The sequence below is a fragment of the Pontibacter toksunensis genome (assembly GCF_042686245.1).
Lineage (GTDB): Bacteria > Bacteroidota > Bacteroidia > Cytophagales > Hymenobacteraceae > Pontibacter > Pontibacter toksunensis.
Window position 1 is genome coordinate 1 of the sequence record NZ_JBHUOX010000025.1, and the last position, 56556, is coordinate 56556.

At 50.6% G+C, this 56556-nt stretch carries 55 protein-coding genes and 2 pseudogenes; 32 read left to right on the plus strand and 25 right to left on the minus strand.

Going from position 1 to position 56556, the window contains the following annotated elements:
* The first annotated feature begins 35 nt into the window (after nt 1–35).
* Nucleotides 36–1310 (plus strand): Y-family DNA polymerase, encoded by a 1275-nt coding sequence (locus ACFS7Z_RS22555; protein WP_377489955.1) that lies wholly within the window; start codon nt 36–38, stop codon nt 1308–1310.
* A gap of 37 nt (nt 1311–1347) precedes the next feature.
* Here ACFS7Z_RS22555 and ACFS7Z_RS22560 read toward each other — a convergent pair whose 3' ends face one another.
* Genes ACFS7Z_RS22560 through ACFS7Z_RS22570 form a run of 3 tightly spaced genes read right to left on the minus strand, consistent with a single transcriptional unit; the run spans nt 1348 to nt 3060 of the window.
* Nucleotides 1348–2055 carry an ATPase gene (locus tag ACFS7Z_RS22560; RefSeq protein ID WP_377489958.1) on the minus strand — a complete coding sequence of 236 codons (708 nt, stop codon included), beginning with the start codon at nt 2053–2055 and terminating at the stop codon, nt 1348–1350.
* Nucleotides 1988–2791, minus strand: a complete 804-nt coding sequence (locus tag ACFS7Z_RS22565; RefSeq protein ID WP_377489961.1) for a hypothetical protein — start codon at nt 2789–2791, stop codon at nt 1988–1990. The genes ACFS7Z_RS22560 and ACFS7Z_RS22565 overlap by 68 nt, the downstream gene beginning before the upstream one ends.
* Nucleotides 2788–3060 carry a helix-turn-helix domain-containing protein gene (locus ACFS7Z_RS22570; RefSeq protein WP_377489964.1) on the minus strand — a complete coding sequence of 91 codons (273 nt, stop codon included), beginning with the start codon at nt 3058–3060 and terminating at the stop codon, nt 2788–2790. Before ACFS7Z_RS22570 ends, ACFS7Z_RS22565 begins: the two co-directional genes overlap by 4 nt.
* 725 nt (nt 3061–3785) lie before the next feature.
* Here ACFS7Z_RS22570 and ACFS7Z_RS22575 point away from each other — a divergent pair.
* The 5 genes from ACFS7Z_RS22575 (at nt 3786) to ACFS7Z_RS22595 (ending at nt 10515) form a co-directional block, all read left to right on the plus strand.
* A complete protein-coding gene (locus ACFS7Z_RS22575) occupies nt 3786–4184 on the plus strand; it encodes a plasmid mobilization protein (protein ID WP_377489967.1) in 399 nt (132 codons plus the stop codon).
* A gap of 23 nt (nt 4185–4207) precedes the next feature.
* Nucleotides 4208–5452 (plus strand): relaxase/mobilization nuclease domain-containing protein, encoded by a 1245-nt coding sequence (locus ACFS7Z_RS22580; protein ID WP_377489970.1) that lies wholly within the window; start codon nt 4208–4210, stop codon nt 5450–5452.
* A gap of 29 nt (nt 5453–5481) precedes the next feature.
* Nucleotides 5482–7425 carry a conjugal transfer protein MobC gene (gene mobC / locus ACFS7Z_RS22585; protein ID WP_377489973.1) on the plus strand — a complete coding sequence of 648 codons (1944 nt, stop codon included), beginning with the start codon at nt 5482–5484 and terminating at the stop codon, nt 7423–7425.
* A gap of 393 nt (nt 7426–7818) precedes the next feature.
* Nucleotides 7819–8685, plus strand: coding sequence for an RteC domain-containing protein (locus tag ACFS7Z_RS22590; protein WP_377489976.1), 867 nt, complete (start codon nt 7819–7821; stop codon nt 8683–8685).
* Nucleotides 8686–9183: 498 nt separating this feature from the next.
* Nucleotides 9184–10515 (plus strand): sigma 54-interacting transcriptional regulator, encoded by a 1332-nt coding sequence (locus ACFS7Z_RS22595; protein WP_377489979.1) that lies wholly within the window; start codon nt 9184–9186, stop codon nt 10513–10515.
* A 34-nt stretch (nt 10516–10549) separates the two neighbouring features.
* Here the strand turns inward: ACFS7Z_RS22595 and ACFS7Z_RS22600 are convergent, their stop codons facing one another.
* The 8 genes from ACFS7Z_RS22600 to ACFS7Z_RS22635 all read right to left on the minus strand — a co-directional run bounded on the left by ACFS7Z_RS22600 (nt 10550) and on the right by ACFS7Z_RS22635 (nt 19897).
* Complete coding sequence (locus tag ACFS7Z_RS22600; RefSeq protein ID WP_377489982.1) at nt 10550–11383, minus strand: amidohydrolase family protein; 834 nt, start codon at nt 11381–11383, stop codon at nt 10550–10552.
* Nucleotides 11384–11439: 56 nt separating this feature from the next.
* Nucleotides 11440–12864, minus strand: a complete 1425-nt coding sequence (locus tag ACFS7Z_RS22605; protein ID WP_377489985.1) for a dipeptidase — start codon at nt 12862–12864, stop codon at nt 11440–11442.
* Nucleotides 12865–12887: 23 nt separating this feature from the next.
* Complete coding sequence (locus tag ACFS7Z_RS22610) at nt 12888–13946, minus strand: hypothetical protein (protein ID WP_377489988.1); 1059 nt, start codon at nt 13944–13946, stop codon at nt 12888–12890.
* 4 nt (nt 13947–13950) lie between these two features.
* Nucleotides 13951–14883 carry an aminotransferase class I/II-fold pyridoxal phosphate-dependent enzyme gene (locus tag ACFS7Z_RS22615; protein ID WP_377489991.1) on the minus strand — a complete coding sequence of 311 codons (933 nt, stop codon included), beginning with the start codon at nt 14881–14883 and terminating at the stop codon, nt 13951–13953.
* 136 nt (nt 14884–15019) lie between these two features.
* On the minus strand, nt 15020–17023 hold the full coding sequence (locus ACFS7Z_RS22620) for a hypothetical protein (RefSeq protein WP_377489994.1): 2004 nt from the start codon (nt 17021–17023) through the stop codon (nt 15020–15022).
* A 14-nt stretch (nt 17024–17037) separates the two neighbouring features.
* The gene (locus tag ACFS7Z_RS22625; RefSeq protein WP_377489997.1) at nt 17038–18378 is read right to left on the minus strand and encodes a hypothetical protein; all 1341 of its coding nucleotides are present in this window, start codon (nt 18376–18378) and stop codon (nt 17038–17040) included.
* The gene (locus tag ACFS7Z_RS22630; protein WP_377490000.1) at nt 18378–19097 is read right to left on the minus strand and encodes a hypothetical protein; all 720 of its coding nucleotides are present in this window, start codon (nt 19095–19097) and stop codon (nt 18378–18380) included. Before ACFS7Z_RS22630 ends, ACFS7Z_RS22625 begins: the two co-directional genes overlap by 1 nt.
* A 41-nt stretch (nt 19098–19138) precedes the next feature.
* Nucleotides 19139–19897: a hypothetical protein gene (locus ACFS7Z_RS22635; protein ID WP_377490003.1), complete on the minus strand. Its 759-nt coding sequence runs from the start codon at nt 19895–19897 to the stop codon at nt 19139–19141.
* 466 nt (nt 19898–20363) lie between these two features.
* Between ACFS7Z_RS22635 and ACFS7Z_RS22640 the strand changes: the two genes are divergently transcribed.
* The 8 genes and pseudogenes from ACFS7Z_RS22640 to ACFS7Z_RS22670 all read left to right on the plus strand — a co-directional run bounded on the left by ACFS7Z_RS22640 (nt 20364) and on the right by ACFS7Z_RS22670 (nt 26248).
* On the plus strand, nt 20364–20885 hold the full coding sequence (locus ACFS7Z_RS22640) for a hypothetical protein (protein WP_377490006.1): 522 nt from the start codon (nt 20364–20366) through the stop codon (nt 20883–20885).
* Between the two features lie 47 nt (nt 20886–20932).
* On the plus strand, nt 20933–21277 hold the full coding sequence (locus ACFS7Z_RS22645) for a DUF4134 domain-containing protein (RefSeq protein ID WP_377490008.1): 345 nt from the start codon (nt 20933–20935) through the stop codon (nt 21275–21277).
* Between the two features lie 10 nt (nt 21278–21287).
* The gene (locus ACFS7Z_RS22650) at nt 21288–21635 is read left to right on the plus strand and encodes a DUF4133 domain-containing protein (RefSeq protein ID WP_377490011.1); all 348 of its coding nucleotides are present in this window, start codon (nt 21288–21290) and stop codon (nt 21633–21635) included.
* Entirely contained in the window at nt 21619–23100 is a 1482-nt protein-coding gene (locus ACFS7Z_RS27455; RefSeq protein WP_449301468.1) for a TraG family conjugative transposon ATPase, read from the plus strand. The genes ACFS7Z_RS22650 and ACFS7Z_RS27455 overlap by 17 nt, the downstream gene beginning before the upstream one ends.
* A gap of 1 nt (nt 23101) precedes the next feature.
* A pseudogene (locus ACFS7Z_RS27460) lies at nt 23102–24109 on the plus strand (TraG family conjugative transposon ATPase); the annotation flags it as partial.
* A gap of 92 nt (nt 24110–24201) precedes the next feature.
* A complete protein-coding gene (locus tag ACFS7Z_RS22660; protein ID WP_377490014.1) occupies nt 24202–24888 on the plus strand; it encodes a conjugal transfer protein TraI in 687 nt (228 codons plus the stop codon).
* A 23-nt stretch (nt 24889–24911) separates the two neighbouring features.
* On the plus strand, nt 24912–25565 hold the full coding sequence (locus ACFS7Z_RS22665; RefSeq protein WP_377490017.1) for a hypothetical protein: 654 nt from the start codon (nt 24912–24914) through the stop codon (nt 25563–25565).
* Nucleotides 25562–26248, plus strand: coding sequence for a TerB family tellurite resistance protein (locus ACFS7Z_RS22670; RefSeq protein ID WP_377490020.1), 687 nt, complete (start codon nt 25562–25564; stop codon nt 26246–26248). The genes ACFS7Z_RS22665 and ACFS7Z_RS22670 overlap by 4 nt, the downstream gene beginning before the upstream one ends.
* Nucleotides 26249–26310: 62 nt before the next feature.
* On the opposite strand, the gene ACFS7Z_RS22675 is transcribed toward ACFS7Z_RS22670, so the two are convergent.
* Nucleotides 26311–26514 carry a hypothetical protein gene (locus tag ACFS7Z_RS22675; protein ID WP_377490169.1) on the minus strand — a complete coding sequence of 68 codons (204 nt, stop codon included), beginning with the start codon at nt 26512–26514 and terminating at the stop codon, nt 26311–26313.
* Between ACFS7Z_RS22675 and traJ the strand changes: the two genes are divergently transcribed.
* The 9 genes from traJ (at nt 26422) to ACFS7Z_RS22720 (ending at nt 33689) form a co-directional block, all read left to right on the plus strand.
* Nucleotides 26422–27513: a conjugative transposon protein TraJ gene (gene traJ, locus ACFS7Z_RS22680; protein WP_377490160.1), complete on the plus strand. Its 1092-nt coding sequence runs from the start codon at nt 26422–26424 to the stop codon at nt 27511–27513. The genes ACFS7Z_RS22675 and traJ overlap by 93 nt on opposite strands.
* 38 nt (nt 27514–27551) lie before the next feature.
* Complete coding sequence (traK, locus tag ACFS7Z_RS22685) at nt 27552–28169, plus strand: conjugative transposon protein TraK (RefSeq protein WP_377490023.1); 618 nt, start codon at nt 27552–27554, stop codon at nt 28167–28169.
* Nucleotides 28169–28537, plus strand: coding sequence for a hypothetical protein (locus ACFS7Z_RS22690; RefSeq protein WP_377490026.1), 369 nt, complete (start codon nt 28169–28171; stop codon nt 28535–28537). Before traK ends, ACFS7Z_RS22690 begins: the two co-directional genes overlap by 1 nt.
* Nucleotides 28538–28544: 7 nt before the next feature.
* Complete coding sequence (traM, locus tag ACFS7Z_RS22695) at nt 28545–29912, plus strand: conjugative transposon protein TraM (RefSeq protein WP_377490029.1); 1368 nt, start codon at nt 28545–28547, stop codon at nt 29910–29912.
* Between the two features lie 29 nt (nt 29913–29941).
* The gene (traN, locus tag ACFS7Z_RS22700; RefSeq protein WP_377490032.1) at nt 29942–30790 is read left to right on the plus strand and encodes a conjugative transposon protein TraN; all 849 of its coding nucleotides are present in this window, start codon (nt 29942–29944) and stop codon (nt 30788–30790) included.
* Nucleotides 30791–30801: 11 nt separating this feature from the next.
* A complete protein-coding gene (locus ACFS7Z_RS22705) occupies nt 30802–31587 on the plus strand; it encodes a hypothetical protein (protein WP_377490035.1) in 786 nt (261 codons plus the stop codon).
* Nucleotides 31588–32020: 433 nt separating this feature from the next.
* Nucleotides 32021–32314, plus strand: coding sequence for a type II toxin-antitoxin system HigB family toxin (locus ACFS7Z_RS22710; protein ID WP_377490038.1), 294 nt, complete (start codon nt 32021–32023; stop codon nt 32312–32314).
* Between the two features lie 44 nt (nt 32315–32358).
* The gene (locus tag ACFS7Z_RS22715) at nt 32359–32739 is read left to right on the plus strand and encodes a helix-turn-helix domain-containing protein (RefSeq protein ID WP_377490041.1); all 381 of its coding nucleotides are present in this window, start codon (nt 32359–32361) and stop codon (nt 32737–32739) included.
* Nucleotides 32740–33218: 479 nt separating this feature from the next.
* Entirely contained in the window at nt 33219–33689 is a 471-nt protein-coding gene (locus ACFS7Z_RS22720) for a JAB domain-containing protein (protein WP_377490044.1), read from the plus strand.
* Nucleotides 33690–34065: 376 nt separating this feature from the next.
* On the opposite strand, the gene ACFS7Z_RS22725 is transcribed toward ACFS7Z_RS22720, so the two are convergent.
* The 4 genes and pseudogenes from ACFS7Z_RS22725 to ACFS7Z_RS22740 form a co-directional block, all read right to left on the minus strand.
* Entirely contained in the window at nt 34066–34557 is a 492-nt protein-coding gene (locus ACFS7Z_RS22725) for a hypothetical protein (protein ID WP_377490047.1), read from the minus strand.
* 164 nt (nt 34558–34721) lie between these two features.
* Nucleotides 34722–35630 (minus strand): peptidoglycan-binding domain-containing protein, encoded by a 909-nt coding sequence (locus ACFS7Z_RS22730; RefSeq protein ID WP_377490050.1) that lies wholly within the window; start codon nt 35628–35630, stop codon nt 34722–34724.
* A gap of 47 nt (nt 35631–35677) precedes the next feature.
* Nucleotides 35678–37069: a hypothetical protein gene (locus ACFS7Z_RS22735; RefSeq protein ID WP_377490053.1), complete on the minus strand. Its 1392-nt coding sequence runs from the start codon at nt 37067–37069 to the stop codon at nt 35678–35680.
* A gap of 320 nt (nt 37070–37389) precedes the next feature.
* Nucleotides 37390–38518, minus strand: a pseudogene (locus ACFS7Z_RS22740) (IS3 family transposase).
* Between the two features lie 791 nt (nt 38519–39309).
* Here ACFS7Z_RS22740 and ACFS7Z_RS22745 point away from each other — a divergent pair.
* From ACFS7Z_RS22745 to ACFS7Z_RS22755, 3 genes are all read left to right on the plus strand, one after another.
* Nucleotides 39310–39624: a hypothetical protein gene (locus ACFS7Z_RS22745; protein ID WP_377490056.1), complete on the plus strand. Its 315-nt coding sequence runs from the start codon at nt 39310–39312 to the stop codon at nt 39622–39624.
* Nucleotides 39621–40676 carry a hypothetical protein gene (locus tag ACFS7Z_RS22750; RefSeq protein ID WP_377490059.1) on the plus strand — a complete coding sequence of 352 codons (1056 nt, stop codon included), beginning with the start codon at nt 39621–39623 and terminating at the stop codon, nt 40674–40676. The genes ACFS7Z_RS22745 and ACFS7Z_RS22750 overlap by 4 nt, the downstream gene beginning before the upstream one ends.
* A gap of 215 nt (nt 40677–40891) precedes the next feature.
* A complete protein-coding gene (locus tag ACFS7Z_RS22755; protein WP_377490062.1) occupies nt 40892–41455 on the plus strand; it encodes a hypothetical protein in 564 nt (187 codons plus the stop codon).
* 216 nt (nt 41456–41671) lie between these two features.
* On the opposite strand, the gene ACFS7Z_RS22760 is transcribed toward ACFS7Z_RS22755, so the two are convergent.
* Nucleotides 41672–41746 (minus strand): IS3 family transposase, encoded by a 75-nt coding sequence (locus ACFS7Z_RS22760; RefSeq protein ID WP_377490163.1) that lies wholly within the window; start codon nt 41744–41746, stop codon nt 41672–41674.
* 663 nt (nt 41747–42409) lie between these two features.
* Here ACFS7Z_RS22760 and ACFS7Z_RS22765 point away from each other — a divergent pair.
* Both ACFS7Z_RS22765 and ACFS7Z_RS22770 read left to right on the plus strand, forming a co-directional pair.
* Nucleotides 42410–42730, plus strand: a complete 321-nt coding sequence (locus ACFS7Z_RS22765; RefSeq protein ID WP_377490065.1) for a hypothetical protein — start codon at nt 42410–42412, stop codon at nt 42728–42730.
* A gap of 3 nt (nt 42731–42733) precedes the next feature.
* On the plus strand, nt 42734–43435 hold the full coding sequence (locus tag ACFS7Z_RS22770; RefSeq protein ID WP_377490068.1) for a hypothetical protein: 702 nt from the start codon (nt 42734–42736) through the stop codon (nt 43433–43435).
* A gap of 487 nt (nt 43436–43922) precedes the next feature.
* On the opposite strand, the gene ACFS7Z_RS22775 is transcribed toward ACFS7Z_RS22770, so the two are convergent.
* Genes ACFS7Z_RS22775 through ACFS7Z_RS22785 form a run of 3 tightly spaced genes read right to left on the minus strand, consistent with a single transcriptional unit; the run spans nt 43923 to nt 45074 of the window.
* The gene (locus tag ACFS7Z_RS22775) at nt 43923–44225 is read right to left on the minus strand and encodes a hypothetical protein (RefSeq protein ID WP_377490071.1); all 303 of its coding nucleotides are present in this window, start codon (nt 44223–44225) and stop codon (nt 43923–43925) included.
* Nucleotides 44218–44643 carry a hypothetical protein gene (locus ACFS7Z_RS22780; protein ID WP_377490074.1) on the minus strand — a complete coding sequence of 142 codons (426 nt, stop codon included), beginning with the start codon at nt 44641–44643 and terminating at the stop codon, nt 44218–44220. The genes ACFS7Z_RS22775 and ACFS7Z_RS22780 overlap by 8 nt, the downstream gene beginning before the upstream one ends.
* A 47-nt stretch (nt 44644–44690) precedes the next feature.
* Nucleotides 44691–45074: a hypothetical protein gene (locus tag ACFS7Z_RS22785; protein ID WP_377490077.1), complete on the minus strand. Its 384-nt coding sequence runs from the start codon at nt 45072–45074 to the stop codon at nt 44691–44693.
* Between the two features lie 312 nt (nt 45075–45386).
* Between ACFS7Z_RS22785 and ACFS7Z_RS22790 the strand changes: the two genes are divergently transcribed.
* From ACFS7Z_RS22790 to ACFS7Z_RS22805, 4 genes are all read left to right on the plus strand, one after another.
* On the plus strand, nt 45387–48269 hold the full coding sequence (locus tag ACFS7Z_RS22790; RefSeq protein WP_377490080.1) for a S8 family serine peptidase: 2883 nt from the start codon (nt 45387–45389) through the stop codon (nt 48267–48269).
* A 66-nt stretch (nt 48270–48335) separates the two neighbouring features.
* Nucleotides 48336–50093, plus strand: coding sequence for a hypothetical protein (locus tag ACFS7Z_RS22795; RefSeq protein WP_377490083.1), 1758 nt, complete (start codon nt 48336–48338; stop codon nt 50091–50093).
* 533 nt (nt 50094–50626) lie between these two features.
* A complete protein-coding gene (locus tag ACFS7Z_RS22800; RefSeq protein ID WP_377490086.1) occupies nt 50627–50755 on the plus strand; it encodes a hypothetical protein in 129 nt (42 codons plus the stop codon).
* Between the two features lie 665 nt (nt 50756–51420).
* On the plus strand, nt 51421–52323 hold the full coding sequence (locus ACFS7Z_RS22805; protein ID WP_377490089.1) for a hypothetical protein: 903 nt from the start codon (nt 51421–51423) through the stop codon (nt 52321–52323).
* A gap of 353 nt (nt 52324–52676) precedes the next feature.
* On the opposite strand, the gene ACFS7Z_RS22810 is transcribed toward ACFS7Z_RS22805, so the two are convergent.
* From ACFS7Z_RS22810 to ACFS7Z_RS22830, 5 genes are all read right to left on the minus strand, one after another.
* On the minus strand, nt 52677–52811 hold the full coding sequence (locus ACFS7Z_RS22810; protein ID WP_377490092.1) for a hypothetical protein: 135 nt from the start codon (nt 52809–52811) through the stop codon (nt 52677–52679).
* 6 nt (nt 52812–52817) lie between these two features.
* Nucleotides 52818–53009: a hypothetical protein gene (locus tag ACFS7Z_RS22815; RefSeq protein ID WP_377490095.1), complete on the minus strand. Its 192-nt coding sequence runs from the start codon at nt 53007–53009 to the stop codon at nt 52818–52820.
* Nucleotides 53010–53018: 9 nt separating this feature from the next.
* On the minus strand, nt 53019–53357 hold the full coding sequence (locus tag ACFS7Z_RS22820; protein WP_377490098.1) for a hypothetical protein: 339 nt from the start codon (nt 53355–53357) through the stop codon (nt 53019–53021).
* Between the two features lie 775 nt (nt 53358–54132).
* Complete coding sequence (locus tag ACFS7Z_RS22825; RefSeq protein ID WP_377490101.1) at nt 54133–55035, minus strand: magnesium transporter CorA family protein; 903 nt, start codon at nt 55033–55035, stop codon at nt 54133–54135.
* Between the two features lie 83 nt (nt 55036–55118).
* Entirely contained in the window at nt 55119–56381 is a 1263-nt protein-coding gene (locus ACFS7Z_RS22830) for a DUF819 family protein (RefSeq protein ID WP_377490104.1), read from the minus strand.
* Nucleotides 56382–56556: the final 175 nt, after the last annotated feature.

A 56556-nucleotide genomic window follows, 5' to 3' on the forward strand; every position in this document is an offset into this window, starting at 1 on the left:
GTGGTGGTTTGGATACTCCATAAGCCAGTGAAGCAATGACTACGCTGTTTGCATTATGCGACTGCAACAACTTCTATGCCTCCTGTGAGCGGGTGTTCAAGCCGGCCCTGAACGGAAAGCCCGTGGTGGTGCTGAGCAACAATGACGGCTGCGTGATTGCCCGCAGCAATGAGGCAAAGGCACTGGGCATACAGATGGGAGAGCCGCTATTCAAGATTCGGAACCTAGTGGACAACAGGCACGTGCATGCCTTCTCCTCCAACTACGTGCTCTATGGAGACATGTCAGACAGAGTTATGCAATGCCTGTCGAGGTTCACACCCAATATAGAGATCTACTCCATCGACGAATGCTTCCTGGACCTGGGCGACTTCTACAGCAAAGACCTGAATGCCTATGCCCGGGAGATAAAGGAAACGGTGCACCAGTGGACAGGCATCCCGGTGAGTCTGGGAGTGGCCCCGACGAAGGCACTGGCAAAGGTTGCAAACAAACTCGCCAAGAAGTCCAAAAAGGCAAACGGCGTGCTGGTACTCACAACCCCCTACCATATCCAGAAAGCCCTGGAAGCAACCAATATTGAAGATGTATGGGGCATCGGTGGTCAGTACGCCAATTTCCTGAAGAAACGGAACATCCATACGGCCTATGACTTCACGCAGCTGTCAGAGAACTGGGTGAGGCAGCACATGACGGTGGTGGGTGTACGGCTGCTGAAAGAGCTGCGTGGGGAGTCGTGCCTGGAGCTGGAAGAGGTGGCGCCGCCAAAGAAGGGCATCTGCACTTCCAGAAGCTTCGGCAAGAAGCTCAACAACTTTGAAGAGGTACAGGAGGCAACGGCAACGTACGCAGCTAAATGCGCAAAAAAACTGCGCAAGCAGAAAAGCTGCGCCAGGCTGATTACCGTGTTTGTCAACACCAACTGGTTCTCAGAGCGCGACAGCCAGTACCACGGCAGCAAGACCATCTGCCTTCCAGTGGCCACCAACTCTGACATTGAGCTCATCCACTACGCCAACATCGCCCTCAAAGCCATTTACCGCGACGGCTACTGGTACAAGAAATCCGGAGTGATGGTGACGGACATCGTGCCCGAGAACCAGGTGCAGCTGGACCTGCTCGATACAGTGGACAGGGGAAAGCACGCGAAGCTGATGGAGGTCATAGACGGACTAACCGACAGGTTCGGGAGAGGCAAGGTAAGCGTGGCAACACAGGGAGTGGACAAGGCTTGGCTGCTCAGAAGCGACATGAAATCCCCCTGCTACACGACTCGCTTAAGTGAGATACAGACGGTGTATGTGAGGTAGCAGGAATCTCATAGTGTCTAATCACCACTTCATCTTTTTAATCCCTCTTATCCTTTGCCCCCTTATCGAAGCTCACCAGGTTGAACATCTCCCGCATCCTGGATCGCACCCTTTTCCCATAGGCTTTTTCTATCTCTGATGTAGATAGGTTTGTAGTCAGGTGCGTCTTCACGCCCCACAGGACAAACTGGTCGTAGCGGCTCAGCAGCACCTCCCCCATCACGTTGCAGGTGTTGCCATAGTGCTTCCCGCTGCTCTCCGTCCCCAGGTCATCGAAGAGGTAGGCGCTCGCCTTCAGGAGCGAGCCGGGAGGAGGCTGAGTATAGCGCTGGATGACTTCATACCCCTCCCGGTGGAACTCAAAGCTCACCTCCCGACAGGACTTGACCCGGTAGCGCTCTTGCGGGGGCAGGAAGAGGCGCAGCAGCGTCATCAGGCTGGTCTTGCCGCAACCGATGGGCCCCGAGAGCAGGAGGCCCTTCCGCAGGCTGAGCCCCTGCCGCTCCGCACTCAGCCTATCTCCCGCCGCGTAAGCCAGCAGCTTCTCCAGGAGGGGGTAGTCCTCTCCGTACAGCCGGAAGTGCTCCCCGTACAGCTCCTTTCCCTTCCGCTCCAGGAAAGCCAGCCGCTGTGCAAAATCAAGGCTCTGCTTTCCCTCCTCTGGTTGCGCGGTTTCCTCAGAGGGGTTCACTGTAGTCTCTTTCCCCGGCAAGTCCTGCTTCACGGTTTCTCTGGCTCTTTTCATTCCCCTCCCCGTTTTGGCTTAACTCATTGAGCATCCATTTTCGTGCCCCCGCCTGCCAATCCTGCATCGGGTTCCGGCCCAGCATCCAGCCGTTGGCGCTGTAGTGGTGGAAGAAGCGAAAGGCCTCCAGCTCCCGGTACCCCCGCTCCAGGAAAAAGCACTGTACCGCCTCCAGCTCCGGCGGTCCATGCAGCGTCTCTTTCTTTTCTTTTTCGGCGCAACCTTTTTCTTTTCTTTTCTCCTTTCGGACTCCCTCCTGTTCATTTTCTGAACCTTTCTCTCGCGCGCGCGCTCTCTCGTTTAAACTGTTTTTAAAGTTTATACTGTTTATACTGTTTATAGAAGGGCCTACCTCCTCTCCACCTTCCGCACAGCCAGAGTCCACTGTTGGTTCAGCGCCGGTACAAAGATTGGACTGCTCAGCAGTACATTTCCTGTCCTGCATGTCATCAAAGCCCAGCATGTAGACCAGGCTACCCCGGAAATGGTTGTAGGAGGGGTCGTAGTGAAGGTAGCCCCAGGCGTGCAGCTCCTTGATGCAGCGGTGGTAGGTGACGCGGGAGCTAATGCGGGAAATCTCCATCAGCTCAGCGCGGGAGACGGAGAGGGGGTTGCGGAACCTGCACAGGTTCCACTGCAGGAACAGGGCCATGTACAGGCTCACGTGCGTGGGGTTGAGGCGGTAGTCGCGGGAGACCCTGTGGAAGAAGCCGCTCAGGTGGGCGATGTAGTTCATGGCCGTGCCTCCTTTCCTTCCAGGAGCCGCTCAATGTCCTCAGAGCGGTAGTAAATCGTGCCGCCAATCCGGACAGAGGGCAATGTGCCGTTGATTCGCAGGGTCTGCAGCGTAGCCGGTGATATCTGGAGCAGCCGCCGCACCTCCGCGGACTTGAGCACCAGCTTTTGCGTTTGCTGCGGCCGCTTTGAGAGCAGCTGCCGCAGGTCCTCGAGCAGCTGGGAGCGAAACAGCTGCAGGTCTTCTTTGGTGATGAGTTCCATTGCCATAGCTTTTCTGTGTTTGGTTAGGCTGCAAAGTTTCCTACTCTTTGCCACAGAACTTCACAAGAAGGACCGAAGGAGGGAAAGATTTTTAGGAGTAAAATTCCCACAGAAAAAGCTACTTCACTCGCTCATAATCACGTGAAGGCGCATCCAAAGGCGCTTCAGGAGCAAAAGTATCCGTCAAAGACTCACTCACGCTTTCTTAAAAAGGGCTACAAAAAAAAATTTCCCCACTACGGAAGAACTTGTGAAAAAGTCAGCTGCCTTCCCGCAATCTTGGGTCACCAAACTAAGACAACAATGGCAAAGCAGCGACTTACAACACAGCGAGAAAACAGCCAAGCGACTGCAGCACATGAGGTATCAACATGCTTTGTGCATTTACCTTTGGCTACAGGTGGGGCAAAGCAAAGCCAGCCACTGTCAAGGCGCGCCGGCAGCTCAGCTATGTTAAGGATTCTATACCCCTCGCCCCGGCTGAAACCGCTACAAGGCCCTCAGGCCAAAGCACGAATCGGCTGCCTTCCCTTTACTGCACTTAAAGATTTTTAACAGGTACAGCGATGAAAAAAGAGAGGAGACAAAGGCGCTTTACACTTCCTGTGAAGGGAACAGCAAGATGTATTTTTGTAAACATTTGCGGCTCCCACGGGCTCGCCCGCAGCTGTTTCCAAAGCGCCGGCACCTCGGAACTCGGTGGTCTTTTTCTTTCAGTAACAGCATAAGCGATGGCACGGAAAGGAGTCAAAACACATGAGGAGCTACTGGTGAAGTCTGTCGCTGTGCGCGTGACGGCTGCGGAGCACCGGCACCTAAAAAGGCTACAGCTTCAAAGCGACTGCCACTCCGTCGGGGAGGTGATTCGCCGCACGCTTACGGGCAGGCCAATCAAGCTCTTTTATAAGGACGCTTCCCTGGACGGTGTAACAGAGGAGCTGGCCAGCGTGAGGGAGGAGCTGCGGGCCATCGGCGTGAACATCAACCAAATCACGCGCCACTTCAACGCCAGCACCGGAGGGCACAAACGGGTGTTCCTTGCCTACCAGGCACTCGAGCAGTACCGGAAGGTGGAGCAAAAGGTGAATCTGCTGCTCTCGCTCATCTCCCAGCTAGCCAGGAGATGGTAGCCAAAATCATCACCGGTAAAAACATGAAAGGTGTCATTCACTACAACGAGCACAAGGTACAGGAGGGAAAGGCGGAGCTGCTCCTGGCACATCGCTTCCTGCAGGAGCCCCACATGCTAAGGCTTCGGGAGAAGTTGGAACGATTCGAGCAGCTCCTGGAGAAAAGCCCGCAGGTGAGAACAAACTCGGTGCACATCTCCCTCAACTTCGCCTTGGGTGAGGAGCTTGAAGCAACAAAGCTGCAGCGCATCGCCACCGACTACATGGAGAGGATTGGCTTTGGCGGCCAGCCCTACCTGGTCTACCGCCACCTGGATGCGGCGCACCCCCACCTCCACATCGTCTCCACGAACATCCGGGCAGATGGCAAGCGGATAGACCTGCATAACATCGGCCGGGAAAAATCAGAGCAGGCCCGCAAGGCCATAGAGCTGGAGTATGGGCTGGTGCGGGCAGAGGCACAAAGAAAAGCAGCGGCGCTGCCCCTTCTACCCGTCACACTGGAGCCGGCCCTGTACGGGAAGTCAGAGACGAATCGCACCGTCTCCCATATCGTTACTGCCGTCACCCGCGGCTACAACTACACCTCCCTGGCGGAGCTCAACGCGGTGCTGCGGGTATTCAATGTGACGGCGGACCCAGGGAAAGAGAACTCGCAGATGCACCGCAAGGGCGGACTCGTTTACTGCATGCTTGATACACAGGGACAAAAGGCAGGTGTGCCGATAAAAGCCAGCGTTATACATGGAAAGCCGACGCTGGCAAACCTGGAGAAGCGGTTCGGGCAGAACAGGCAACATCGGAAACTGTACCGGGAAGCGCTGAAGAAAAGCATCGACAGCATTCTCACCCCGGCACCACCTCCCGACAAACAGAAGTTTAAGCAGCTCCTGCAAAAGGAAAATATCCAGGTGCTCTTCCACGAAAGTGCCCTGGGGATGACTTACGGGGTGACCTTCATTGACCACCGGCGCAGGGCGGTCTTTAACGGAAGCGAGTTGGGCAAGGCCTACGGCGCGAAAGCGCTGCTGGAGCGTCTCTCGCAGGAGAGAGCAACTAGCACAGGAGAAAAAATGTCCAAGGAGATGCCATCTCAGCAAAATACTCCCCAACGAGTGTCTTTGCCAGAGGCTGCAGCACCAGCTACTTTCAGTACCAACGCCATGGACATCATGCAGGACCTGCTGAAAGCCGAGCAACAGGGGGATTACCTTCCCCACGCACTGAAAACCAGGAAGAAAAAGATAAAGAGAAGACCCAGACTGTAAACCTAAGCTATTTCTAAACTTCAGAGAAAATGAACACAGGGGAAAACCAGCAGGGACTGCGCCAGGTCACCGACTTCACCAGATTACTGAGCCTCGCGGTCCTGCTCCTTCACTTTTACATCGCCTGCCACGCCGCCTTCCGGGAGTGGGGGCTGACAGCTGCCCTCACTGACCGGGTGGCGCTGAATTTTGCTGCCATGCCATTATTCCAGAGCAGCATCAAAGTCAGGGGAGCGGCGCTGCTCCTGCTGCTTGTCTCCCTCCTGGGAGCCAAAGGAAGGAAAGACGAGCATCTGCGCTACAATACCATCGCTGCATATCTGCTGCCGGGCCTGCTGTTCTACTTCTCAAGCCATCTCCTGCTGTCGGACTATATCACGCCTCACCTGGCAGCAGCTTATATGGGCATGACCGGAATAGGTTACCTGCTTCTCCTTTCAGGCGGCACGCTGCTCTCGCGCCTGCTGAAACTTAGCCTGGGGCAGGACATTTTCAACAAAGAAAACCAGTCTTTCCCGCAGGAGGAGCGGCGGCTGGAGAACGAGTACTCCATCAACCTCCCCGCCCGGTACACGCTCAAGGGCAAGATTCGCCGCAGCTGGATAAACATCATCAACCCCTTCCGGGCCCTCCTGGTCATCGGCACACCCGGGGCGGGCAAATCCTACTTTGTCATACGCCATGTCATCACGCAGCACATCCGCAAGGGCTTCACTATGTTCCTCTACGACTTCAAGTACGACGACCTCACCCGCATCGCCTACAATGCCCTGCTCCGGCACGCGGACAAGTACCCGGTAAAGCCAAAGTTTTACCTCATCCACTTCGATGACCTCTCCCGCACCCACCGCTGCAACCCGCTCGACCCGGACACCATGACCGACATCACCGATGCCACGGAGGCCTCCCGCACCATCATGCTGGGGCTGAACCGGGAGTGGATAAAAAGGCAGGGGGACTTCTTCGTGGAGTCGCCCATCAACTTCGTCACCGCCATCATCTGGTTTTTGAGAAAATACCAGGGAGGCAGGTACTGCACGCTGCCCCATGTGATTGAGCTCATGCAGGCAAGCTACCCGGAACTGTTCGCTCTGCTGCGCACCGAGCCGGAGATAGAAGTACTTATCAATCCCTTCGTCTCGGCCTTTGAGCACGAGGCGATGGAGCAGCTCGAGGGCCAGGTGGCAAGCGCCAAAATCAGCATGGCCCGCCTGGTCTCCCCGCAGCTCTACTACGTGCTCTCGGGCAATGACTTCTCGCTGGACCTCAACAACCCGTTGGAGCCGAAAGTCATCTGCCTGGCGGGTAACCCGCAGAAGCTGCAGGTGTACGGGGCGGTGCTCTCCCTCTACATCGCTAGGGCCATCAAGCTGGTCAACCAGAAAGGCAGGCTCAAGAGCAGCCTCATCTTTGACGAGTTCCCGACCGTCTACTTCAACGGCATCGATAGCCTCATCGCCACGGCCCGCTCCAACAAAGTGGCCACCACCCTGGCCGTGCAGGACTACAGCCAGCTCAAGAAGGACTATGGGCGGGACCAGGCAGAGGTAGTGATGAACATTGTGGGAAACGTCATCAGCGGGCAGGTGAGCGGGGAAACGGCCAAACAGCTCTCCGAGCGCTTCGGCAGGATTGTGCAGCAGCGGGAGAGCGTTTCTGTAAACAGCAGCGACACCTCCGTTAGCCGCTCCACCCAGCTAGACGCCGCCGTGCCGCCGGCCACCATCTCCTCGCTTTCTTCCGGGGAGTTCGTGGGCACGGTGGCTGATGACCCGCAGTGCCGGATAGCGCTGAAAACTTTTCACGCCTTCCTCCTCAATGACCATGTGGCCATCGCCAGGGAAGAAAAGGAATATGTGCCTGTACCTGTCATCAGGGAACCTGATGCAGACGCTGTACAGGAGAACTACAGGAAGATAAAAGAGGAGGTCCGGGCAATACTTACCATGGCAGCGCAGCACCGGAAACCCTAGCAAAGACAGGTACAGCGCTCCTTCCATGTCCAGCTCCACTTTAAACCCAGCCTGAGCGGAGGGTGCCTTTTTGAAGGCCTGGCCAGGCAAAATGGGGAGTATAAACAACATAATATCCACTATATACCATGTTACAAAACGGGTGCAAATAGACATTGTTTTGTCATATAAACACATTAATTTCTAACAGTAGAGAAAATCTTATTATAACTCAGACCATTAGAATAAAACATTGGCACCTGCGCCGCTTGTAACAGACAAATAATAGAACAAAACCCAGCGATTACCACTTCCCCGCTTTCCTTGAAAAGCGTTGCACCTCCGTAGACAGTAACTGTAGCAAGCCAAGAGACTTTAGAATATGTGACGTTGAAATATTATGAGGCGACAATAATGATACAGCAAGCCGACAAACTTTATGATCAGCTGGTGGCAAGCCTACAGGAGGCAGAGGCTACCCCTTCCATTACCCAGGCACAGCGCCATGAGCTAATCCTGAGGCTTCTGAATGAGGCTATCCGGGAGCTTAAAGAATTGGTCCTGGCCCATTCCTTCCCCAGGGAAGAGGACGAGATAAGATTCTTCAAGCAAGTCAAGCCCAGGTTCACCAGTCTGTTGATTTACCATTCCCGGCTGGCCCTGATAGAGCTCCGGCTGCCACTTGGCAGGCCGAAGGACATCCGGAAACACTATGAGAACGAGCTCCTGCTCATCCGCATTTTCTATGAGGAACATGCCCCCTTCTACCGGTACATGACCTCCGGGTCCACCTTCCTGGACGCCAGGCTCTTTGTACGCGGGAATTGTGATTTTCCGCTTTACTACAGTGTCTCTTCCCTTCCTGCACCGGCACCCGACACAGACACCCGCTTTACCACCCACTATGATTATATCGTGGCCTGCTTCCTGGCAAAACAGCGTTTACGGGAATACCTGGTAAAATCGCTGATGTTACAAAAAGGAGCAAAAACAGCAGAGAAACCTGAGCTGCATGAAAAGAGCAGCCTGCGCTGGACCGGCCCAAAGATTTACCTCGTTGAGCTGGTTTATGCCCTGCATGTGTCAGGCCAAATCAACAACGGCAACATTGGCCTAACGGAGATAGTCCAGCAGGTGGAGGAGTTCTTCCATTTGGAACTGGGCAACGTCTTCCAATCCTTCCAGGAGATGCGCCAGCGCAAGAAGGACAGCAGGACCAAACTGCTGGACCTGATGAAGGAGCGCCTGCTGCAGCGCATGGATGAGATGGACGAGGAATGATGGCCAGGCTTCGGCACATGGTTGAAAGAGATAATAAGGATTGGAAACGGTTAAAGACTCTAATAAGAAGGTGTGGGCATACGGAAAAGCTCCCGATGTGACTTTACCACATCCCCACACCTTTGGTAGCAATGTCTGTCTAATGAGACTTTTCGAAGTATGCATGTTAATAGTGCTATCTACTTTTAAGAGAAATACATGGGCCAAATTACCCAGCATGTGTGAGAAAAAAATCAAAAATTTAAGTAAATATTATATGATTATTCTACCAAGTTTTTTATCTTTACATGGATAGCCTCCCCTGGCTTCAATACCCTTACGCTCCCCTTCAGCATCCCTGTAGCTGATAGTTTCCTGCTCTCTTTAAGAAGAGCGGGCATTTAGCCGTTTGTAGAATTCTGGCTTCCATTTTATATTCTACCGCTATTCAAACTACTCTGAAACATGCTGGAAAATAGAGACCTTGCTGAGCTATGGTTCAGTAGCTTTTGTAAAAATTTGAAAGAACTGGCTGATGTGATATATGCCTTAGAGGAAGCGCAGCTAAACCTTCAGGCACTTCACCACCAGGAGAAACCCACGGGCCCGGGTATTATATTCTTAGATCATCTATCTTCCCTGGAAGCTGTTGAGGAATCTGTTTCCTCAACAGCTTCCCTTTGTGAACAGCAGGTAATTGCTGTTTCCCTCACTACCTTACCCAGGGGGGCGGCCTGGAAGTTGCTTAGCGCCGGAGCCTCCGATGTCTTTGTGTGGAAAGCAACAGATAAACCGGGGGAGGCTATTTTAGCCCGGCTCGAGTATTGGAGGAGCGCGAAACACCAGTTACAGTCCCTGCAAAAGGTCCTTATCGGTAAAAGCAAGGTCTGGCACGCTACGCTCCGGCAAATCGTGGAGATGGCTTCCACCAGTTGCCCCATCCTGCTGCTGGGGGAAAGTGGCACGGGAAAAGAACTCGTCACGAAAGAAATTCACGCCCTGGATAACCGGAAAGACAAGCAGGACCTTGTGGTAGTAGACTGCACCACCATTGTCCCGGGCCTATCGGGGAGTGAACTCTTCGGACACGAGAAAGGGGCCTTTACCAATGCCATCAGCACCCGGGATGGTGCTTTCGCGTTGGCCAATGGGGGCTCCCTTTTTTTAGATGAGTTAGGAGAATTGCCGGCCTCTTTGCAGGCAGAACTGCTGCGCGTGCTGCAGGAAGGAACCTACAAGCGCGTGGGAAGCAACACCTGGCGCAAAACAAGCTTTCGCCTGATCAGCGCCACCAACCGCAACCTCGCGGAGGAAGTCAAAAACGGGCATTTCCGGCAAGACCTTTTCTACCGTGTTTCCGGTTATAGCTGTCAGCTCCCTTCCCTGCGGGAAAGAAGAGAAGACATTCCGCTCCTGGTAGATCATTTCCTGCAGCACGTCCACCATAAGCCTCAACCCGTTGATCCGGAACTCTACCAGTACCTGGCTGCCCGGGACTACCCGGGAAATGTGCGGGAACTCCAGCAATTGGTGAGCAGAATAGCCCACAAACACGTGGGGGACGGGGCCTTTACACTGGGGGATATCCCTGAGGCAGACCGCCCGAGTTTTGAGGAGGCAGAAGCGCTGCCAGGAAAGGTGGAGCTGGAGCAGGCTGTAAAAAGACTTTTCTATGCGGGCGTGGGGTTAAAGGAGTTGAAGGACCTGGTGGCTGACATGGTCAAAGAGATCGCTATAGAGGATAAAAATGGAAATGTAAAACAGGCTGCCCGGAAACTTGGATGTAGCGAGCGAATATTGCAAATGCATAAAAAGGCAGATGCTACCAGCCCTTACCTGAAAGGAGCCTGAGAGAGCCCGGCTAAGTCAAGCGGTCTGCATAGCCTCATTCACCAAACGCTTCCTTGTTTGCCAGCCAGGGGTCGAGGTATTTTTGCGGGGAAACACCGTTTGTTGTACCCAATGCATTTTTTACAGCTAATGGTTTTCTTTGCACCTTTGAAATCAGCCGGAGGAAGTTACCCGCCACTACCATTTGCAGGTCTCTTGCGGTTAGATGCAGGGCCTTTATCTTCGCCAGCTCAACCCCAGGGTGCAGCCAGGGGCCGTCCGAACCGAACAAGATTTTATGTGCCCCTGCCCGCACAAGGGCTATCTTCAGTAAATCAAACCTGCGCACGCCAGAGGTATCTGTGTAAACATTCGGATGCCGGACCAGGTGGTCTATGAGACCCATCTGAGCTTTCCAGTCATCAGCAAAACTACCCAGGTGCGGAATAATGAAATTCACCCCCGGGTACTGCGTTGCCAGCAGTTCCACCGCCGATACCTCTCCCATCACATCGTAGAGGATTGGCAAATGAAAGGAACGGGCAGTTTCACAGATTTCCCGGGTGATTCGGGCATCGTAGCGGTGCACCTTGATGCCGCAAAAGTGGTACTGCTTTACTGCAGTCTTCACCATCTCGAATACCCGCCCCCTGTCCCGCACCGGGTGCAGAAAGGCAAAACCATAGAATCTGGAGGGGTAACGGTTCACTATCCTGGCGACCTCCTGGTTGGCAAACCTGTAGTCGGAATGAAAAGCAGCAAAAAGCACGGTTTTGTTCACTCCGGCTTCCTTCGCCCATTTCATATATTCCCCTAAGGGAGCATCCGTATCCCAAGGCCCGGTTAGCCCGTCTCCTTTTCCGGCATGGCAGTGGCAGTCAATTATCATAGCATATCAAAAACAGGATAAACAATAGTGCTGCATTCTTACTTATCTTTTAGTACTCAGGTCAGGTACTGTGCCTCTCCTTTCTTCTGTGAATTAGCCGGCAACCTGTATTTACTTAAAGCCAACATAAACCAGATGCAGGTGTGAATACCTTTCATAAAATTAGGTAGAAAAAAACGCTCATTAGGTGCATGAATGCGATCATCAGGTAATCCAAATCCCAATAACACAGAAGGTATATTCAGCTCTTTCTCAAAGAGACTCAACACAGGTATGGTTCCACCTATTCGGGTAAGAACGGGGGGCACACCAAAACCCTTGGAATACGCAAACTTCCCGGCTTTTAGCACCGGATGGTTTACATCCAACTCATACGCACTGGCATAAAGGTTAGCATGCACACGTGTCGTAACCGTATCAGGGGTAATCTTTTTTATATACTGCCTGAACAGTTTCTCAATGTCATGAGGGTCCTGGTCTGGAACAAGTCTAAAGTTTAGCTTTGCACTTGCCTTTGCCGGAATGACGGATTTCACACCTAGTCCCTGGTAACCACCCACTATCCCGTTTATACTGAGCGCTGGCCTGATGGTAGTGCGCTCATAAATGCTATACCCTTCTTCTCCCCAACCTCTTGCTGCCCGTGCATCCCGTAATATATCCTTTCCTTTTGGACCGTAGCGGGCCATATAGGTTCTTTCTTGTTGGGAATAGACTTTGACAGCGGAATAAAAACCAGGTATAGCAATTTTGCCTGATGCATCATGCAGCTTAGCCAGGATCTCACTCAGTGCTTGAAGCGGATTATGTACTGCTCCTCCGAAGTTACCTGAGTGCAGGTCTACCCCATGCCCAATGACTTCTAATTCTACACTCAGACTGCCTCGCAAAGCATACGTTAAAGAAGGTTTTTCTTTTGAAAGGATAGCCATATCAGACAGGACGGCCACATCCGCTTTCAGAAGGTTTTTGTGCTTGTGCAGAAAAGCCTCCAGGTTGGGACTCCCCATTTCCTCTTCGCCTTCAAAAACACATTTTACATTGATGGGTAGCTGTCGCTCTGTCTTCAGGAAAGACTCCAGCGCCTTCACATGCGAAAACAGCTGTCCTTTGTCATCTGAAGCACCTCTGCCATAGATATACTTACCTTCCACTGAAGGCACAAAAGGAGGCCTTACCCATTCTTTGAGAGGTTGTACCGGTTGCACATCATAATGACCATAAATGAGTAAAGTAGGTTTAGCAGGATGCCTGATCCAGTCAGCGTATACGACAGGGTGCTTTTCTGTCTGAAAGACTTTTACATGCTCTAAGCCTGTTTTCTTGAGATGCCCGGCCAGCCAGTTGGCACACGCTGCTGTCTGGCGCTTGTATTTTGCGTCCGTACCAATACTTTCAAAGCGTATAAAACTGGACAAGTCCTTGATGAATTGAGGAAGATTCCCCGAAGCATAAGAAAGAACTGGTTGAACAGAAGTCATACAATTACATTTAAATTGTCACCCTAAGGAACCGGGAAATAATGCCAGCCTCCCCTCCTGTCCATGATCATCTTTAAGCGCTTCACCGGCTTTCCGTAGGCCCAGCCCGTATTGAACTTAAAAGAAAGTATAACCTCCACTCCTCCATCTTTTCTATTGGAGTAAAGCCCCTTGTCTATTTTAGTCTGAAAAAGGCGCTTTAGCCGGGCGTAGTTATGCGGGCTGGCAAAAACCTTTGACAGCATACTAGCTGGTGGCTTCCTGTCATTCATCAGCCTTTCCAACCTTCTGTTAACTGCCTCCGGGTTGTGAGCATGCACACGTTGGTCGAACAGGTAGGTATGCTGCTGTTGCTTTGCCAGTTTAAGTCTTTTTAGCAGTGTATTGGTTTCATGCGCAATTTCGCTCTCCTTAGGAAGTTTGATGTTGCAATCCTTCAGCCTCTGCACATCCGTGCTGCCACAGGCTTTGTCTTTGTATAGTTCCTCCCACTCGATAAAGATCCTGCGCTCAAGGTTGTGCTTCTTGATGAAAGTGCACAGATCCTCCGTACAAGCATTACAAGGGCTTTTGTTAATGTATATTTTTATCTTCTGGATACGCTTCACAAACCCTGGAAACTGCTGGATATGCTTATTTAACCAAGTTAAGAACTGGACTTCTGCGTGTTGCTCATTGCTGCAGTTTCTGTTCAGGCTTAACCTTTCTACGTTCCAGGCATACAGTCTGATCTCCCTAGAACCTGGCTGGGGCAGGAACAGAACGCCCCCGTTGCCCCGTACTCCACCACTTGGCAAGGAGACAAACTTTTTCCCCAATATAGATTGTACGGCTACACGGGCGCCGCCTAGACCTCCTATTCCACTGGTAATGTGGGGCGTTTTACCCAGCACGGTCGTCTCTATGGTAAAAGCAGGCTGTCTGTCCTTTAAGGTGATCACTGCCAGTAACCGTGTTTTTGGAATCCCCCTCTTATTGGAAGCAACATAAGGAGAAACGTCTTTTCTGGTTGGAATCTTTTTCCCCGGCCGTGCCTTGTTAAACAAGCGCTTCGTCGGCGCTTTCAGGAATGCATTAAACATAAGGCTATACCATTAGAGTTACAAAATTACTTACCTTGGAAAGGCAAACTGCCATTCTTCTCAGCTGGTCAGTAGTATGGGAAGCGGACAGGCAAAAGGATACTCGCGGCTCTATGGATTCATGGGATTCCAGCAGCAAGGCCTTTATGCCCATTTCGGATAACTTCTGATAAAGCACCTGCGGTGGAATATCCAAGGAATGTCTTAACGTCTGCACCGGAAAGAAACTGCCCCTGGCTGAGAACCCGAGCCGAGACACAGACTTTCGAAATCGCCTTACATTCTGCAGCAGTTTTTGCCGCAGTACCTGGCCGTGTTTCCTGTTAACAGACAAAGCATGTAGTGCCGCATGCACGTGCGCCACCGATACCGGGCTGCTGTGTACCCTTGTTTCGCTTTGCCGCACAAATTGGTTTATCCAAGAGGCGCTCCCACTCATCACGGAGACCGGAACGCCAAAGCCCTTGGCCAGTGAACAGATAGTGATGATATCCTGTCCGCGCAACCCAAACCACTGCAATAGTCCGCCACCTCCCTCGCCATAAGGCATTCTTCTGGTCGGGCTTTTTCCCAAAACACCCAATGCCTGGGTATCATCGATCAGCAGGAAACCATTGTGCTTTCTTGCCAGTGCTAGGTACTGCGGCAAAGGAGCGGCTTTCCCGCAGTGAGGGCACCATCCATCCGTCAGGACGAATACCATTCTGCAGTGAGAGGTGCATTGCCTTTTCAACTGCTGCTCCAGACTCTTAGGATTGTGGTGTTCAAAAAATAACACGCTGGCCCCGTGGCAGGCAGCTCTTTCAAGACCCCATCTGGCTACCTGGTATACTTTGTCATCAGCCAATACCAGCGCATCCTTGCCAAGTTTTCCCATCACATCCCAAAACAAATGCAGGGAGGAAGGGGCCAGTACGCCCCTTTCAAGTCCTTGCATGTTGGCAACTGCATTTGCGAGCCATCTATCTGTTTTTCTCTCTCTTAAGGCTGCGGGCACTCCTGTCGTCAGTTTCCGCCAAGGATGAATCTGCCTGGAATCGTGATGAAAACCTAAATACAGTACTGATGTGAAGTCATCCATTCAGCTTTTTCTGACCTAAGGGTTGAGGCAGGGAGGTAGCTGGCACTGCAATGCCCCTGCTATTTTGCACCAGGCCTGGCTGTGCAGTAGAGGACTGCAGGGCATATTGCTGCCTGCTCCTCTGAAGCCCGGCCTGTTTCTGTATAAGAAAGGCGGGAGGTAAAAACCTTTCTTCCATCGAGGGCTGCTGCACCCTGGCATCGGTTACGTCTGTGCTAAGGTCTACCCCTGTCACAGCATTATAGGCATGCACGTATCGCTGCACTTCATTGCGCCAGTAGTGCGCCCAGTTAGCCGCGTTAGTTGCACCCACTCCTGTGGTAGAGTTCCAGTTACCAAAGCGAACAGATAGCAGCAGTTGCTCCCCGAAGACGCCCAGGTCGTGGAAATGTGTAATGTTGGTGTTATTCCAGCCCTGAAGCGTTTTCATGGTATCCACTCTATCCATCCAGGGCTCTGCATAAGGCACCATGATCCGGCCACCTATAAACTCGCGCATCTCAGTTCTGGACAAGAGCCACTGCTGGATCAGCATCTCAATGCGGGATGTCCAGGGAAGGTCCCCGTATTGGTTGTGCGCTCCTTCTGCCAGCAGTAAATGTACCTCCCGAAGATGGTTCAGCAGCGGGAAACCATCCGGTATGACCGTAGTAAAGTTTGCCTGGTTGTAGAAGTCCATGCAGGCTTTCAACAGGTTATGGAACGCTCTGATGAAATTAGTGCGATGCTCAGCAACGCCCACCTGTGGCACGGCTTTCCCAATCAGCGAGATACCGTACTCATACTGGTACTCGAGGTTACGGCGCGCAATGCTTAACCTGTTGCGTTCATCCTCGATATATCCCCACAACAGGTTGTTTAGAGGGCGAAGCGGGTCGAGGTTAAAATTTGCCAAGGGATCCTTGCCATACCCATTCCGAATGTTTTGAAAGCGCCGGCTGATGGCGTTCATCGTCTGTACCAGTCCCCCCTCCTCGTGCCAGTAAGACCAGATCAACTCCAGCATGCATGGCCCTAGCAGCCTGGATTTCAAGATACCGTAGCAGGCATTGTCTATGCTGATAGGACCATAACCGTCTACCGGTATCTCATAGATTTTCTTCAGCGGCACTTCTTTTAGCTTCCTACGGATGAGGTCCAGATAAGGTAAGCTATAGCCGTCGCCTCCGGTTCCGGTCAATTTCTTCAGGTAATCATTCTTCAGCTCTGCTATGTCAATCTCCGTACGGGCGGTACGGTCTCGTTCATCTTTATTATTAAAAACATTTTTGTACTTACTCCACCCATCCCCATCCAGAAGACCTGTGGGTACCAGCCCGCACTCCTGCATCAGGTAGTGCTCTGTCGCGTATTTAAGCAAGCTGTAGGATGCCACATGATGGAAGGGCAGCCTGTTAGCATTGGCATACACTGCCCTTTTCACTCTATCGGGCTCTTTGTCACCATCACAGAGGACACTCTCAATGAAATCTTCGTACTTGTCAAACTTGATGGTCCTGTTCCTGATCAGAATCCACAAGAGCTGGTCAGAGGATTCTTTTCTCCTTGCCTCTTGTAAGACCACCTTGACAGGTGATTTGATAGCAGGTTCCCGGATGCCGATCTCCGTATCTTTAGCCAGCGCCATTGGCTGTGGCTGTTTAGGCGGGAGGACATCAAATATTTGAGGCTCTACTTCATCCCTTATGTTACGCTGGGGATCTTCTACTTTAGGTATAAGAGTAGCTTTCGCTTTATAAGTCCCTTCCCGTAGCGGTTTATTGATCTTCCAGACATATTTTATTTCGTCTTTATTATGAAACTCTGGAGGAACGTTCTTTTTTGAAATTTTGAAGCTACTGTTTTCCCGAAGGCTTCTTATTTCAAAGTTTATGTGCTTGATGTTATTGAAAGTATCATCACCGGCTTTCTTTATATGAATAGAAAAGCGCATGCGATCACCGGTATGGATTATTCCATCCTCGGGAGATATAAGGTTAATATTTTTTCCGTCCATGATAACCTCCTGTTTTATAAAAGTTGAAGTTGCTGTTTTGTAAAGTTGATTTGGCTGTGCTGCACCGCCTCCACAACATGTTGGTTACCTGCCCCACAATGGTGCAGAGACCTGATAAGGGCCCACCTGGTAAGTAAGCGCTGCAGCAGGTGCGTTTCTTCTACTGTGGAAAGATTGCCGTCTGATTTTGCCTGCCCGAGCACTGCGAATACCAGGGTTGGCGCTGCACTATCCATTAGCTTAGAAGCATACCTCCACCGTTGAAAGAGCTTTTGCAGATGGGCGGGTTGGCGATCCGCTACCGGGAAAATCTCCTTTAGCGCTTGCCCCTTCACGCTTTTGGGCCGGTGATTTACAACCAGGTCAGCAAAGCTCGGCAGGATGCGTTCGAGTGATCGGATGGTCCTGCGGATGTCACCCTTTTGTTTGTTTGGTGGATAAAAAGACTCCCATTTCTTCTCCAGGTACTTCCACTGCAGGTGCGGGAACAACGCATTCCCGAGCACTATACTGATTTTCACCCGTATCCACGGGAAAGGGTGTGGCCCGTCAGTAGCCACCCGGAATACGAAATAGCTTGGCAGGCTCACCACGTTCATGAGGCCCAGTGTCGCGCCGATTCCTAAATTCGCCATCGCCCAGAAATCAGAAAGTATTTCTGAAATCCAGCGGTCTAATAATTGCCACGCATACTCGTCATGCCCCTCCGCTATCTTCTCGCTAATGGCTTCTTTCACGGAGTCTACCAGGTTCAGCAGCGCTGCCCCCTGGTGCCCTACTTCGTGCACAATGGAAGACGCGATGCCGCTTCCGATCAGCCTCTCACGCGGCACCTGGATAACAGCCACCGGGTTGTCGTCGCCGCCCGGCAGCCTGGTGCGGGCCCGCCGTATTGCGGCGCCGTGCCCCCTTTCAACAAAGCAAACCAGCGGTGGTGGGTGGTAGAAGTTTCCCCGCAGGGACAGCGCATCCATGGCCAGAACATCCAGGCCAGCCAGCCAGACGCCGGTGTTGTGCTCTCCCCTTTGAGACAACACATCGGCGAATATGTCCAGCTGGTCCAGCAGGTTGTTGAACCGCAGCTTCAGGTAGGCAAAACGGGCTTGTGCTTCGGAGGCCGGCGCGCTAGCGTTTGACGGGTTTTTCAACCAGGCAATATACGCCTCTATCTTCTGCTTCACCTCCTGGCTGACCCTGTTCAGCAAGAAGGTGATACCGTTTTGAGCCTCTGCTGAAATAGCGGCTGCCCTGACCATGGGCGTGTTCAGCGCAAATGGCTTCACCATCTCCAGCCTGCCCAGCAGCGAAAGCGCCTCGTTCTCCAGGAACTGGGTTTCAGCAACAGCGCGTGCCATTACACTTCGTACAGAATGAGGGCTCTGCCCTTCCGCACCCAGGTGCCTTTTCTGGCCCTAGTGGGGAGTCTGCCCTGCCTGCCCCCCGTACCAGAACTACCGGTCAGCAGGCCCGGTGCATACCGGCTGGCAGATTGCCGGAGGGCTGTCTTCACAATTTGCTGTGGCCTTGCGTTTGGTTTTTTTCTGGCGGCCACAGCTCCTTTACGCAAGGCATCGTTGGCAAAACGGACATAGGCTTTAGACACTTCGAACTCCTGGTCTTCCGGGCTCAGGCCCTCCAGCTCCAGTTCAAACAGGCGCGTCGCCATCGAGCCTAGTTTTCCTCCGATAGCTCCCCCCGCAGAACCTCCGAAATAGGAACCAATGGCTTTGCCGGCAATGGGAAGAGCTTTTTTAGCTACTTTTTTCAAAGCGCCCTTCAGCATATTGCCTGCAGGCGAGCGGGCAAAACCGGCAACGGCACGACCGGCCCTTTTCGCCAGGCTTCCTAAGAACTGGTCCAGTTCCTGATCGTTGCTGACGGTGAGCAACTCGCCTGCTGTCTCCATTTCCATCATGCTGTCTCCCATCTCCCCCTGCCCGTCGCTCAGGAACTCCATATCGAATTCATCGCTGAATTCCTGGTCAAACCCATTTTCCCCTTCCTGGTCGTATTCAAATTCAAACTCCTGGTCGAACTCGAATTCATCTTCATACTCTTGTTCTCTGTTATACATAGCTGCATTAGTTAAGAATTGAAACCATTTCTTTAGATGTATTAAAAGTCATATAAGACGATAGTCTTGCCTTTTCTGACCCAGGTGCCTTTCCTGGCGCGGATGGGGTAACTGCTGCTCTGCCTGCCGCTACTGGGCAGCAGACCAGGGGCATAGACGCTGGCGGATTTTTTTATCGCTGTGCTTACCAGCTGGCGGGGTGGTATGCCAGGGTTTTTTCTGGAGAGCGCTGCGCCTTGCCGCAGGGCGTTATTCGCAAAACGGACATAGGCTTTAGACACTTCAAACTCCTGGTCTTCCGGGCTGAGCCCTTCCAGTTCAAGCTCAAAGAGATTGGTAGCCAGGGACCCTAGCTTTCCACCGACGGCTCCTCCCAGGGGACCTCCTACAAAGGTGCCCAAGGCTGTACCTGCAATAGGGAGCGCTTTTTTGGCAATAGACTTCAACACGCCCCCAATGGCTCTCCCAGCCGAGGAACGGGCGAATTTCCCTACGGCCCTACCAGCTCTTCGCACCAGTTTCCCCAGGAAGAGGTCGAGCTCCTGCTCGTTACTGACAGCGAGCAAGTCGCTGGCCAGCTCCATCTCCAGGCTATCAGAAAGCTCTCCCTGATCCGCATACATGAATTCCATTTCAAACTCATTCTGGAAGCCCTGGTCAATGGCACTTTCAAGGTTAAAGTCAAATTGCTGATCCGTTTCATCATTGTATTCCTGGGCGTACCCATCCTGGAGCTCCAGATCAAACTCCTGTTCGTCTGCAAACTCATTTTCTCTTAATGTGCGATCGATGTCATGCATAGTGGTATGATTAAAAGTAGTGCTTGGACTTTATCCCTATAGCCAAGGACTGTACCACATTGAAAAAGAGCTTAATTTGTTAAATAAAGGGGCTGGGAGCGAAATGCATTTCGTTTTAGAAGGGAAGAAGGGCCTGGGAGCTGAACTGCATTTCGTCTGGTATTGCAACGTAAGGGCGAAAGCAGCAAAACTGTTCTACAGTAACAGGCAGGTATGTGTCGTGCTATTATAGCAATCCTGAAATGAAAGCGACGCAGAGACGATTTTGTAAGACGCCTGGATGAAAAGTCCTGTTTAAATAAAGTTGGAGGAAACACCTTTATTTTTTGTTTCCCTTATCTAACCCTAACCACCGATAAAATTTCCCCGACTACGGTGCGCCTTGTGAATAACCGGCGACCAACTCCCACATCTTTGCCTTCATCATACCCGCCGCACGGGGCGGCAGGGTTTAAGCACGCAGGTCATGCTTTCCTCCTTTACCTGGCAACAGTACCTCATGGCAGCAGGAGCTATCCTGGGACTATACTACCTGGCAGTCCTGCTCCTCTGCTACAGAGCAGAACTCATGCATATGCTCAAAGGCAAAGCAAATCGGGCAGGCCTGCCGGCAGATCCGCCTATCCCCCCGCAGGTGTCCATCATGGGGCCCGCCTCCCCCGGGGCGGCCCCTCTCCTCTCCGAGGCGGCGGCCATCCTGGTGGCACCACAGCCTCCTACTGAAGCACCAGAAGGACCTGAAGATGCTATTGTGCGCGCTGTACTGCAGGAGATGAGTCCCCTGCTGGAACTGGCCGCCGAGGCGGACGCGGAAAAGGAAGAGCTCCTGCCGCTCCTGCGACTGGTTGCCGCCCGGCACAGTTCCTCTATGGAGGACCACCACAGGAAAGCCATAGAGGAGTTTCTCCTCGGGCAAGGCAGGTCCTCCTTTACCTTGACGCCTGCTGACATGCATTCCCTATGGAATGCGGCCCCATCAGAACAGTAAGTTTTACTCCCCATACTTCACCATCTATAATATAAAATCCATTCAAGATGAAAAAAAACAGAACATTACCCCCGCAACGAGGAAAGGCTACTACAGCCGCTGCATTGGCTATCCTTCTTACCCTCTCCCTTGCCGGGGATGCCCAGGCGCAGGCAGGCGACGGCGAGGCCGGCATCCAGCAGGCCACCGACATGATAAGCGGCTACTTCGACACCGGCACCAGCCTCATGTACGCCATCGGCGCCATCGTCGGGCTGGTGGGCGCGGTGAAGGTCTACCAGAAGTGGAACGGCGGGGAGCCGGACACGGGCAAGGTGGCCGCCGCCTGGTTCGGCAGCTGTATCTTCCTGGTGATTGTGGCCACCGTGCTCTCCTCCTTCTTCGGCGTTTAACGGTCCGGCTATGGAAACGAGCGTCTACCGCATCAACAAGGGCATCAACCGGCCCATCGAGTTCAGGGGGCTCCGGGCGCAGTACATCGGCTACCTGGCCGTGGGGCTGGTGGCCCTGCTGCTGGGCTTCACCCTCCTCTACCTGGCAAGGGTGAACCTGCTGGTGTGCATCACCACCGTCTTTATCTCCGGGGGCGCCCTCTTTGCGGGCGTCTACCACCTCAACCGCACCTACGGCCAGTACGGGCTCCTGAAAGAGTTCGCCCGCCGCTGCGTTCCCCGCTGCGTCCGCGTCCGCTCCCGCAACGTGTTCCTGCACTTAAGAAGAAAGGGGGAAACGCATGGCGGCCATCGCTGACATTGAAAAACTGCTGCCGGTCTACAAGGTGGAGCACAGCGCCATCCTCTCCCGGCAGGGGGACGTCACGCTGGCCTACGAGGTCACGCTGCCGGAGATATTCACGCTCTCAGGCAAAGACTACGAGGCCTTTCACCACGCCCTGGTGCGCGCTATCCGCCTGCTGCCCCGCCACTCCGTCTTCCACAAGCAGGACTGGTTCGTGGAGGCAAGCTACCAGGCCGACTACACGAGGGAAGACATAGGCTTCCTCTCCCACGCCAGCGAGCGCTTCTTCCATGAGCGGCCCTACTGGGACCACGCTTGCTACATCTTCCTCACCAAAAAGCCGGAGGACAGGAAGCCCGCCTCCTCGCTCTTCTCCAGCCTGCTGCGGCGCAACCTCGCCCCCGCCCAAACCCTCGCCCCCCGGCTCTACATGGATTTCCTGGACCAGGGGGGACAGTTTGCGCGCGTGCTCTCAGACAGCGGCTTTGTAAAACTTCGCAGGCTCACGGGCGAGGAACTGACCGGTACGGCCTCCAAAGCGGGTATTCTGGAGCGCTACTGCGGACTGCTACCGAAAGGAAGCCCTCCCCTTTTGCAGGACATCGCGTTTGACACAGGCATCCGCGTCGGGGAAAAGAACTGCCTCCTCTTCACCCTCTCTGACGCTGAGGACCTGCCGGCACTGTGCGGCTCCCGCGTGGACTACGACAGGTACTCCACCGACCGCAGCAAGTGCTGCACCGGCTTTGCCTCCCCGCTGGGGCAGCTGCTGCCCTGCAACCACCTCCTCAACCAGTACATCTTCCTGGAGGACGTGCCCCAGGCGCTCAAGCGGTTGGAGAGCAGGCGGCTGCGTTTGCAGTCGCTCTCGGCCTACTCCCGGGAGAACGCCATCGCCCGCGACGCCACGCAGGACTTCCTCAATGAGGCCATCGGCCAGCAGCGGCTCCCGGTGAAGGCGCACTTCAATGTGCTGGCCTGGACGGACGACCCGGGAAAGCGAAAGGAGCTGCGCAACGCCGTCTCCTCGGCCATGGCCCAGCTCGACGCCACCCCCCGGCTGGAGACGCTCGGGGGCCCGCAGGTTTTCTGGGCCGGCCTGCCGGGCAACGCGGCGGACTTCCCCCTGAACGACACCTTTGACACGTTCCTCGAGCAGGCCTGCTGCTTCCTTAACCTGGAGACGAGTTACCACTCCTCTTTGAGCCCTGTGGGCCTGCGCCTGGGTGACCGCCTCACCGGAAAGCCCGTGCACGTGGACATCTCCGACGAGCCGGTAAAGCAGGGCATCTGCACCAACCGCAACAAGTTCATCCTCGGCCCCTCAGGCAGCGGCAAGTCCTTTTTCACCAACCACCTGGTGCGCTCCTACCACGAGCAGGGCAGCCACATCGTGCTGGTGGACGTGGGACACTCCTACAGGGGGCTCTGCCAGGGGGCTCTGCGACCTTGTCAATGGCTACTACTTTACCTATGACGAGAAGAACCCCATCCGCTTCAACCCCTTCTACCTCGAAGGGGACTCGGAGCTGGACACCGAGAAAAAGGAGAGCATCAAGACGCTGCTGCTGGCGCTCTGGAAAAAAGACAGTGAGGCCTTCTCCCGCTCCGAGTACGTGGCCCTCTCCAACGCCCTGGAGATGTACTACCACCTGCTGCGGGCAAAGCCAGAAATTTTCCCCTGCTTCGACACCTTCTATGAGTTTGTAAGGGAGACCTTCTCCTCACGGCTCCTGGCGGAGCGGGTGAGGGAAAAGGAGTTCGACATCGACAACTTCCTCTACGTGCTGCGCCCCTACTACGGGGACGGGGAGTTCGGCTACCTGCTCAACGCGCGCGAGAACCTGGACCTGCTTAGAGAGCGCTTCATCGTCTTTGAGCTCGACAACATCAAGGACCACCCCATCCTTTTCCCCGTGGTGACCATCATCATTATGGAGGTCTTCATCTCCAAGATGCGCAAGCTAAAGGGGGTGCGCAAGGTCATCCTGATTGAGGAGGCCTGGAAGGCCATCGCCAGGGAGGGCATGGCCGAGTACATCAAGTACCTGTTCAAGACAGTGCGCAAGTTCTACGGCGAGGCCATCGTGGTCACGCAGGAGGTGGAGGACATCATCTCCTCGCCTGTGGTGAAGCAGGCCATCATCAATAACTCTGACTGCAAAATACTGCTCGACCAGAGCAAGTACCTCCACAAGTTCGACGGCATCCAGGAGCTGCTGGGCCTGACAGAGAAGGAGAAGGCGCTGGTGCTCTCCATCAACAAAGCGAACGACCCGCTCCGCAGATACAAGGAAGTGTTCATCAGCCTGGGGGGCACGCTCTCCAAGGTGTACCGCACCGAGGTGTCGCTGGAGGAGTACCTGGCCTACACCACCGAAGAGTCAGAGAAGATGAAGGTGCAGGCCTACGCCCAGCGCCACGGCGGAGATTTGCGCAAGGCCATCAGCGAACTGGCCAGTGACATACGGGCAGGGAAAGTGTAACAAGCAGATGCTACTTGAGATAACCGGGCTCAGGAATATGGACATGTATTGCGATCAACCCAATCCTCAAATCAAAGAACATGAGAAACAGCATGAGAAGACATTTCACCCGCGCCTGGCTGGTATGCCTGCTGCTTTTCTTTGCGGCAGGTGTTCGCCAGCGGGCACAGGCACAGGACCCTATCACCGAGGTGATAAAGGCTGGCGTCAAGAAGGCGATTGTGGCCGTGGACCTGAAGATACAGCGCCTGCAGAACGAGACCATCTGGCTTCAGAACGCCCAGAAGGTGCTAGAGAACAAGCTCTCCGAGCTCCGGCTCACCGAGATTGCCGACTGGACCGAGCGGCAGCGGCAGCTGTACGCCGGCTACTACGAGGAGCTTTGGAAGGTGAAGGCCGCCATTGCCTATTACGGGCAGGTGCGGGACATCATCCGGCAGCAGGCGGCCCTGGTGGCCGAGTACAAAAGAGCCTACGCCCTCTTCCGGGATGACAGCAACTTCTCAGCTGGGGAGCTGGACTACATGCAACAGGTGTACACCGGCATTCTGGGGGAAAGCGTGAAGGACCTGGATCAGGTGCTGCTGGCGGTAAACTCCTTTGCCACGCAGATGAGCGACGGAGAGCGCCTGGCACTCATCCACCGGGTGGCGGAAAGCATCGGCCGGCACTACAGTGATTTGCGAGAGTTCAACGAGCAGGGCATCCGGCTCAGCCTGCAGCGGGCCAGGGAGGAAAACGACCTGCAGCGGGTAAGGCAATTGTACGGGCTTCAATAATTAACACCATCTAAGCATTTATCATGAAAGCAAGCATCAGAATAATATTCCTGCTCAGCATGTTTATGCTGAGTACTATTCCACTTAGGGCGCAGACATTTGACGAGTGGTTTCGGCAGAAGAATACCCAGAGAAAGTACCTGGTGCAGCAGGTCGCAGCCTTACAGGCGTACGCCGGTGTCCTGCGCGAGGGGTACAGCATCGCCCGCCAGGGAATCAGCACCGTGGAGCACATCAAAAATGGCGACCTCGGCCTGCACCAGGCTTTCTTTGGCTCCTTCCGTCTCATCAACCCTGCCATCGGCGGCTCCGCACGCGTAGCCGATATCCTCCGCTACCAGGTGGCCATCGCCCGGGAACTCGGGAAGGCCCTGCCCGCCCTCCGCCAAAGCGGGCAGCTAAAGGAAAATGAGCTGAAGCACCTGGAAAAAGTGAAGGCAAGGGTGCTCGCCTCCTGCGCCCGCGATCTGGAGGAGCTCTGGCTGGTGCTGACGGAGAATGAGTGGGAGATGAGAGACGCAGGGCGACTGCAGCGGTTAGAAGAACTCTACGAAAGCACGCTGGATACTTTCCGCTTTACCCAGGCCTGTTTGAAAGAAGCGCAGGTGCTGGCTCTCTGGCGGGCACGGGAGCAGCAGGAGCTTGAAAACGCCCGCTCCCTCTATGGTTTACCTTGATAGCCAATGCAATCAATTCTCTCCTAACGCAACATATAATGAAATCAGCTTTTTATATCCTCTCCTTTCTCCTCCTGCCCACTCTCCTCCTGAACCCGAACTTAGCGAAGGCCCAGTCCGAAGAGGCGCAGCAACTGCTGCTCAACGTCGAGAAGCTCGCCCAGCTAAAAAGCATCCTCTCGGACATGAAAGCGGGCTACGACATCATCCACGAAGGCTACGGCACGGTTAAGGCGCTTTCGGAAGGGAGCTTCAGCCTGCACGACACTTTTCTCAGGAGCCTTCTGGAGGTGAGCCCCACCGTGAGAAAATATAAACGAGTGGCCGACATCATCGACTCCCAGCGCCGTATCGTCTCCGAGTACACGGGTGCCTACGCCCGCTTCCGGCAGGGCGGCAACTTCACCCTGGCGGAGCTGGAGTACCTGGGCAGCGTCTACGGCAGCCTTTCGCGCCAGAGCCTGCGGCACCTGGACGAACTCACGCTCATCCTCACAGCCGGGGAGCTGCGCATGAGTGACGAGGAGCGGCTTTCCGCCATTGACCGCATCTTCGCCGATACAAATGACAAGCTTTATTTTTTGAGGCACTTCAACAGGCAGGCGAGCCTGCTAGCCCTGCAGCGGGCCAGGGAGCGAAATGACGTGAAGGATATACAGGAACTGTTCCAAATCAACCCTTAACCGGCTTCATAACACAAGATGAAAAGCTTCACAAGCACATGATGAAAAAGTTTCAGACACTCTCATTTCTCTTTGGCCTGGTCACTCTGCTCCTGCCACTCGATGTGCAGGCGCAGACTACTGCTACTGACATGCATGGGCTGCACCAGGTGCTGGCCGGGCTCTACGAGGAGATGCTGCCGCTTTGCGAGCGGCTCATCGGCGTGGGCCGTGGGCTGGCAGGATTTGCCGCCCTGTGGTACATCGCCTCCCGCGTCTGGCGCCATCTGGCCAACGCTGAGCCGGTGGACTTCTACCCCCTGCTCCGCCCCTTCGCCCTGGGCCTTGCTGTGCTGCTCTTCCCCTCGGTGCTGGCCCTCCTGAACGGGGTGCTCCAGCCAACGGTAACGGCCACCGGCGCCATGGTCGAGGACTCTGACAAAGCGATTGCCGTGCTGATCCAACAGAAAGAGGAGGCTATCCAAGGCTCGGACGACTGGCAGTTGTACGCGGGGGTGGACGGCAACGGCGATAGGGACAAGTGGTATAAATACACCCACCCGGACGACCCGCTCGGTGAGGGGGAGAGCATCGTGGAGAGCATCGGGAATGACATGAAATTCGCCATGGCCAAGGCCTCCTACTCCTTCCGCAACTCCATCAAGCAGTGGATGTCGGAGGTGCTGCAGGTACTCTTCCAGACAGCCGCCCTCTGCATCAACACTATCCGCACTTTTTACCTTATCGTGCTGGCGGTGCTCGGCCCGCTCGTGTTCGGCTTCGCTGTTTTTGACGGCTTTCAGCACACGCTCACCGTCTGGTTTGCCCGCTACGTCAACGTGTTCCTGTGGCTGCCGGTGGCCAATATCTTTGGCGGCATCATAGGAAAGATCCAGGAGAACATGCTCCGGCTCGACATCGGGCAGGTGGAAAGCAGCGGCGAGACCTTCTTCAGCGCCACCGACTCTGCCTACCTCATCTTCCTGCTCATCGGCATCGTGGGCTACTTTACCGTGCCCAACGTGGCAAACTACATCGTGCACGCCGGCGGAGGTAATGCGCTCCTTTTTAAAGTAACGAACCTGCTAAGCACCACCAACCGCACCGCCCTGACAGCAGGAAGCACAGGGGCTGGCTATGCGGCCTCTGCCCTGGGAGCCGGTGCCAGCCAACTTACCCACAGCATCACCGGCTTCAGCGGGGGGACTGGTCACGATAGCGGCAACGGGCAGAGAAACACCTCACCGGAGAGCTACCAGCACGGGCGCCTTTCCGGCAAGAACTGACACAGCAAAAAAACTACCACACCGACACTCGTTTTATTATGTTCAGACAGCTCCAGCATATTGACAGCGCCTTCCGGCACATCCGCGCCTTCAGCCTCTTCTTCCTTGTGGCCTGCACCGTTGTCTCCTCCCTTGCCCTCTACCACAGCTACCGGCAGGTGCAGGCGGCACAGGAGCGCATCTATATCCTGGCGGGCGGCAAGGCGCTGGCGGCACTCTCTGCAGGGAGGAGGGAGAACATCCCGGTGGAGGCCCGCGACCATGTGCGCACCTTCCATGAGCACTTCTTCACCCTGGACCCGGATGAGAAAGTCATCGAGGCCAACATCGGCAGGGCCCTTTACCTGGCCGACGGCTCAGCCAGGCGGGCCTATGACAACCTGCGGGAGAGCGGCTACTACTCTGGCCTCATCTCCGCCAACGTCAGCCAGGAAATCACGGTGGACAGCGTGCAGGTGGATACCGACCGCTACCCCTACCCTTTCCGCTGCTATGCGCGCCAGAGGCTCATCCGCGCCTCCTCGGTGGTGACGCGCAGCCTTATCACGGAGGGATTTTTGCGCAGCGTCTCCCGCTCGGACAACAACCCGCACGGCTTTCTGATGGAGCGGTGGGTGACCATAGAAAACAGGGACCTCTCCTCCAAAAGCCGCTGATGATGCTGCTGTTCCCTGACAGAAACGGAAAGCAGCGGGAGCGGCAAGCGAATCCTGCCACAGACAAAAAAGCATTTGCTATAGCAAAGGCGATTGTCAAAGGACAGGAAAAGACTGCTGGTTGGCTCAACCGGAGGTTCAGCGCGCTGCCCCATTACGCCCGGGTAATTAGCCTGCTGCTCTTCTGCCTCGTGCTCGGCGGGGCCAGCGGCTGGATACTAGCAAAATCCGCTCTGCCTGGGCCGGAAAAATCAACCCCGGTTGCTCCCCTGACCTTACCACTGAAAGGACACCGGAAACAGTTGCAGCTTCTACCCGACAGCCTGGCGCACCCGGACCAACACGATTATCTACCATCCTTAAAATAACCCCATCATGAAAATATATTCCGAAGCTTTCCTTCGCAGGCGCAGATTCCTGCTCGTCCTCCCCCTGCTCGTACTGCCCTTCCTGACGATGGCCTTCTGGTCCCTGGGCGGCGGTGAGGGCACAGCGGCCAGGACACCGCAGGCAGTCAGAGGCCTCAACCTCCAGCTCCCGGAGCCGCAGCTCAAAAAGGAGATAGAAAACAGCAAGCTGGGCCTCTACCAGCAGGCCCGTCGCGAACTGCGGAAACAGCGGGATACCGGCGGCAAGAACTTCCTGAACCAGCTGGGCCTGGAGCACGGGGAAAAAGAAAACACAGGAGATGAGCTGGATGATTTTGAAACAGGTCCGAACGCTGTGGCTCCGGAAAAAACTGTCCCAGGACTCGCCATAACACAGCAGGACCCGAATGAGGAGAAAATAAACGAGCGCCTCGCCCAGCTCTCGCAACTCGTCAGCCAGGAAAACCCCGTGCCTGCAGCAAAGCCAAAGGCTAAAACAACAGGCACCTCTGTAGGCAAAAGCGGTGATACCCGCTTCAGCCAGGATGTGGCAAGGCTGGAGACAATGATGCGCAGCATAGGCGGAGAGAACGGCGGCGGCGCGGCAGACCCGGAGATGCAGCAACTGGAGGGCATGCTGGAGAAGATACTCGACATCCAGCACCCGGAGCGGGTAAAGGAAAGGCTACGAGATGAGCCCCCGGAAGACCGGCAACAGGCTTTTACATTGCAGGCCGCAACCGACGGACCTCCTATTACCCTACTGCACCAAGAACCTTTCCTGCCTGGTTCCGAAGCAGCGTTTACGGCCGATACGCTTTCCAGCGCTATTGCTCCCCTGAGCCAGGTTCGGAATGCATTCTACAGCCTCCACTTCATGAACGGCCAAAGCTTGAACCAACATGCTTTGGAGCAGCAGGGCAACACCATAGAGGCAGCCGTGCATGAGACACAGACGCTGACGGCAGGGGCCACGGTGAGGCTGCGCCTGCTCCAGGAGGTGTCCCTCGGCGGCAGAATGCTGCCGGAGGGAAGCCTGCTGTACGGCACCTGCCAGGTAAGGGGCGAGCGGCTGGCCATTGAAGTGAAGTCCATCCGCCACGGCAATGCCCTTCTCCCCGTCTCGCTCTCGGCCTATGACCTGGACGGGATGGAAGGGCTTAACATACCCGGTGCCGCGGCCCGGCAGGGCGCCGGCCGCGCCATCAGCCAAAGCCTGCAGCTCCCCTCGCTTTCCCCTTCCCTAGGTGCCCAGGCAGTGGGTGCTGGCATCGATGCGGCCAGGGGGCTGCTGAGCAAAGGGGCAAGGCAGGTAAAAGTGACGGTGAAGGCGGGTCACCGCCTCCTGTTCCGTGACCAGAAGGCACAACTCTAAACCAATTTTCTATAACCAACGCAAACACCATGAACAGAACCACCATCAACGCCCTGCTGTGCTTTCTGCTATGCCAGCTCACAGCCTACGCGCAGGAGCAGCAACAGAAACTGGGGCTGGCCTTCCACAAAACCACCAGCCTTGTTTTCCCCTACACTATCCAAAGCGTGGACCGCGGCAGCGGGGAAATACTGGCCCAGGCACCGCCCCAGGCTGGGAACGTGCTCCAGGTGAAAGCGGCCCGTCCCGGATTCCGGGAGACGAACCTCACCGTCATCACCGCCGACGGCAAACTCTACAGCTTCTCTGTCATTTATAATGAGAACCCGGCTACTACACTGCTGCGGCTGGAGGCTGCGCAGGCCACGTCCGTGCTTTTCACGGGCGCTGCCTTAAACCAAAGGCAACTGGAAATTACCGCGTCTCAACTGGCGGAGGACGAGCGGTTCCACTACGGCGTCAAAGACAAAGCGGGTGCGGCGAAGGCCACGCTGGAGGGCATCTACATCCGGGGGAGCACCCTTTTCTACCGGGTCGTGCTCCTAAACCCATCCCCTGTTGCCTATGACTTGGACTTTACCCGCTTCACCCTGCGGGGCAGGAAGCAGGCAAAGCGCACCGCTACCCAGGAAGAGGAGCTCTTACCGCTTTACACTTATGTTCAGGAAGACAAAACAGTAGAAGCCGGCGACAGGAAGGTGCTGGTCTTCGCCCTGGAGAAACACAGTTTGAACCACCACAAGGAGCTGGTACTAGACCTGTTTGAGAAAAACGGCGGCAGGCATCTCAAGCTAAGGCTTCGCGCCAGGGATATCCTCCAGGCATGCCCGCTCCTCCTATCAGATGAAGCTCATTTTAAACAGAATATTAACCTCTAAATCAAATCGCCATGAATGAAAAGAACCTGGATTACCTGAAAGAAGGCCTCAAGTACATGGGCTTCGGCACCAGCCTGAACGGAGAACTGGAAAAGCACTTGCAAGGCCAGCAGCCGGAGTTCCGGCTCGGCCTGCAGATACCACACCACAACAGCAGGATGGACTACACGCTGCACTTCCGCAGGTCAGACCAGAGCGACATGTACTTTTTCAACAAGTACGACGCCACACTCAAGCCAGACGACTCCGCCAGGGAAGTTTCGCAGACCTTCTACATCAACAAGAACAGCGGCATCACGGCCAAGGAAGCCTACAACCTCCTGAACGGCCGGTCTGTGCACAAGGAGCTGGTCAACGCCGAAAACCAGCCCTACAAGGCATGGCTGCAACTGGACCCACAGGCAAAGGACCAGCAGGGAAACCATAAAGTGAAGCAGTTCCACGAGAACTACGGCTTTGACCTGGAGAAGACACTCCAAAAGTTTCATATCAATGAGCTGCAGGACCCGCAGCAAAAAGAGCGGCTGCTGCGTTCCCTCGAGCGAGGGAACCAGCAACTGGTCACGGCGAAGGAAGAGGGCTACGAGGTCAAAAGGTATATCGAGGCCAGCCCGCAGTTCAAAACCATCAACGTCTACAATGAGCAGCGGCACCTGGCTAAGCGCGAGACAATCCAGAAACAGGATAAAGAGGTAAGGCAGGCGCATCAGGTACCGCAAAAAGGCACGAGGCAGGACCTGGCGGCACAGGATCAGCCTGAAGAGAAGCGGTCCCAGAGGAAAGGCCTGGCCATATAGGCATTCTGCTACTGCCCCTGGTGGTGTGCAGCCTGAACGCATCTGCTAACGCTCCTATTAGCACAACGCCCGAAGCCCCGGTTTCCCTTGAGTGGAGGCCGGGGCTTTCTCTTAGGCACTTCTATTCTCCAGTCCCCTTTAATCAAAGCTGAGTAATGTCTCCCCTCAAGATATAATTAACATCGTCATTCCCCTCAGCCACTCCCATGCAAAAGTGCGGGGGCAATTCATTCAGGCGCAAAGGAAGCCTTGCGTGCCGGACACAGGGACAAGGTAAGGTAGTACGGAAAAAATGAGTGTACTCTCAGGAGAAGCCTCCGCATTTTTGCCATCTCCACCTCCTAAGTAAATTTTAAGGTCAAACAGAGCAGGTGGAAACAACAGTTGTCTTTATGACAACAAAGCTTTACCTTTGTCGTAAACTTATTACCCCATGCACATCATCAGCTACAAGACCATCAGGGAGTACTATGAAAAGCATGCAGCCGCTAAATCCTATCTGACAGCATGGTTCAAGACGACAAAGAAGGCCGAGTGGGGAAGCGTAAACGACATGCGGCTCGACTTTCCTAGCGCCGAGCTGGTTGTAGATGGTAAAGCCGTCTTCAACATCAAGGCCAATGATTACAGGCTAGTGGCTTTGGTGGGATTTAAAACGAAGCGAGTGTTTGTGCTGTGGATCGGCACACATGCCGAGTACGATAAGATCAAGATAAAAGACCTCTGAGAGGAAAATCATTTATTACCAGTATCACCTAAGTCACCTCAACCATGGACATTAGATTAATTCATAACGAAGTCGACTACCAAGCCGCACTGCAAAGGATACGGAAGCTGTGGGAGGCGGAGCCAAGCACCCCGGAGGCGGATGAGCTGGAGATTCTAGCCATGCTCGTCAACAAGTACGAGGAGGAGCACTATCCCATAGATGAGCCAGATCCGATTGAGTACATCAAGATCCGAATGGAGGAACTGGGGCTGAAGCAGGAGGACCTGGTTCCTTACATGGGCAATAAGGGGAACGTGTCCAAAGTACTTAGCCGAAAGCGCTCCCTTTCCCTGGAGATGATCCGGAACCTGCACCGGGGACTGCGCTTCCCGCTGGAGGTGCTAATTGCAGAGCCTAATTTAAACAGCAAAACCACCGGATAGCAGGTGGTTTTGCTGTTTAAGCTTCTACTTCAAATTACATCTTTCTTTTAAAGACCCTCTGCTTAATACATGTGTAGTTATGGGTGAAACGCCATCTATTGCCTGGAATTAAGTTAGGGAGTTTTGATACTTTTGCAAGGGAAGATTAATATTATACCAATCATTAGAGTCCTTACCTCTTGCTAAGACTTACGAACTGCCTCAGGTGGTGTGAGTTTACTTGTACACTGTCAGACCATTCTCAGCAGAAGCACCTCACCTACCACTCCCCTACAGCCACTACTATGCAAAAGTGCGGGGGCAATTCATTCGGGCGCAAAGGTAGCCTTGCGTGCCGGACACGGGACAAGGTAGTCCTTGAAAAATGGGTATCCCAAAGGGAGCCCTCCGCATTTTTCTAGGCTCCACCTATGCCCTAAGTCCGTCCCGAAGACAGGTGAAGCACCATAATCAATTCCTCACATTAAAAGCCAAAGATTATGGAAAAGCTTATCAGAAACTCCTCCTTCTCCAAAGTGGCAGAAATCAAGCTCTCTTACCGCGCCAAAGTTAAACCCTCCCAAAGACCACAGGTCACCTCTTCCACCGACAGCTACAACATACTGAAGGAAAGTTGGGACACAGGCAAGATAGAGTTTGTGGAACAGTTCAAGGTCATGCTCCTTAACAGGGCAAATAAAGTACTGGGTATCTATGAGCTATCGACAGGGGGAGTCGCCGGCACAGTGGCGGATCCAAAGCTCATCTTCGTGGCGGCCCTGAAAGCCTGCGCCTCCTCCATCGTCCTCTGCCACAACCACCCCTCCGGCAACCTCAAGCCAAGCGCGGCAGACCTGCAGCTGACAAAGAAGATGAAGCAGGGCGGAGAACTGCTCGACATCGCGGTCCTGGACCATATCATTATCACCAGCGAGAGTTACTACTCCATGGCAGACGAAGGGCTCTTGTAGCCCTTTGTCTTATTCATTCAATATACTATTTACAAGCCAACTTTCCAGAAGAAAGCAACATGCGGAGTTGTTTACCTTTGGCTAATTAGTCTGAAAAGGGTAAAAGATGATCAGTGTTTCAATTGCGTTTGCACTGCAAAAAGTGTATTGGAGTCTTACTGAAGCCATTTTTTGTGGACCTACTAGCTATGGGAAAGGTAACATTGCGATAGCTGGTGGCGCTTTGGATGCCTGGTACAGAACAATGAAGAGTATTTGCCCCTGCTTCGTACCTCTCCGCAATTAAATACAGAAGATAGTATTGATAATCAACTTGATGTAATTCTATAACACTTTCTGTATTGGAAAGTAATATCATTAACTCTTTCAACGCATTTTAAACAGCCGCCGCTTTAGAATTGGAAGGCGCTAAAAGATTTTTTCTTTTATTCCTTATATATCTGAATTTACGCTCCATACCACAATAGATTCCTATTAATCCCAAAATAGATAAAGCAAAAATGGACATATAATGAAAGAGAATTGCATTAGAAGGGTATTCAGTGATGTAATTAAGGAGAATAATTGAGGTTACTAGCGCTATTACACCCCAAAAGAGATCACTTCTATCCAAATCAGTTCTTTCTTCATTTGGTCTGTATGCTTTCGAAATTTTCTTTTTCATAATGCTCCCAAATTTTTTATATTCCGGAGCATCCTTGCTAACAACATCGCCGAATAATTTAAGTATCTCCAGATCCAGCTTAATCTTATTCCTGTGCTTTGTAACCGTGAATTGGTATGCTCCCAGAATAACGGCGAAGACAGTTGAGATAAAAGGAATCAAAATTTTTTTTAAATCTTTGTCGAATACTAATGGGGCATCCATATTAGATGTGTGTATAGTTTAGGAATTATTTTTATTTAAAAAGGAATAACTGCAGCAAATGAATCAATTCTCATTCTTTCAAATTGCTGTTATTTTCTGCATTTGATGTTGCCTTTCTAATAGAAAAGCATCTAAAATCCTCACATTAAATTAATCTAAAAAACTTAAAGCGCGCTCAGCGTAACAGGCCCCACTATACCGTCTGCAGCATCGGCTCCAAAAGAGGATCTCTGAAATGCCAGCACCGCGTTCATCGTTCGAGGGCCTAATTTATCATCCACAATTCCTTCATAAAAACGCTTGGTTTTCAGCCTTTGCTGCAACAACCTAACCTCTTCCCCCACAGAGCCGTAGCGCAGGCGGTAGTCTGAGGCAGCAAAAGTACCTGCAGCGGCCCGGTAATAATCTTGGCCTGTCAGAAGCACATAGGGAAAGTAATCCTGTGTTTGCGCATAGGCATTGCGAACGAAGCTGGCCCAGGGACCACTGTCCGGAGAACTTCCCCGACTTGCACATTTCGGATACCCCACGACGACCTGGCAGCCAGCGCTGGCAAAATCTGGGTGGTTCACGCCCATGCTCCAGGCAGCGTGTAAGTTATCGAATGGGTTGTTGAATTCCATACGGTCATCGGCTTCATATACTTCATCATCCAGGGTCCGGAGAACATAACGCGCTTCCATCTGGCGGAAGGCCCGGTGCCTGGTGGGCGGGGAACTAAGGTTGTGATCTCCCTTACGATAATCCGCATAATAGCCTGTCAGCATTTGGTTAGCGCCTGCCCCACCCCGTGTCAGAGCTTTTCGGATGTACTTCAGGTGCGGAACAGTACTTCCCGGGAAAACAGCTAACAGCCCCTGCGCAGGCAGCCACTGCACCAGGGTACACCGGGGGTGCTGGTGGTCGGTAGAACTTAGCATTAGGTCATGGGTTGTAGCAAATGCCTGATTTTCTGGGAATACCGGAAGCGAGCCCCGTATGCCTAAAAAAATCATTAGCTCCTGCGCTACAGGGAACCGGTTGCGCCGACACAGGTTGGCCAGCAGGGTGTGTGAAATCTGAAAATGTGACATCGGAATAAGGTTAATATGAAGAACAGCACCAGAACTAACATCACACGTTAAACGAGTGCAAAATCGCTCTCGGAAAAATTCCTATTAGTATCTTCATCATCCGGTTGTCCTACAATATCATTGGGTTTTGGCAACAGAAAATATTCTATAATTTCACCGTACATGTTCTTGCAGTTCCAATAGTCGCTGTGGGTAAAGCTAAGTAAGTTAGCGGGAAAGGCGCAGTTGACATTTGTTACGCCCTGGTAATAATCCAAGGATCCGCTAATGTAGTCTTTCCTGTCCCAGTAGTTACGCCAGTTCACCTCTTCAAACAGCCGGCGCTCGCAAGGCTTTATCTCAAGTTCATTAGGTTTGTCTTCCAGCCAATTTCGTTGCTTAAACCCATGGAAATTACGGATTAACTGGCGCCGGACATACTCCTCCCTGGTCACCTGCTCCTTGAAGAAGAAGGCAATCTTATCGAGCGGGCTGCCAAAGGTAACCAGGCCAATTAGGCGCTCAGAAACCGGAGTTTCTGCCGGATCAAAGCTGCAGGCCCCATTACCTTGGTAGCCTGAAATCTCGCATTGATTCACTAAATGGTTGAGCCTATTGATGGCGTCAAAGGCTACCTGACTCCCCAGGGAGTGCCCGGCCACCAATACCTGCCCATACGTGAATTTTAATTTGTCATCATCAGTTTTCTTTGCTTCGAGCAGATACTTGAGCGCTTGTACGGCACCATCGAGAATGCAATTTCGGATTTTGAAGAACCTGGACTTGGCATCGGTGGTGTTGTAGATAGTAACATCGTTTAAAAGATTAGCCATTTTATCAACCCTGTCTTCTGTGCCGCCTTGAAACAGCATGGATAACAAGGAACCAACTATTGGAATAGCGGTTAGCAACTTTGAAAACCCTTTCCGCAGCAAATCGAAAAGCAGAAACACTTGGGGCACAAAACTTATACAAAGCCAGTAAGTAAAAGGATTGAACTTGCCGTTCTTTATAAAAAGGCTGCTGTCCTGGTGACGCTCGGCAAACTCTTTCTTTTCGTGATAAAATTTACGGGCACCCCGTGTTACATTGTTCAGCCATTTGTTTGTGTCGCGGAGTGTGGCCTGATCCTCGGTTTGGTTTGCCCAGTAATATTCGTATATATCCAGCGGGGCCTTCCCGCCGTTTACGTCTTCGAGGCGCAGGAAATTATCGAACCAGGGCACTTGACTGTCCGAGGCCAATTTCTTGGCCAGGTGGTGCTCCGCCCGCAGGTTGTAGCCCGCTTTCCCGAAAGTTTCGAGCAAGCCCCTGCTAAAAACATCCAGTGTTTCGAGTGGGTTCTGGTGCCCCACCCCATGTACAATCAAAATGGCGGTTGGTTTTGTTACCCACCTGCCACCAAACGATTCAACTACATTGTCGTAGCTTTTGAGGAAAACCTGCGCGTTATTTCTCATGACAGGATGATTAGATTTAAAAGACAAAATACTGTACAATTTAAAGACAAACTGGCTTAGATAAAATACTGAAAATTCAGTATTTTTTAGTATTAAAATAGCCGCTAAACGCTACAGAAATATAAGAATCTACTTTACTGGAGTTGCTACATTTGATCGGAGCCTTTTGATAGGCAGATTAAAGTAAGTTGATAATTTTGACTAATATGGATAGACATATAGTCGACGTTTCCTTCAAGCGTGTAAGTACCCCTTTCCTCGGACAGTGTAAATGAGACTTTTCTCAATCTTTATTACCACCACTATGAAGTGGTAATGTGTTAAACTGGCTGGGCAGGCCTTGTGCCATGGGAGGAGTTCTCCATATTTCCACTTCTACTCCTCAGCGGCCACTCGCTCAGGGTCAGGATGCCCAGCGCCTCGTGCGGCCTCCTAGTGTTGTACTCCTCCACCCACTGCTCCGTAAGCTCCCTGACCTCCTCCAGTTCGAGGAACAGGTAAGCATCGAGCACCTCCCTGCGGTAGCTGCCGTTAAAGCGCTCAATGAAGCCATTCTGCATTGGCTTGCCGGGCTGTATGTAATGCATACTGATTTCCTTCTCCGCGCACCAACTGGTAAAATAAGCGCTGGTGAACTCCGGCCCGTTGTCCACCCGGATGGCTGCCGGCTTGCCGCGCCAGTCGACGAGCTGCTCCAGCGTCCGGATGACCCTTTTGGAGGAAATGGAGGTTGCCACCTCTATGGCCAGCGCTTCCCGGTTGCAGTCGTCTATCACGTTCAGAGTCCTGAACCTGTTTCCTGAGGCCAGGCTGTCTGACATGAAGTCCATGCTCCAGCTGCTGTTGAGCTCCGCCTGCTGAGCCAGCGGCTGCTTCACCCGAGCCGGTAGCCTTCTCTTGCCCCTGCTTTTTTTATTGAGCTTGAGCAACTTGTAGACCCGGTACACCCGCTTGAGGTTCCAGGCCTTGCTGGCTCTCTTCGGGTAGGCCAGCAGTTTCCAGAAACCGTAAGTGGGGTGGGCGGCGGCCAGTCCCTGCAGCGCCTCTATCACCTCGGAGTCGTCTCTGCGGCTCCTGTAGTAGAACTGGGAGCGGGCCAGCCCGTGAGTCGGCAGGCCATGGCAACATTTAGGCCGTAGTCCGAAATGATCTCCTCGGTCAGCTGCCTTTGCTGCCAGGGCCCCAGCCTTTTTTTGTGATGACCTCCTTCAGGATCTCATGGCTGATGCTCAGGTCGGCGAACATCTTTTTGAGCCGGGAGTTCTCCTCCTCCAGCTCCTTGAGGCGCTTCACCTCCGAGGCCTCCATGCCCCCGTACTGGCTCTTCCACCGGTATAAGGTGGCCCGGCTTACATTCAGCTCCCGGCAAATGTCCTCTGCCTTCCGGCCACCCTCGTGCTCTTTGAGAGCTTTGTTGATCTGGCTCTCGGTGAATTGTGTCTTCTTCATCTTTGCAGTTTAAATGTATGACCTTTTTGTCTTAATTTAAACTATCTCTTTTTTAGAGGTACTTACAAAAACAGGTTGCTGGGGCAGGTGCCGATGAAGGTTCCACGATCTCAAAATCCCCCGTTTTATGGGATGATCGCTACGTCCTACTCCCCCGGTGACTTGTCCTTAAGATAAGTTGGTTCAGTTGCTGCGGCCCCGCCATTCTACAGTGTTGCGGGACAGCAAGCTATGGTTGCAGTCGGTTTGCAAACCAAAATTAAACCACAGCAAACCGAGAGTGGGTTCGCATCTATAAGCTGCTGCAGATGGATATTGCAGAAAACATCAATATTTCCTTAGGAAACAGCTGACACAGCTGAGAAACTTAGTTTTGCTGTTTTATTGGAAGCAAACCTGCTGCAAATGCAAACGGTTGCAAATCAAATAAAACCAGCCATTCATCGCGCCGCTAGCAGGCAGAGCCACCAACTGGTGACCTTCTTATTAGTATTCTGGAGTTCTCCAGAAAAGCGGCTGAATTAACCCCATCTTAGATGGGTTAGTTTAAAAATTGTCAACTTATTTCAGAATCAAGCACATTCGAAATAATGAAAAATCAGTATTGATTGCCTGTTTAAATAAATCTACTTTACTCCCTAATACAACATTATCATATAACCCTTTATCAAGCTCCTAATCTATAAAGAAGAGCATGAGATTGTGCTGAGATATAAAGTTTCTTGCAATAATTCGGTTTTTGATGAGTGTTGAAAGTTCATTGCTTACAAGAAAATTAAAATTTAATATTCATGGCAGAAGTGTTGAAAACGAGAATCATAGTAACAAAAACTCCTGGTCCAGTTGGTATAATTGTCGAGACTACTCCTTTTAAACTAGTGTCATACCAAGGCAAATGGATAGGTGAAGAAAACGTGATATATAGAGACCTCATTGTAGATGTACTTATAGCAATAAGGGGACAACAAAGACAGCCTTATGCTATGGTTATGATCATCAATGGTGTTGAGCAGGAAATAAATGGTTGTTTAGAACATAACGGAGTTAATGAAGTCAGAAGGCAATATCCAATAAATAAATTTGTACGATTTAATTCCCTGACATGAAGAGGGTCCTTACTATTGTCTTATGCTTCTGGGCTATATCAGCTGCAAATGCCCAATATATATTCGAGACTGCTGGAGAGAAAAGTGGAATCATAACTGCGGACACTAGTAGTGGTTATATTTTGGGTTATGAATTCTCAAGCTCAGAAGCCTTGTTTAATTATGAGCGCAGCATTATGCAGTCAGGAGGTTTTTATAAGCTAAAAGATTCATCTCTAATAAAGATAGAGCCAAGCCTAGATCCCGCAACGCTCAGAGTAGACGATATAGTAGACACCATTGTAGTAGCTTCTTACAAAACTTCTAATTATAGAGTTGCTATACCAATAGCAGAGAACACTAGAGCGTTATTCAGTAGTGGAGAGTTTAACCCTGGCCTTGAGCTGGTATATGAGAATGTGTGGAGTCCTAATGCCCTTGCCACAAACATCGCCTATCACTTTATAAGATTCAGCTACGAGATTAAAGAAAACAGCTTCGGTAGTGTTGATACAAACGACTCCATAAAAATTAGTCAAAAAGTATCTCATACAGTTGGAATTACTCCTGGTATAAATTGGGTCATAGCAACAGCAGATAAAACAGACAATCTGATTATTGCCTTATCATTGCCTGTGGAATACAATGTAAATCCTGTTGCCAATTTATCAACAAAAGACTTTATTACTGATTACACCGTTACCACTAATGGAGTAATACAGAAGTCACGAAAAGCTTATAGCGGTACACAAGAGAACTTTATATCATTAACTCCAAAATTAGATTTTGCTTATACTCCCCTCCTTATTCGTAATGATGCAGATGATGAAATTGGGCCCAGATTAGGATTTATAGGTTCATTAGCTAGTATTTACAATACAGAAAATTCTGATTTCCGCTATAACTTTTCCATAGGTCCCTCCTTACACCCTAAGTGGTCATCCTCCTCTGTTCTTGCAACCATTCAAGCAGAACTCATTGACTTTACTGATGTGTCTGGAGATAAGGGTTTTGAAGATATTTTCGCAGTTAAATTCTTTGTCGGAATACCTTTATCATTTCAAGATCAGTGATTGTTTTATTTAATTACTAGCTGATTTATCGGCAGATCGAGCCGTTGAAAATAAAAGGAAATTAAGTCTTTTTACAATTAAGTTATATATTCCATAATTATTTCTTCATTCAGATAAATTTATCTCTAGATAGAAGATTTAAGTCACTTCATACTTAGTATATGTAAATAAAAGATCCATGTTTGCTTAAGAATGGGCACTAAAAATAAATTTATATGAAAGATAATAATTGGAATAGCTTAGAAAAGGCAAAGTTTATTGTGTCAGTATTATCAACTATTATCACCTTAACATTGACAATAGGCCTTTTCTACTATGGAAACAAAGTGGAAAATGCCAAATGGAGAAATCAAACTCTTATAACCAAAAAGCTAGAGTTGTATGAATCAATGATGCCAAAGTTTAATGCAATTCTATGCTATATGAATCATTTTGGCACTTTTAAAGAGCATTCTCCAAAACAAATAATTGACTTCAAAAGAGAGCTAAACTTAGAGTTTTATACAAACAAAGACTTTTTTTCAAAAGAGTTCCAAAATGAATACCTTAAATTTATTGATACATTATGTTTTAAACCATATAGTGGGCAATGGGACTCAAAGATTAAGAAGCAAATGATATACTCTAAAGCTGGGTATGAGGAAATTCATGGTGCCAATACTTGGCAGAGTAGTTGGAATGATATGTTTTCTAATAATCCATCGGATAAAGTAGAGATATCTGCTTCATATTATAGAATGATGGATTACTTTATGAATGACATGGGATTTAAAGAATAGATAAAATATGCAATATAAGCCTACCAGATTTCAGGAAAGTCTAAATAAGCAGCTTGTATTAGTCTTGATAGTCTTTGATGTTTTGAGAAACGCCAACATGGAATTGCAACAGTTAACTGGAGACTTTTTCTTAGGCAGCCATACTTTGTTGGTTTGACCATTCTTCATACTGGCAAGGGGTTAGGTAGCTAAGTGCTGAATGTCTCCTTTTAGGTTTTAGAAACTCTCGATGTATTCAAACACAGCCAGCCGGGCCTGCTGCCTGGTGGCAAACCTGTGGTGGTAAACCATTTAAGTCTTCATCGTTTCAAAGAAGCCCTCGGCTACCGCATTATCGAGAGCAGTTACCCTTGCGGCTCATGCTTTGCACCACCGGCACTCCTTCCAGACGCTCGCGGAAGGCACTGCAGGCGTACGGCACGCCCCCTTTCAGAGTGAAACAAAAGGGAGTGGAACAGGGGCCTATTTATCACCGCCATTTGTCAGGCCGCCACACTGGTCGCTTCCGCCTCCATGGTCTCACTCAGCGCCCAGGAATCCGTATACCGCCCGTCTCCCCTGGAGAAGGTCAATAGCCTTATAACCGTCTCAACCGAATGTTTTATGTCTATCATATAAATTCACTCTTTGACTCTCTGAAAACATTTTTTAGGCCCCAATTAGGAATAAATTAGGAATAAGAGTTATAATGGAAATGAATAGACTATACTACTGTTTCACGTTTTAGCTCTATTAGCTTAAAAGAAAGCTAAAAAAGATGTCAATATTATAGAACTTCTTTATATTTAGTATGGAGCATTCTATGCTTGAAGAGTATAAAGCTCACGTAATACCTTAAAGCTGCTCAGTGTACGGACCAAACAATTTACGCACATATGGATAATAAACTTAGCTATATCTTACATTCTACTTTTGGTTATTGTTTTGTATTATTGAGGAAATTTGTGTTTCAATTTGAACTATAAGGAATATATAGAAAAAAGAATTGAGAATTTAAAAGCAAGTAATTTAGCTTTTAAAAGACTATCTCTATTGCTATTCGTTATTGGTTTTTTCTTAATTTTCCTTCCTTTTTTCAATTGGATTCCAAGTGACTTGTCTAATAAATATGCACAATATGGATTTGGCTTTATAAATATGTTGATTCCTTTTTTTTTAGAAGGGCTAATTTCAAAAAGAAAATCACAGATCCTTGACCTAGAGCTAATCAAAGGCCATTTATCAGATGCGACTATAGAAGAAAATATAATAAAAAAAATATTAGAAAGACTTTAGAAAATGAGTTTAAAAGAAAAAAATATTGATAACCTTCTATATGAGCTTACCAAAAGAGAGAAAGGGTTCAGGAACAGAACTATTATAAGTATTATTATTCTTTTTTTAGCTGGAGCCATATGGCTTTTCTGGACTAATCGTCAAGTTGAAAGGTTAAGATCTGAACTACAGTATTTACAGAATCAAATTGATTCCAAGGAAAAACAAATCGATTTTTTAGAAGAAACTCTTCACGAAGCACAGAATTTTAACTTAAGTAAAGTTGAGTTAAATCCAATGACTATCAAATATTTATCCTATAATCCTGAATTAGGTCTTGCAGGTAATTTATTCAGAGACATAAAACAGCTTCAGTACCAAAACACAGAATTTAATCTAAACGGCAAGACTCCTGAAGAAGGGTTTAACTCACCTTCAATGATTTCTTATATTCTAAAGGAGAATAGGTATATTGAGGATATTGCCCTTAACTCGTCGCAATTAATTAATTATCTTCCTATTTCAAAAGATGAACTTCAGAGTGGGGACATAATAATTTATAAATCAGGCTACTCTATGCTATATATTAAGTATTCTGATCCGTTTGATAATAATGTTGTTAAAGACTTTTCTATAGGAATGACTCCTTTTGGCATATTAGAACTGAAACCTGACTTTGCTGATAAGTCAACGATTCTTCGTCCTATAAATAAGCCCGGCATGTAAAACAGGTTTATTAAAAAAACATTAAGTATGAGTTATTCAAAGGTGTCTGTCATCAATAGGGCTTTTGATATTATTCTTTATCATACTTCTTAAGAAGAAGACATGTATACGAATATATTGTTAAGAACTTCGAGGAAATGAAAAGGAACAATACTCTGCCCTTCACAGGAACATCTTAATAGTACTCCAGTGAACTCTCAATAACCTTCAAGATGCTTCCCTGATTTTCTACGGGCTAATAGGACCTCACCATTCCTTTCAATTATTCCTGCCGGTACTTCTATCATGATGTAATATATTTTGTCTAGCATAACTACTTATATGCTTTCTTAGGGGAGATAAGTAGAACAGCATGATCTAATATAGGCATATACTATCTATTCAATTGCTTGACTTTTTCTTCCAAAACTAATATCCGCTCATCCTATAAATAGAGCTTATATTTACACTCTAAGACCACTCGAAGTTTGTATAGCGTTAACTATCTTTAGTTCTGTCTCAGTAAAGTGATTTTAAACTTCCCGTTCTGCTCACTGGGGTTGTTAATAAATATAGTTGAACCGGAAAGCCCTAATTTAGAGGAGTTGATAGTTTGGAAATTATTCGCCTCTGAAATGAAATGTGCTGCATCTGGATTATAGGCGTCCGCCCGTAAAATTCCTAGGTCAGTCGCACCTGAATTTTCAATTCTAACTGTAAAACGTGGGCCGAAACTATCAGATTTAATGTAAACGGTTTCGCCCGGAAAAATATCCATGCACCAGGTCATGAAAGAATTTTGTTCATCCAAGTTCGGGTAAACCCTGTCGTAGTACAACAAGTATAGCCGAAAGAATAAAAGCAGACAAAAAGTAAAGGCTCCGTGTCAGCAGGTCATAGTCATTGAAGAATTCCCTTATGTGCCCTGGAGTTAACGAAGTGAGCAATTTAGCAGCTACCGCCCCGGAAATAAAAGTAGAGACAATCTGAAGCGCCCTGTTGAATTTTGTTGCTTCGTTGTTATACATCTGATACGGCGACAGCAAGACACCCGTAACCCAGCCCATCGCTACTCCTGCCAAGAGAAGCGAAGTGCCAAGTACTTTCTCTTTTTCACCGGCCCAAACGGTAATAAAAAGGAGTATTATCAAAAAGATGCCGGAGGTTTGTCCGATAAGAAGCGACTTATCTTTGTTCTCGAACCACCTTAGGAAGTATTCTTTAAACATGGCGCATCAAGATATTTAAGTTTATCAAATACAGAAACAGGGGTATACTAGCTTTTTCTGACAACTGTAAGTCTGACAGCACCAGAGTTATTCCAGTAAAAGCCTTCAGCGTCGTTTGCAAAGCAAATCAACTGAACTGATACCTGAGCGGTCAATGATTGGATGCCACTCCCGATGATAAAAGGATTATCGCCACCATAGGTGCCTATCAGAGCGAACCAATTTGCCTCTTTCACCCGCCTTCTTTTCTCTGCCCACTTCATGTACCACTTGGTGAAGCCGTCCGGGCCGGAGGATATTGTCAGGTCAGTCCATTTTCCTGAAGCCTCCAATGAATAGGTGTGGCCTGCCTCCAGCTGCACTCCTGTACTGTTCCATCTCTGCTTTGCATAGACAGTACAGTCCACACTTTGGTTTATTGCCAGCTTCATATAGGTAAATGTTGAAAAGCCTGTTTAATCGTATAAGAAAATTTTTAAAATAAATATACAATTTATATCATAATATATTTATTTTTTCTATTTTCATTAAATTTATAAATCCACTCTACAGCTATATTTGAAAAATCAAGCTTTTAGCTTTGAACGCTATAAGTCTGTTTGCCCCTACAATAACTCATACTCCGTGGACACTGCTGCCAACTTACGCAGCTGAGGTCAGCCCTTTGAGCACTCCTCTTGCTCACCTATATGTTGATTTTTCAAGTTCCCATTAATTATATATAACTATAAATCAAACTCTTCATGGCCCCTTTAACCGTATTGCAATGGAAAGCTGTCAAGCATGCAGCTGATGAGTACGAGCGTTACGCTACCCAGATTGAGCGCGTCCGCAAGGACATTGAGCTGGTCAAGCAAGGCACTAAGAAAATAACGGAAATCTCCTCAGATGAAAATAGGGTCAAGGCCAGGATCAACCGGGAGATAGCCATGGCCCAGGGCTCCGATAATCCTGGGCGAGTGGCACGGGAGCGCGTCATCATCAACCCCGACTTTCAGGAAGCCTGCCTCTTGAACCGGCTCGTGGACTTTGCCCGCACAGTGGGAAGGGTAGTTATCTCCGACGGCGGGCTCGGCACAGGCTGGATGATCGGTGAAGACTTGATGATTACGAACCACCACGTGCTACCCAACCTGGAGGTGGCCAGGGGGTCTTTTGTCAACATGGGCTATGAGCGGACGGTGGCAGGAGAGCCGCTAAACGGAGAAACCTTTAGGCTGAGGCCCGACATTTTCTTTATGACCCCGAAGGAGACGCTTGACGGGGACCTCCGGGAGGACGAACTGGATTTTACGATTGTCGGGGTTGAGAGCAAAAGTATGGGTGGAAAACCACTCTCAGACTACGGCTATGTAGTGCTGGACGAGAAGCTGGGCAAGGCCATAGAAGGTGAGAACTGCCTGGTGATCCAGCACCCGGCGGGAGACTACAAGAAGGTGGTGCTGCGCGATATCCGGTTGCTGGCTTACGAGGACCTGCCGGGCGCCGACAAGCACCTCTACTATGAGAGCGATACCCTTCAGGGCTCCAGCGGCAGCATCGTCGTGGCCCTGGGCACAGGCGAAATCATTGCTTTGCACAACTCCAGCGTGCCACGCCGGGACGCGCACGGGCGTTATTTGAAGAAAGACGGCAACCCTTGGCAGGAGGGCGATTCGGACTCCCTGATCGATTGGGTTGCCAACCAGGGGGTGCGCGTAAGCAAGATTGTGGAAGCACTCCGCACGTCCCCCCCCCTGTCTCCTGAGATGGAGCAGAAGCGAGTGCGGCTGCTTAGCACGATCGAAGAAAGACCTAAATCCGTAATCACCGGGAAGGTAAATCAAGAGAGGCCCCGTGCCATCAGTAGAGAGGAGGCGGAGCGTACAGAGTCGATTACTGCTGCCCCCCCTGCCCTAACTGCCGATACTCAAAGGTTTTTGGTGAAGGTAACCACTCTGCCTCTTGTGCGGGAGCACGTCGTCTCCACCCTGCTGCAACAGTTCGCGGGAATCAAAATCCAGCCCCTCGCCCCTAATCAGGGAGATACGCTGCTGGGTGCCTACCTGAAGGTAGATATTCCGGAAGTGGCGGACCCGTGGGGCACAGCCAGAAAGCTGGAGGCGGTGGACGGCCTGGAGGAGGCTGACCCCGACCTGCCGCGCTACACTACCGTCGGAGGGCCGGAGGATCCGGCCAGTGGAACAGCACCTGTAACCGCAGTCCCTACGTTCAAGGAAAGCAGCCGGGGCAAGGGCAGGTCGAGCGAGGCGGACTGGATGAGCAGTCCCTACATCAAGGGGCACGACAGGCACAGCCAAGGCGGCCTGGCCCAGATCCGTAGATGGAGCCACAAGGCGGTTAACTTCTCAGAGGATGAGGTCATAAAGGCGCTGGGTAAAAAGGGGCTTCAGGAGCTCTCGATGCTGCGCCTCGCCCAATTTGACACAGGCTACACCAGCCATTCCAAAGTGGGCGAGGGATTTAACCTCAAGCTGGACTATGATGCGATCGAAGGGGATGACGATGCAATGGACGAGTTCTCCTCTGGCATTTTGAGGCACTACGGCCATGGTACACGCACAGGAAGCATCCTCATCGGGGTATCCGACAGTTTAGTAGATCCCGCTAAAGAGGGAAACGTGGGCCTGCTACGAGCCATCGCGGAAAAGGACGGAGTGTCTCTGTCCCTGACGCCGTTCCGCGTGGCCAGGTCTGTAATCCTTATCAGCAGGATAAGCGAACTGGTGGACGCCGCCACGCACGCTATTGACAGCGGGTACCATGTCATGACGATGAGCATGGGCGTGTTGCCTGGCAGCGCCGCCCTTTTCGACCTTGCCCGCACGGCCTACGAGCGGGGCGTCATCTGGTGCTGCGCGGCGGGGAACCAGGTGGGAATAGTAGTGGCTCCGGGCATTTACCCTGGAGTGATCTGTGTGGCGGCATCCAACCCCGACAACGCTCCCTGGACAGGCAGCTGCCGCGGGCCGGAAGTCGACATCACCGCTCCAGGGGAGTTTATTTATGTGCCGACCTTCCAAGATGGCCAGGAGGACATGACCTTCGGCAACGGCACGAGCTACGCGACACCGCACGTGGCGGCGGCGGCGATGTTGTGGCTGGCAAAGAGCAATCGGGAGATAGGCACCAAATATGCGCAGCCCTGGCAACGGGTGGAGGCGTTCCGCTACTGCCTGCAACACTCGGCCCGGCAGGAAAGCAAGCTTCCGCGCGGCAAGTTCGGTGCTGGCATCCTGGACGTAGATAAACTGCTGAAGACTCCACTGCCTGATGCATCCAAACTGCACCATGCCTATTTGGGGGCAGCCGGCCTGGAGAAAGCAACCGGTAAGCGGCCGCTTGCGGTGCGCGAGATGGAATATAAGGACTGGCAGGTGGTGCTGAGCGAAAGCCTCCCATCTGATGGCCAGGGCAAAACCAACCTTAAGGAGCGCCAGGGGGCCATGCGCAGCCCCTCCTCCCAGGATTTCGCCCGCTTGCTGGAGGCACAGTCCGGTCTGCGGCGCAAGGTGGAGACGCTGGAGTCCACAACTCCGCCTGCCACATCCCCATCTGCAGCTTACAACCGCCTGCTTGTCCTGCATGAGCTGCAGTCTCAGCCTAAGCCAATTTATGAGCCATAACTCCTCATAACAGGTTCCAAGACCACAGACACAGAAAAATAATTTCCATATCATATATTAATCATAATGGCACTATATTTTGACTTTCACTTTCATCCCCTGGGCAAGCGCTTCCTTGAGAAATTCAATGACGTAGAAAGACAGAGCAAGCAGTGCACGGAGCCAGTTGCCTTACCGAGAATCGGAGGGGGGGTGGATCCGCTGCTCGGACACATTTTCAGGAGCCAGGCCTGTGTATCCCAGTCCGTCAAAGGTGGTATTAAGCTTGGTGTGGCCAACATCGTTGTTATGGAGCACGTTTTTGCTACGCGGCAGGGCGTGCTGAATCTCCTGGAGTTGGAAGTTGGAGGGAAGAAGGTCATCGTCCCGCTCGACAACAGATATATAGACTTTGTCCACAACAGCCAGGGAAGCTATAATCAATTGATGAGCAAAGAACTTGCTTTCTACCAGTGGGTTGCCGGACAAGTAGATCTGCGGCACAGTATTAACTTACTGTCACGAAAAAATGAAAATGGCCCTCAGCTACAGGAAAGTAAGCTGAACCTGGTATTGGCGATAGAGGGTGGACACGGCCTCTCTAAGCGCCTGATCAGCCAGTTCGCCGGTGAGTTCGACCCTGTAAAGACTGTGCAGGAGTATCGCAACAATAAATCGGTTGACTTCCTCTACCTCACCCTCACCCATCTGTCTCACGTACGCGAGCAGCCCCTCTGCAGCCACGCCTACGGCTTTAAGTTGGTAAAGGGCCTGCCTGAGGCGATGCCGCAGATAAACGGACTGACACTGCTGGGGAAGCAGGTGGTGCGTGCCTGCGTGGACACAAAGGAAAACAAGCACCCTATTCTGATCGACATCAAGCATATGAGCCTGGTGGGGCGTCACGACTTTTACACTTATCGCCGGCACCTGCTCGACAAGCGTCCGGATGGGTTTAAACCGCCCAAAGAAGTCGATGGGAAGCCTTGGTGGCCCATTATCGCCACGCACATGGGGATTACCGGCTTTGCCAGTGGTGAGATGAGAGACTTTATCAAAAAACACGGTATTGAGAGGGGGAACGAGACAAGCGTGCGCGTGAAACTTTCTCGTAAAAAGGCTGCAACACTGCCTGAGGGGATTGGTCTGGACAAGGTCTCCTTCAACCCTACCTCCGTCGGGCTTTTTGACGACGACATAGAGGAAATCGTTCGCAGCCGGGGTCTTATTGGTATCAGCTTAGATGCGCGCATCCTCGGTTTTGAGGGAGTAAAAGGACGTTTGCTTCAGCCTGAGTATGACTATTTCTCAAGGGAGGATTTTGCTATTTTATTCCCCGATATGGCGCAAAAGCTATCTATTGTTGAACCGGTGGAGGAAGGAACTGAGGGCGCACTGGAAAAAGAGGCAGCCCCAGCTACGACCGAAAGCCTTATTGCAAGTCGGGGAAAGCGGGAGCTCTACCTTTTCTGCCTGAACGTGCTGCATACGGTAGCCGTGATCAACAGGATGCCAGATAAAGAGCGCCATGGGAAAGACGGCTGGGACTACGTTTGTGTAGGCTCCGACTATGATGGGCTCATTGACTCCATACAGGCAGCTAACACAGCGGAGCTGCTCCCCCGCTTTGAACAGGAGCTACAGTCCTTTCTTCCTCTTGCGGAAAAGGCGTATTTCAAGGCTCATGATGATGTTCCAGATCTGCTACCTAAGGCAGGAGGGAAAGCCGAAGTAAAGCGGGTTCTAAGGAAGTTATTTTATGACAACGGAGAACGTTTTATTCAGGACTGGTGGTCACCTATAAAAGCAGGCGCCAAAGCTATTCCTGATAAGGAAATTGTGTAGACGGTAATTTGCAGAAAAGCCAAAATATGAGTTTTCTCTTTTGAGTGTCATACTGGGTTAGGCTGGGCTTAGTGTAAAGCAAAAAAAATTACTCATGGAGCTTTTTCCAATAATGGATAAAGGATCGCATTTTAAAACAAAGTAGCTGATGCTTTGCTATACAACTCAACTAAGGTGCCTGAGAGAACACCGTTGAAAGTGTAACTACAAACTAAAAATATTTATTTTTTCTGCACGTCTTCCTATTGGCTTGGTTCTCGTCCAACAGGAAGACGTGCACATAATAATGATTATTCAAAAGGCTGTATGTGGTCAGGTAACAGAAACCTTTCTATTGAGTTCTTTCGAATGTGTAATTCATAGTGCTCCAAAATAGTAGTTTATGTGATAGTATCTACTGACTCCTACTGTGTAGAACCCGTATTTACCTTGCTCTCCAGCGCCTGCTGCACCTGCATAGGTACTTTGGAAAGCAAGTCATAGCCAGTGGCCTGCTCAATGGTGTCCATACTGGTGCGGTAGGTTCCCCAGATGTGTGGCTCAGGAAGTTTGAAACATCCGGCACCTTAGAGGAATGGCGCGAAATGGGTTTCTTTAAAGTAGTTCTTCTCAGCAGCAACGGCTACAGGAAAGAGCGCACACTGGAGTTTGTGCCAATGTAAGCACACCCCCGAAAGAGTAGACTTTCACTGTTAACCTCCGTTTGCCCTTAATATCTCATTGGTGCTTCCTATTTTATTATCGATTGATTTAAGAGAGCGTGTGTGTTCTCTCCCTCTGAAACCACGTCTGCCAGCCTGTTCAAGGCTTGTGCTGTGTTGGCCGCGGACTGCTTGGTGTTTACCTCTATCTGCTGATTGATTGCAAAGTTCTGGAGTATGGCGCGGTTAATATCACAGGCTTATCAGAGATAATGGCCGCGACTCTTTGCAATGTTTTACTTTCTGTCATCTTTGGTTGGGGTATTACCCCTTATTGGTTGGTTTTTGTACTAGTCATTGTAACACGCCACCTATTTAATATAACACCGGTTATAACGCAAAGGCCGTTTGCAGCCTCCTGAGGGGGTGCTTGCCGGTCTTTTTTTGTTGTACTTTCCAAAGGTGCCGGTTTACCGCTCCTATTGCGATTAACCATGCAAGCCGGTTATAAAGTGTTGTCTGCTCCCTCAGCATTTTAGCATAGGGGTTTCTGCCTCATAAGAATGTCCATGCGCGTTCGTGACGGTATGAGTATAGCCAAAAAATAGATAAGAACTTATGCTATAAAATTTAAAAATAAAACGTATTATCGTTATATAATTAATGTAATAACATGCGCTACTGATATGAAAGGAATAAAAAAGATCCTCATTGGTTTGTCATTAGTTATGGTAGGGTTTATCGTGATCGGCTATTTCTTCATTAGTAGTATTGATACTGAGGAAACAAGTGATGAGGGGTATTATGAATTACCCGGTACAGTGAAAAGTGCACCCGATGATGAGGAGTATTATCCAGTACCTGGTAGTACAGATGATGTCAGTAGTCCAGATAATACCGATACGCCACCACCACCACCTCCTCCTCCTCAAATAGTTGACAGGCAAGAGGCAGTAGAAAGCTTCCTAAAGAAAGGAAACATGGGATATTATGTCCCTGACTCTATGGAGGTGGAAGTGCCTAGTACGGTTTCGTTGATTATCTCTAAAAATAAAACCCTCGCACAAATAGAAGAATCTCTACAAACTACCATCGAAAATGAACCTAGACCGGATACTTCCCGGATTACATTAGAGGGCATAAGTATCTCGAAACAAATGATGGCAACACTGTATGCCATGGATACTTCTGCATTTTCTATCACCCCACTGTCACGCGTTCAGCAATCTGTTCTCTTGAATGATACAGCAGAAACCAAGTGGGAGTGGTCTGTTAAGCCTTTGAAGGCCGGTAGCCATAAACTAATTATCAGAGCAAGCGCAAGAATCTATGATGGAGAAGCATCAGACTGGATAGACATCGAAGCTTACAACGGAGTGGTTCCAGTTAAAGCTATTTATATTCCTGAGCCGGCATGGTATGAAAATCTGTTTGCTTTTTGGAAAGAAAACTGGCAGCTGCTATTAGCTACATTTGCAGCCATTGGCGGTTTTATAACCTGGACAAGATCTACTTTGATGACCTGGATAAGGTCTGCTTTCAGTAAAAAGAAGAAAGGTGAAACGACTGTCAAGCAAATAACTCACTAAAAGTCGATAGCGAAGACTGTACGGGATAATCGCCTCCCTTTTGCTTGCTATCTCTCATTATCGGGAAGTTTTTCGGTACAAAATAAATACACCACCTTACACAATAACAGCAGATCTTGCAGCGTTATAGACGCAATGAATAGGGTGAAAGGGATGTGCTTGCAGGTGCATCCCTTTTTGCTTTCTATAATCTACCGTTACTTGCGGCTCACTCGCTTCGCGCAGCTATAAAAGTTAAGAGGGCAGTTTATTACTTAAATGGCCTTTGTAAGCACACCTAAGGAAAACTACCTCTACTGGCTTCTAAAGGATGCTTTTCGAGCTTTTTTTGTTGTACTTTTCCGGTGTGGTGCCTATAGCCCAAACATTACGGCAATCTGTGCTGTGGTGTAGTTGTTGGAGCCTTTGCCAAAGTTCTCTGCCATGCCTTTCAGCACATCAGCAGCGCCATCATGGGCGTTTCCTCCCGTTGCCTTGTAGTTGGTCACATGCTGCTAGAACTCCGGCCAGCGGGTCTCCCATCCTTCCGGCATCAGGATAAGATTGGTTACTTCTGCAGACCTGGTGAATATGCGGACCTGTTTGTTTTCGGACTGATGAAACCATTTGATATGAGTCTTCACATTATGCAGCAAACGGCACTGGTCGACTAAGTTCCGGGCAAGTCCACGGCGCCCGTTGTTCAATTCTACATGTTAATTGTCTTTTTTGAACATGAGTTTCTGTACAGCAGCAACTATTTCCATTTTACTGCCGGAGGCAAGCTCTTTTCCGTTGAATGGGTTTGCCCAGTTGTTTTTGTGAAACAGGTAGTAAGGCTTAACCAACTGGAAAAAAGTGCCGGAGAAATCACCATAAAGCTCAATTATAAGACTATGCTCCTGGTGAACCCACAAGTACTCTTTTCTCTTCTCGAAGCCAAGCTCCTGGAAATGATCCCTTAGTGCTTCTTTCACATCTTCTTCCAGTTGCCTCTTGGCCTCTTCATCAAGCTTACCGTGATAAAATTCAAGTTTTTCTGCTGTTGTCTTCATTGCCTCAAATTAGCCATTACGTTCAGAAATCACAAACGAATAAAAGATACAGAGTGAATACTTAATATAGGTTAGTTGTAGTCGATGCAGAAGGAATTGGTGAAGTTTATGGCACCTTATACCTGCTCCTAAAACAATGAAATACCCATCAAGGCACTATAATTTTTTATAAAAATTTGAAGAATTTGACTGTGCAGCGCGTGTGCAGTAAAATGCTATCTAGAAGACATCGTGTGCAGTAATTACTGCACACGGCATAAAAAAACCCTCTCTACATGCTGTAAAGAGGGTTTTAAGTTTACTTACTGTGATCCCGTTTGGATTCGAACCAAAGACCTACTACTTAGGGGGGATTTTTTTGAATAGCATCAAAAATTATTGCGGAGAACTTTCGAAAGAAATTATTTTTTTTGGGTAATAAGAAAATTTTGAAGCCTTTATGTTCGTAAAACAAAATTCTCTGATCGTTCCTTTTTTGTACCTGATAAAGCTACTTCAGCAATTAAGTGTTTGACAACCAATTTATTGTCTCACATCAGAACATTCTGCATCGGAAAGTACCAAAAGCTCCTCGGCAGTGACAGCTATCAGGTTCAGCGACTATAAAGCGATGCTGAAGCGGCTTCAGCCTCCTGGAGGAATCAGATGCTTTTGATGCGTACCGCAGGATGTCTCAGAGCGGAGGTTATTGCCAGGCAGTTTGGCAAAAAGCGTGACGTTCTGTTAGCTCGGTGAACAGCAATAGACATAGAATCAGACATAGTCGGCAGCCTTTCTATAGCCATCCTTTACGTCGGAACCATTGATATATGCAGAGTGTAACTATTAACATCACAACAACCACCGCAGGATACCCATATGTCTGCCCCAACTCGGGCATAAACTCAAAGTTCATCCCGTAAACACCCGCAATAAAAGTGAGGGGCAGAAAAAAGGCAGAGAAGATGGTGAGCACTCGCATTACCTCATTGGTTCTCTGGGAAGAAAGGGAGATATAGGTATTTATCAGGTTGTTGGTGCCGTCGTTCACTTCCTCAAACTGTGTTTCCACATGCACGTACAGGTCTTTCAAATCCTGAATTTCAGTTGGCTGAAACCCTATCATCTGCATATTACTCAGAATTACCTCCGACAGGCGGAGCACCCGCCGACATACGGTGGCTTTTCGCTTCAGGTGATAGAGGCCTTTTGTGAGGGGCGGCATCCTCTGGTTCAGAAATGTTTTTTCCTCGTAATAATCCAGTTCCTCGGCCAGCTTTTGCGCCGGTGCCTCATAGGTGCTGAAAACGGCTTTGATGAGCCTGATGAGCAGATCCTGTGGTTTCTTAACTATTCCTGTGTCGGTGTATTTCCCTTTTACCTGCTCAATCAGATTGGAGGGGCTCCTGTGTATGGTAATGATGTATTTACCGGAGTAGAAAACAGCAATTTTATTTGTCATTTCCTGGATGGTGTCTGCTTCCCGATGCGCATCAGCATCATAGACACGGGCAATCATAAATGCGCCATCCCCGATAACTTCATACTTTGGCAAATGCTCGGGCTGAAGCGAGTCTATGACCGAAGTACGGTGCAGACCGTACTCTGCCGCCAGTTCCTGCAGTTCCTCTTTGGTGGGACCTTCCACGTCTATCCACTGCCAGTTGTTTCCCTCAATCGGCACTAATGTTCTTCTCATGGTGTGTTCAATCTAAAGTTTCTAAAGCAATGGAGGCAGAATTGAAATAATAGCCGCAATGCAAGCATGCTCATTCAGCAAGTCTATGGAGCTACGGCCTGCATCATAAGGGCCGAGAGGTATCCGCCATAGGTGCCGAGCGCATAGCCCAGTATGGCGAGGAGCACCCCTACCGGGGCCAGTGCCGGATGGAAAGCCGCAGCCACTATGGGTGCTGATGCCGCCCCTCCCACATTAGCCTGGCTTCCTACTGCCAGGAAAAAGAAAGGAGCTTTTACCAATTTGCCCACTACCAACAGCAGCAGCATATGAATCGTGATCCAGATAAAACCAACCAGGAACAACCCGGGCTGGCTGACAACAGCAGTGATGTCCATCTGCATTCCAATCGTTGCCACCAGAATATAGAGAAAAACACTCCCTATTCTCGTAGCGCCAATTCCCTCTAAATTCCGAGCTTCGGTGAATGAGAGCAACATTCCGAAGGTAGTCGCCAGTACAACCAGCCAGAAAAAACCGGAGGTTAGGCTGAACTTATCCAGGTAAGGGGCGTGCAGTGCTACCCAAGGCGCAATCAGGTCTGAAAAAAAGTGAGAGACACCCGTTATTCCCAGACCCACGCCTACCACCGCCATCGTATCGGCCATGTTGGGAATTCGCATAATACTGAGCCGGTGCTTCTCTATCCGTTCCTTCAGTTCATTGACCATTGTGCTGTCAGCTCTAAAAAACTTATCCACCCTGTCGCTGTTACCTGCTCCATACAACAGCACCGCCATCCAGATATTTGCCACAATCACATCCACGGCTATAACAGCGGAAAAAAGGTTCGGGGCTGGCTTAAATACTTCGAACATAGCCAACTGATTTGCCCCGCCTCCAATCCAGCTCCCCGCTATGGTGGAGAGCCCGCGCCACACGGCATAAGGGCCCTCCCCCCCTACCAGCTCAGGGGCAAAAGAAGATACCAGCAGCACAGCCAGCGGGCCGCCGATCATGATGCCGATTGTGCCTGTTATAAACATGAGGCCCGCCATCTGGCGCAGCTTCCATATCTCCTTCAGGTCCAGGCTGATGGTAAACAGCACCAGGCTGGCGGGAAGGAGGTAACGCGAAGCCATCTGATACAGGCCAGACTGTTCTCCTGATATAATCCCAAACGAGTTGAGCAAACTGGGAATCAGGTAGCACAGCAGCACCGAAGGCACCACAGCATAAAATTTCCTAAAGAAGGGATGGCTGCTTGATGAGGTACTAAAAATAAGGGCCAGAATAATGACCAGGATGCCCAGCACAACAGCATCGTTGGTAATTAGAGGCAGTTCCTGTACGGATGTTCCTTGCATATAAATTTCATTAAGACTTACCACAGCCTGCTGCCCGCTGAAGTGAAGGTTCTTTCAGCAGCTTTTAAACTGGCTATTTTTGTTAAAATTAGGGCAACAGATAGCCGGTAAATATAGGGGCTTGTACATAAACAAACAGCCTGACAGAAAATAAAATAATTAGCCCTCGCCAGCC

What these genes read in the sequence shown, in the direction of transcription:
- ACFS7Z_RS22730 (WP_377490050.1), bottom strand. Translation starts at nt 35,630, where the DNA reads ATGTCACATTTTCAGATTTCACACACCCTGCTGGCCAACCTGTGTCGG.
- ACFS7Z_RS22790 (WP_377490080.1), top strand. Translation starts at nt 45,387, where the DNA reads ATGGCCCCTTTAACCGTATTGCAATGGAAAGCTGTCAAGCATGCAGCT.
- ACFS7Z_RS22710 (WP_377490038.1), top strand. Translation starts at nt 32,021, where the DNA reads ATGCACATCATCAGCTACAAGACCATCAGGGAGTACTATGAAAAGCAT.
- ACFS7Z_RS22630 (WP_377490000.1), bottom strand. Translation starts at nt 19,097, where the DNA reads ATGTATAACAGAGAACAAGAGTATGAAGATGAATTCGAGTTCGACCAG.
- ACFS7Z_RS22590 (WP_377489976.1), top strand. Translation starts at nt 7,819, where the DNA reads ATGATACAGCAAGCCGACAAACTTTATGATCAGCTGGTGGCAAGCCTA.
- ACFS7Z_RS22605 (WP_377489985.1), bottom strand. Translation starts at nt 12,864, where the DNA reads ATGACTTCTGTTCAACCAGTTCTTTCTTATGCTTCGGGGAATCTTCCT.
- ACFS7Z_RS22690 (WP_377490026.1), top strand. Translation starts at nt 28,169, where the DNA reads ATGATGCTGCTGTTCCCTGACAGAAACGGAAAGCAGCGGGAGCGGCAA.
- ACFS7Z_RS22615 (WP_377489991.1), bottom strand. Translation starts at nt 14,883, where the DNA reads ATGCAAGGACTTGAAAGGGGCGTACTGGCCCCTTCCTCCCTGCATTTG.
- ACFS7Z_RS22715 (WP_377490041.1), top strand. Translation starts at nt 32,359, where the DNA reads ATGGACATTAGATTAATTCATAACGAAGTCGACTACCAAGCCGCACTG.
- ACFS7Z_RS22755 (WP_377490062.1), top strand. Translation starts at nt 40,892, where the DNA reads ATGAAAGATAATAATTGGAATAGCTTAGAAAAGGCAAAGTTTATTGTG.
- ACFS7Z_RS22620 (WP_377489994.1), bottom strand. Translation starts at nt 17,023, where the DNA reads ATGGACGGAAAAAATATTAACCTTATATCTCCCGAGGATGGAATAATC.
- ACFS7Z_RS22820 (WP_377490098.1), bottom strand. Translation starts at nt 53,357, where the DNA reads ATGAAGACAACAGCAGAAAAACTTGAATTTTATCACGGTAAGCTTGAT.
- ACFS7Z_RS22830 (WP_377490104.1), bottom strand. Translation starts at nt 56,381, where the DNA reads ATGCAAGGAACATCCGTACAGGAACTGCCTCTAATTACCAACGATGCT.
- ACFS7Z_RS22645 (WP_377490008.1), top strand. Translation starts at nt 20,933, where the DNA reads ATGAAAAAAAACAGAACATTACCCCCGCAACGAGGAAAGGCTACTACA.
- ACFS7Z_RS22675 (WP_377490169.1), bottom strand. Translation starts at nt 26,514, where the DNA reads ATGGCGCCAGACGCGGGAGGCGATGTACCACAGGGCGGCAAATCCTGC.
- ACFS7Z_RS22625 (WP_377489997.1), bottom strand. Translation starts at nt 18,378, where the DNA reads ATGGCACGCGCTGTTGCTGAAACCCAGTTCCTGGAGAACGAGGCGCTT.
- ACFS7Z_RS22570 (WP_377489964.1), bottom strand. Translation starts at nt 3,060, where the DNA reads ATGGCAATGGAACTCATCACCAAAGAAGACCTGCAGCTGTTTCGCTCC.
- ACFS7Z_RS22640 (WP_377490006.1), top strand. Translation starts at nt 20,364, where the DNA reads ATGCTTTCCTCCTTTACCTGGCAACAGTACCTCATGGCAGCAGGAGCT.
- ACFS7Z_RS22735 (WP_377490053.1), bottom strand. Translation starts at nt 37,069, where the DNA reads ATGAGAAATAACGCGCAGGTTTTCCTCAAAAGCTACGACAATGTAGTT.
- ACFS7Z_RS22610 (WP_377489988.1), bottom strand. Translation starts at nt 13,946, where the DNA reads ATGTTTAATGCATTCCTGAAAGCGCCGACGAAGCGCTTGTTTAACAAG.
- ACFS7Z_RS27455 (WP_449301468.1), top strand. Translation starts at nt 21,619, where the DNA reads ATGGCGGCCATCGCTGACATTGAAAAACTGCTGCCGGTCTACAAGGTG.
- ACFS7Z_RS22770 (WP_377490068.1), top strand. Translation starts at nt 42,734, where the DNA reads ATGAGTTTAAAAGAAAAAAATATTGATAACCTTCTATATGAGCTTACC.
- ACFS7Z_RS22660 (WP_377490014.1), top strand. Translation starts at nt 24,202, where the DNA reads ATGAGAAGACATTTCACCCGCGCCTGGCTGGTATGCCTGCTGCTTTTC.
- ACFS7Z_RS22565 (WP_377489961.1), bottom strand. Translation starts at nt 2,791, where the DNA reads ATGAACTACATCGCCCACCTGAGCGGCTTCTTCCACAGGGTCTCCCGC.
- ACFS7Z_RS22780 (WP_377490074.1), bottom strand. Translation starts at nt 44,643, where the DNA reads ATGTTTAAAGAATACTTCCTAAGGTGGTTCGAGAACAAAGATAAGTCG.
- ACFS7Z_RS22665 (WP_377490017.1), top strand. Translation starts at nt 24,912, where the DNA reads ATGAAAGCAAGCATCAGAATAATATTCCTGCTCAGCATGTTTATGCTG.
- ACFS7Z_RS22705 (WP_377490035.1), top strand. Translation starts at nt 30,802, where the DNA reads ATGAATGAAAAGAACCTGGATTACCTGAAAGAAGGCCTCAAGTACATG.
- ACFS7Z_RS22555 (WP_377489955.1), top strand. Translation starts at nt 36, where the DNA reads ATGACTACGCTGTTTGCATTATGCGACTGCAACAACTTCTATGCCTCC.
- ACFS7Z_RS22600 (WP_377489982.1), bottom strand. Translation starts at nt 11,383, where the DNA reads ATGATAATTGACTGCCACTGCCATGCCGGAAAAGGAGACGGGCTAACC.
- ACFS7Z_RS22575 (WP_377489967.1), top strand. Translation starts at nt 3,786, where the DNA reads ATGGCACGGAAAGGAGTCAAAACACATGAGGAGCTACTGGTGAAGTCT.
- ACFS7Z_RS22720 (WP_377490044.1), top strand. Translation starts at nt 33,219, where the DNA reads ATGGAAAAGCTTATCAGAAACTCCTCCTTCTCCAAAGTGGCAGAAATC.
- ACFS7Z_RS22635 (WP_377490003.1), bottom strand. Translation starts at nt 19,897, where the DNA reads ATGCATGACATCGATCGCACATTAAGAGAAAATGAGTTTGCAGACGAA.
- ACFS7Z_RS22785 (WP_377490077.1), bottom strand. Translation starts at nt 45,074, where the DNA reads ATGAAGCTGGCAATAAACCAAAGTGTGGACTGTACTGTCTATGCAAAG.
- ACFS7Z_RS22725 (WP_377490047.1), bottom strand. Translation starts at nt 34,557, where the DNA reads ATGGATGCCCCATTAGTATTCGACAAAGATTTAAAAAAAATTTTGATT.
- mobC (WP_377489973.1), top strand. Translation starts at nt 5,482, where the DNA reads ATGAACACAGGGGAAAACCAGCAGGGACTGCGCCAGGTCACCGACTTC.
- ACFS7Z_RS22560 (WP_377489958.1), bottom strand. Translation starts at nt 2,055, where the DNA reads ATGAAAAGAGCCAGAGAAACCGTGAAGCAGGACTTGCCGGGGAAAGAG.
- traJ (WP_377490160.1), top strand. Translation starts at nt 26,422, where the DNA reads ATGCTGCCGCTTTGCGAGCGGCTCATCGGCGTGGGCCGTGGGCTGGCA.
- ACFS7Z_RS22750 (WP_377490059.1), top strand. Translation starts at nt 39,621, where the DNA reads ATGAAGAGGGTCCTTACTATTGTCTTATGCTTCTGGGCTATATCAGCT.
- ACFS7Z_RS22825 (WP_377490101.1), bottom strand. Translation starts at nt 55,035, where the DNA reads ATGAGAAGAACATTAGTGCCGATTGAGGGAAACAACTGGCAGTGGATA.
- ACFS7Z_RS22745 (WP_377490056.1), top strand. Translation starts at nt 39,310, where the DNA reads ATGGCAGAAGTGTTGAAAACGAGAATCATAGTAACAAAAACTCCTGGT.
- ACFS7Z_RS22795 (WP_377490083.1), top strand. Translation starts at nt 48,336, where the DNA reads ATGGCACTATATTTTGACTTTCACTTTCATCCCCTGGGCAAGCGCTTC.
- ACFS7Z_RS22805 (WP_377490089.1), top strand. Translation starts at nt 51,421, where the DNA reads ATGAAAGGAATAAAAAAGATCCTCATTGGTTTGTCATTAGTTATGGTA.
- ACFS7Z_RS22580 (WP_377489970.1), top strand. Translation starts at nt 4,208, where the DNA reads ATGAAAGGTGTCATTCACTACAACGAGCACAAGGTACAGGAGGGAAAG.
- traM (WP_377490029.1), top strand. Translation starts at nt 28,545, where the DNA reads ATGAAAATATATTCCGAAGCTTTCCTTCGCAGGCGCAGATTCCTGCTC.
- ACFS7Z_RS22650 (WP_377490011.1), top strand. Translation starts at nt 21,288, where the DNA reads ATGGAAACGAGCGTCTACCGCATCAACAAGGGCATCAACCGGCCCATC.
- traK (WP_377490023.1), top strand. Translation starts at nt 27,552, where the DNA reads ATGTTCAGACAGCTCCAGCATATTGACAGCGCCTTCCGGCACATCCGC.
- traN (WP_377490032.1), top strand. Translation starts at nt 29,942, where the DNA reads ATGAACAGAACCACCATCAACGCCCTGCTGTGCTTTCTGCTATGCCAG.